Annotated in this window: 50 protein-coding genes and 6 tRNA genes; 18 read left to right on the plus strand and 38 right to left on the minus strand. The window is 73.3% G+C overall.

The annotated features are described in order from the left end of the window. Nucleotides 1-2,471 (plus strand): DEAD/DEAH box helicase (locus tag ETD85_RS22585; RefSeq protein WP_138691760.1); only part of this gene is annotated, 2,471 nt, incomplete at its 5' end. After that, complete coding sequence (locus ETD85_RS22590) at nucleotides 2,468-3,613, plus strand: SWIM zinc finger family protein (protein WP_138691761.1); 1,146 nt, start codon at nucleotides 2,468-2,470, stop codon at nucleotides 3,611-3,613. The genes ETD85_RS22585 and ETD85_RS22590, both read left to right, overlap by 4 nt. A gap of 21 nt (nucleotides 3,614-3,634) precedes the next feature. Here ETD85_RS22590 and ETD85_RS22595 read toward each other — a convergent pair whose 3' ends face one another. The 12 genes from ETD85_RS22595 to ETD85_RS22650 form a co-directional block, all read right to left on the minus strand. Further along, complete coding sequence (locus ETD85_RS22595; protein ID WP_138691762.1) at nucleotides 3,635-4,273, minus strand: NAD(P)-dependent oxidoreductase; 639 nt, start codon at nucleotides 4,271-4,273, stop codon at nucleotides 3,635-3,637. A gap of 82 nt (nucleotides 4,274-4,355) precedes the next feature. Then, the gene (locus ETD85_RS22600) at nucleotides 4,356-4,928 is read right to left on the minus strand and encodes a TetR/AcrR family transcriptional regulator (protein ID WP_138691763.1); all 573 of its coding nucleotides are present in this window, start codon (nucleotides 4,926-4,928) and stop codon (nucleotides 4,356-4,358) included. A 243-nt stretch (nucleotides 4,929-5,171) separates the two neighbouring features. Beyond that, entirely contained in the window at nucleotides 5,172-5,570 is a 399-nt protein-coding gene (locus tag ETD85_RS22605) for a VOC family protein (RefSeq protein WP_138691764.1), read from the minus strand. A gap of 7 nt (nucleotides 5,571-5,577) precedes the next feature. After that, on the minus strand, nucleotides 5,578-6,183 hold the full coding sequence (locus ETD85_RS22610; protein WP_138691765.1) for an SRPBCC family protein: 606 nt from the start codon (nucleotides 6,181-6,183) through the stop codon (nucleotides 5,578-5,580). Beyond that, entirely contained in the window at nucleotides 6,183-6,548 is a 366-nt protein-coding gene (locus ETD85_RS22615; RefSeq protein ID WP_138691766.1) for an ArsR/SmtB family transcription factor, read from the minus strand. The genes ETD85_RS22610 and ETD85_RS22615 overlap by 1 nt, the downstream gene beginning before the upstream one ends. A gap of 52 nt (nucleotides 6,549-6,600) precedes the next feature. Next, on the minus strand, nucleotides 6,601-7,206 hold the full coding sequence (locus ETD85_RS22620; RefSeq protein WP_138691767.1) for an energy-coupling factor transporter transmembrane component T family protein: 606 nt from the start codon (nucleotides 7,204-7,206) through the stop codon (nucleotides 6,601-6,603). Then, complete coding sequence (locus ETD85_RS22625) at nucleotides 7,203-7,877, minus strand: energy-coupling factor ABC transporter ATP-binding protein (protein ID WP_138691768.1); 675 nt, start codon at nucleotides 7,875-7,877, stop codon at nucleotides 7,203-7,205. Before ETD85_RS22625 ends, ETD85_RS22620 begins: the two co-directional genes overlap by 4 nt. 89 nt (nucleotides 7,878-7,966) lie before the next feature. Beyond that, entirely contained in the window at nucleotides 7,967-9,115 is a 1,149-nt protein-coding gene (locus ETD85_RS22630) for a thiolase family protein (protein WP_240779308.1), read from the minus strand. Between the two features lies 1 nt (nucleotide 9,116). Continuing rightward, a complete protein-coding gene (locus tag ETD85_RS22635) occupies nucleotides 9,117-10,478 on the minus strand; it encodes a class I adenylate-forming enzyme family protein (RefSeq protein WP_138691769.1) in 1,362 nt (453 codons plus the stop codon). A gap of 7 nt (nucleotides 10,479-10,485) precedes the next feature. Further along, a complete protein-coding gene (locus ETD85_RS22640; protein WP_138691770.1) occupies nucleotides 10,486-11,094 on the minus strand; it encodes a biotin transporter BioY in 609 nt (202 codons plus the stop codon). 90 nt (nucleotides 11,095-11,184) lie between these two features. Beyond that, on the minus strand, nucleotides 11,185-11,823 hold the full coding sequence (locus ETD85_RS22645) for a DNA/RNA non-specific endonuclease (RefSeq protein WP_170246796.1): 639 nt from the start codon (nucleotides 11,821-11,823) through the stop codon (nucleotides 11,185-11,187). A gap of 202 nt (nucleotides 11,824-12,025) precedes the next feature. Then, nucleotides 12,026-12,850, minus strand: coding sequence for an NAD(P)H-binding protein (locus ETD85_RS22650; protein ID WP_138691772.1), 825 nt, complete (start codon nucleotides 12,848-12,850; stop codon nucleotides 12,026-12,028). A 94-nt stretch (nucleotides 12,851-12,944) separates the two neighbouring features. On the opposite strand from ETD85_RS22650, the gene ETD85_RS22655 reads away from it, so the two are divergent. Then, on the plus strand, nucleotides 12,945-13,349 hold the full coding sequence (locus ETD85_RS22655; protein ID WP_240779309.1) for a winged helix-turn-helix transcriptional regulator: 405 nt from the start codon (nucleotides 12,945-12,947) through the stop codon (nucleotides 13,347-13,349). A gap of 87 nt (nucleotides 13,350-13,436) precedes the next feature. On the opposite strand, the gene ETD85_RS22660 is transcribed toward ETD85_RS22655, so the two are convergent. Continuing rightward, nucleotides 13,437-14,285 (minus strand): alpha/beta fold hydrolase, encoded by an 849-nt coding sequence (locus ETD85_RS22660; RefSeq protein ID WP_138691773.1) that lies wholly within the window; start codon nucleotides 14,283-14,285, stop codon nucleotides 13,437-13,439. Further along, complete coding sequence (locus ETD85_RS22665; protein ID WP_138691774.1) at nucleotides 14,282-14,719, minus strand: MarR family winged helix-turn-helix transcriptional regulator; 438 nt, start codon at nucleotides 14,717-14,719, stop codon at nucleotides 14,282-14,284. Before ETD85_RS22665 ends, ETD85_RS22660 begins: the two co-directional genes overlap by 4 nt. A gap of 80 nt (nucleotides 14,720-14,799) precedes the next feature. Here ETD85_RS22665 and ETD85_RS22670 point away from each other — a divergent pair, with 80 nt between their 5' ends. Then, nucleotides 14,800-15,165 (plus strand): ArsR/SmtB family transcription factor, encoded by a 366-nt coding sequence (locus ETD85_RS22670; RefSeq protein WP_138691775.1) that lies wholly within the window; start codon nucleotides 14,800-14,802, stop codon nucleotides 15,163-15,165. Nucleotides 15,166-15,186: 21 nt separating this feature from the next. Here ETD85_RS22670 and thrC read toward each other — a convergent pair whose 3' ends face one another. Beyond that, a complete protein-coding gene (thrC, locus tag ETD85_RS22675; protein ID WP_138691776.1) occupies nucleotides 15,187-16,266 on the minus strand; it encodes a threonine synthase in 1,080 nt (359 codons plus the stop codon). Between the two features lie 64 nt (nucleotides 16,267-16,330). On the opposite strand from thrC, the gene ETD85_RS22680 reads away from it, so the two are divergent. After that, a complete protein-coding gene (locus ETD85_RS22680) occupies nucleotides 16,331-17,272 on the plus strand; it encodes a MurR/RpiR family transcriptional regulator (protein ID WP_138691777.1) in 942 nt (313 codons plus the stop codon). Between the two features lie 30 nt (nucleotides 17,273-17,302). On the opposite strand, the gene ETD85_RS22685 is transcribed toward ETD85_RS22680, so the two are convergent. Next, nucleotides 17,303-17,596 carry a DUF6204 family protein gene (locus ETD85_RS22685; protein WP_138691778.1) on the minus strand — a complete coding sequence of 98 codons (294 nt, stop codon included), beginning with the start codon at nucleotides 17,594-17,596 and terminating at the stop codon, nucleotides 17,303-17,305. Nucleotides 17,597-17,598: 2 nt separating this feature from the next. Continuing rightward, nucleotides 17,599-18,237: a TetR/AcrR family transcriptional regulator gene (locus ETD85_RS22690; RefSeq protein ID WP_138691779.1), complete on the minus strand. Its 639-nt coding sequence runs from the start codon at nucleotides 18,235-18,237 to the stop codon at nucleotides 17,599-17,601. 117 nt (nucleotides 18,238-18,354) lie between these two features. Here ETD85_RS22690 and ETD85_RS22695 point away from each other — a divergent pair, with 117 nt between their 5' ends. Then, on the plus strand, nucleotides 18,355-19,059 hold the full coding sequence (locus ETD85_RS22695) for a type 1 glutamine amidotransferase domain-containing protein (protein WP_138691780.1): 705 nt from the start codon (nucleotides 18,355-18,357) through the stop codon (nucleotides 19,057-19,059). A gap of 6 nt (nucleotides 19,060-19,065) precedes the next feature. On the opposite strand, the gene ETD85_RS22700 is transcribed toward ETD85_RS22695, so the two are convergent. From ETD85_RS22700 to ETD85_RS22755, 13 genes are all read right to left on the minus strand, one after another. Continuing rightward, nucleotides 19,066-20,130, minus strand: coding sequence for a protein kinase family protein (locus ETD85_RS22700; protein WP_138691781.1), 1,065 nt, complete (start codon nucleotides 20,128-20,130; stop codon nucleotides 19,066-19,068). 192 nt (nucleotides 20,131-20,322) lie between these two features. Then, a tRNA-Tyr gene (locus ETD85_RS63250) sits at nucleotides 20,323-20,404 on the minus strand. 12 nt (nucleotides 20,405-20,416) lie between these two features. Further along, a tRNA-Arg gene (locus tag ETD85_RS22705) sits at nucleotides 20,417-20,492 on the minus strand. A 16-nt stretch (nucleotides 20,493-20,508) separates the two neighbouring features. After that, nucleotides 20,509-20,581, minus strand: a tRNA-Glu gene (locus ETD85_RS22710). Nucleotides 20,582-20,602: 21 nt separating this feature from the next. Further along, nucleotides 20,603-20,675, minus strand: a tRNA-Leu gene (locus tag ETD85_RS22715). Nucleotides 20,676-20,681: 6 nt separating this feature from the next. Continuing rightward, nucleotides 20,682-20,753 (minus strand) — tRNA-Gly (locus tag ETD85_RS22720). Nucleotides 20,754-20,773: 20 nt separating this feature from the next. Further along, nucleotides 20,774-20,847: transfer RNA gene (locus tag ETD85_RS22725), tRNA-Ala, on the minus strand. Between the two features lie 405 nt (nucleotides 20,848-21,252). Continuing rightward, nucleotides 21,253-22,140 (minus strand): RNA polymerase sigma factor SigJ, encoded by an 888-nt coding sequence (gene sigJ / locus ETD85_RS22730; RefSeq protein WP_138691782.1) that lies wholly within the window; start codon nucleotides 22,138-22,140, stop codon nucleotides 21,253-21,255. Nucleotides 22,141-22,237: 97 nt separating this feature from the next. After that, on the minus strand, nucleotides 22,238-23,122 hold the full coding sequence (locus ETD85_RS22735; protein ID WP_138691783.1) for an NmrA family NAD(P)-binding protein: 885 nt from the start codon (nucleotides 23,120-23,122) through the stop codon (nucleotides 22,238-22,240). Between the two features lie 160 nt (nucleotides 23,123-23,282). Next, nucleotides 23,283-25,430: an NACHT domain-containing protein gene (locus ETD85_RS22740; RefSeq protein ID WP_138691784.1), complete on the minus strand. Its 2,148-nt coding sequence runs from the start codon at nucleotides 25,428-25,430 to the stop codon at nucleotides 23,283-23,285. Nucleotides 25,431-25,434: 4 nt separating this feature from the next. After that, the gene (locus tag ETD85_RS22745) at nucleotides 25,435-26,595 is read right to left on the minus strand and encodes a DUF418 domain-containing protein (protein ID WP_138691785.1); all 1,161 of its coding nucleotides are present in this window, start codon (nucleotides 26,593-26,595) and stop codon (nucleotides 25,435-25,437) included. 117 nt (nucleotides 26,596-26,712) lie between these two features. Further along, nucleotides 26,713-27,342: an LUD domain-containing protein gene (locus ETD85_RS22750; RefSeq protein WP_138691786.1), complete on the minus strand. Its 630-nt coding sequence runs from the start codon at nucleotides 27,340-27,342 to the stop codon at nucleotides 26,713-26,715. A 98-nt stretch (nucleotides 27,343-27,440) separates the two neighbouring features. Further along, complete coding sequence (locus tag ETD85_RS22755) at nucleotides 27,441-27,914, minus strand: nuclear transport factor 2 family protein (RefSeq protein WP_138691787.1); 474 nt, start codon at nucleotides 27,912-27,914, stop codon at nucleotides 27,441-27,443. 112 nt (nucleotides 27,915-28,026) lie between these two features. Here ETD85_RS22755 and sigJ (ETD85_RS22760) point away from each other — a divergent pair, with 112 nt between their 5' ends. Further along, nucleotides 28,027-28,998, plus strand: coding sequence for an RNA polymerase sigma factor SigJ (gene sigJ / locus ETD85_RS22760; protein WP_240779310.1), 972 nt, complete (start codon nucleotides 28,027-28,029; stop codon nucleotides 28,996-28,998). A 9-nt stretch (nucleotides 28,999-29,007) separates the two neighbouring features. Here sigJ (ETD85_RS22760) and ETD85_RS22765 read toward each other — a convergent pair whose 3' ends face one another. Next, nucleotides 29,008-29,688, minus strand: a complete 681-nt coding sequence (locus ETD85_RS22765) for a TetR/AcrR family transcriptional regulator (RefSeq protein ID WP_138691788.1) — start codon at nucleotides 29,686-29,688, stop codon at nucleotides 29,008-29,010. Between the two features lie 75 nt (nucleotides 29,689-29,763). Here ETD85_RS22765 and ETD85_RS22770 point away from each other — a divergent pair, with 75 nt between their 5' ends. From ETD85_RS22770 to ETD85_RS22780, 3 genes are all read left to right on the plus strand, one after another. Next, the gene (locus ETD85_RS22770; protein ID WP_138691789.1) at nucleotides 29,764-30,210 is read left to right on the plus strand and encodes a VOC family protein; all 447 of its coding nucleotides are present in this window, start codon (nucleotides 29,764-29,766) and stop codon (nucleotides 30,208-30,210) included. Beyond that, nucleotides 30,207-31,217: an aldo/keto reductase gene (locus tag ETD85_RS22775; protein WP_138691790.1), complete on the plus strand. Its 1,011-nt coding sequence runs from the start codon at nucleotides 30,207-30,209 to the stop codon at nucleotides 31,215-31,217. The genes ETD85_RS22770 and ETD85_RS22775 overlap by 4 nt, the downstream gene beginning before the upstream one ends. A gap of 61 nt (nucleotides 31,218-31,278) precedes the next feature. Next, nucleotides 31,279-32,058 (plus strand): MerR family transcriptional regulator, encoded by a 780-nt coding sequence (locus tag ETD85_RS22780; protein ID WP_138691791.1) that lies wholly within the window; start codon nucleotides 31,279-31,281, stop codon nucleotides 32,056-32,058. 13 nt (nucleotides 32,059-32,071) lie between these two features. Here ETD85_RS22780 and ETD85_RS22785 read toward each other — a convergent pair whose 3' ends face one another. The 6 genes from ETD85_RS22785 to ETD85_RS22810 form a co-directional block, all read right to left on the minus strand. Next, the gene (locus ETD85_RS22785; RefSeq protein WP_138691792.1) at nucleotides 32,072-32,869 is read right to left on the minus strand and encodes an ABC transporter permease; all 798 of its coding nucleotides are present in this window, start codon (nucleotides 32,867-32,869) and stop codon (nucleotides 32,072-32,074) included. Further along, a complete protein-coding gene (locus ETD85_RS22790; protein WP_138691793.1) occupies nucleotides 32,866-33,759 on the minus strand; it encodes an ABC transporter ATP-binding protein in 894 nt (297 codons plus the stop codon). Before ETD85_RS22790 ends, ETD85_RS22785 begins: the two co-directional genes overlap by 4 nt. Further along, nucleotides 33,756-34,118 (minus strand): hypothetical protein, encoded by a 363-nt coding sequence (locus tag ETD85_RS22795; RefSeq protein WP_138691794.1) that lies wholly within the window; start codon nucleotides 34,116-34,118, stop codon nucleotides 33,756-33,758. The genes ETD85_RS22790 and ETD85_RS22795 overlap by 4 nt, the downstream gene beginning before the upstream one ends. Nucleotides 34,119-34,121: 3 nt before the next feature. After that, nucleotides 34,122-34,664, minus strand: coding sequence for a helix-turn-helix domain-containing protein (locus tag ETD85_RS22800; protein ID WP_138691795.1), 543 nt, complete (start codon nucleotides 34,662-34,664; stop codon nucleotides 34,122-34,124). Nucleotides 34,665-34,738: 74 nt separating this feature from the next. Further along, nucleotides 34,739-35,881, minus strand: coding sequence for an adenylyl-sulfate kinase (locus tag ETD85_RS22805; protein ID WP_138691796.1), 1,143 nt, complete (start codon nucleotides 35,879-35,881; stop codon nucleotides 34,739-34,741). A gap of 64 nt (nucleotides 35,882-35,945) precedes the next feature. Next, entirely contained in the window at nucleotides 35,946-36,311 is a 366-nt protein-coding gene (locus tag ETD85_RS22810) for a YybH family protein (RefSeq protein ID WP_138691797.1), read from the minus strand. Nucleotides 36,312-36,415: 104 nt separating this feature from the next. On the opposite strand from ETD85_RS22810, the gene ETD85_RS22815 reads away from it, so the two are divergent. Then, nucleotides 36,416-37,291, plus strand: coding sequence for a LysR family transcriptional regulator (locus tag ETD85_RS22815; protein ID WP_138691798.1), 876 nt, complete (start codon nucleotides 36,416-36,418; stop codon nucleotides 37,289-37,291). Between the two features lie 144 nt (nucleotides 37,292-37,435). Then, nucleotides 37,436-38,803, plus strand: coding sequence for a serine hydrolase domain-containing protein (locus tag ETD85_RS22820; RefSeq protein WP_138691799.1), 1,368 nt, complete (start codon nucleotides 37,436-37,438; stop codon nucleotides 38,801-38,803). A gap of 47 nt (nucleotides 38,804-38,850) precedes the next feature. Here ETD85_RS22820 and ETD85_RS22825 read toward each other — a convergent pair whose 3' ends face one another. Then, nucleotides 38,851-39,729, minus strand: a complete 879-nt coding sequence (locus ETD85_RS22825) for an alpha/beta fold hydrolase (RefSeq protein ID WP_138691800.1) — start codon at nucleotides 39,727-39,729, stop codon at nucleotides 38,851-38,853. 113 nt (nucleotides 39,730-39,842) lie between these two features. Between ETD85_RS22825 and ETD85_RS22830 the strand changes: the two genes are divergently transcribed. From ETD85_RS22830 to ETD85_RS22855, 6 genes are all read left to right on the plus strand, one after another. Further along, nucleotides 39,843-41,987, plus strand: coding sequence for an AfsR/SARP family transcriptional regulator (locus ETD85_RS22830; RefSeq protein WP_138691801.1), 2,145 nt, complete (start codon nucleotides 39,843-39,845; stop codon nucleotides 41,985-41,987). Nucleotides 41,988-42,004: 17 nt separating this feature from the next. Beyond that, complete coding sequence (locus ETD85_RS22835) at nucleotides 42,005-43,543, plus strand: MFS transporter (RefSeq protein WP_138691802.1); 1,539 nt, start codon at nucleotides 42,005-42,007, stop codon at nucleotides 43,541-43,543. A 106-nt stretch (nucleotides 43,544-43,649) separates the two neighbouring features. Then, the gene (locus tag ETD85_RS22840) at nucleotides 43,650-44,552 is read left to right on the plus strand and encodes an alpha/beta fold hydrolase (protein WP_138691803.1); all 903 of its coding nucleotides are present in this window, start codon (nucleotides 43,650-43,652) and stop codon (nucleotides 44,550-44,552) included. Nucleotides 44,553-44,713: 161 nt separating this feature from the next. Then, nucleotides 44,714-45,748: a hypothetical protein gene (locus ETD85_RS22845; protein ID WP_138691804.1), complete on the plus strand. Its 1,035-nt coding sequence runs from the start codon at nucleotides 44,714-44,716 to the stop codon at nucleotides 45,746-45,748. A gap of 104 nt (nucleotides 45,749-45,852) precedes the next feature. Continuing rightward, a complete protein-coding gene (locus ETD85_RS22850; protein WP_138691805.1) occupies nucleotides 45,853-46,272 on the plus strand; it encodes a hypothetical protein in 420 nt (139 codons plus the stop codon). A 134-nt stretch (nucleotides 46,273-46,406) separates the two neighbouring features. After that, nucleotides 46,407-46,867, plus strand: a 461-nt coding sequence (locus ETD85_RS22855; protein ID WP_206058462.1) for a hypothetical protein, incomplete at its 3' end; no start/stop codon positions are given.

Consider the following 46,867-nt stretch of genomic DNA (forward strand, 5'->3'; position numbering starts at 1 on the left):
CGCTGCAACTCCTGGCCCGCGGCCGCGTCCTGCCCGGCGTGACGGCCGGCGAGCACGACTCCTGGCGGGCCGGCCCCCTGGACGCCGCCGACGTCGAGCGCATCCGCGAGCTGGCCGACGCCATGCCCGCCACCGCGCGCGCCGTCCCCCTGCCCACCGGCGAGGGAGAGCCGCGGCTGCCCGACGCCGAGCCGCTCCTGCGTGCCTTCCTCGACGCGGTCGCCGACGCCATGCCGCGCTCGCCCGGCGCCGTCAAGGCCACCGGCACCACCGCCTATGCCGCCACGAAACCGGTCAAGGTCCCGCACCTGCGCCATTGGGCCGAGGAGGTGTCGGCGGGGCTCGACTCCGGCGTCCGCCTGTCGCTGCGGATGGAGGCCGACGACCTGGCCGCCGCCGAGTTCCGCGCCGTCGTCCAGATCCACAGCCTGGCCGACCCCTCGCTCGTCGTCGACGCCGCCGACCTGTGGCGCGGGCAGGAGACCGGCTTCAGCCCGCGCGCCAGGATCGAGACCACCCTGGCCGTCCGCCGCGCCGCCCGCGCCTGGCCCCGCCTGGACCGGCTGCTCGACAGCGCCGTGCCCGACGAGCTCACCCTCACCGACGGCGACGTGGAAGACCTCCTCGCCGGTGCCGCCGAACGCCTGGCCGCGGCCGGCGTCGAGGTCCACTGGCCCCGCGCGCTCGTCCGCGGGCTCAGCGCCCGCGCCGTCATCGGCGAACGCGACCAGGCGCCCTCCGACATGCCCTCCTTCCTCGGCGGCCACCACCTGACCAGCTTCGACTGGCAGCTCGCCCTCGGCGGCGAACGCCTGACCGCCACCGAGATGGACCAGCTCGCCGAGGCCCACCGCCCCGTCGTACGGCTGCGCGACCAGTGGGTCCTCATCGACCCCGACCTGGCCCGCAAGGCCCGCCAGCGCGACCTCAAGCCCCTGACCGGGATCGAGGCGCTCGGCGCCGCGCTGACCGGCACCGTCGAGGTCGACGGCGAGCAGATCCACGCCGAGCCCACCGACTGGCTCCGCGACCTGCGCGAGCGCCTGGGCGAGCCGGCCGACGCCGCCCCGCCGTCCGCGCTCGCCGCCACGCTGCGCGACTACCAGCTCGCCGGGCTGCGCTGGCTGGCCAGGATGACCTCGCTCGGGCTCGGCGGCTGCCTGGCCGACGACATGGGCCTCGGCAAGACGATCACGCTCATCGCCCTGCACCTGCATCGCGCCGAGCTCGCGGCCGGGCCCACCCTCGTGGTCTGCCCGGCCTCCCTGCTGGGCAACTGGGAACGCGAGATCACCAAGTTCGCGCCCGGCGTGCCCGTCCACCGCTACCACGGCGCGAACCGGACCCTGCCGGCCGGCGACGCCGGATTCGTGCTGACCACGTACGCCACCATGCGGCTCGACGCCGCCCGCCTGGCCGCCTGCCCGTGGGGGCTGCTGGTCGCCGACGAGGCCCAGCACGTCAAGAACCCCACCTCCGGCACCGCCAAGGCGCTGCGCGAGATCCCCGCGGCCGCCCGCGTCGCCCTGACCGGCACCCCCGTCGAGAACAACCTGTCGGACCTGTGGGCCATCCTCGACTGGACCACGCCGGGGCTGCTCGGCCCGCTGAGCAGGTTCAGGGCCCGGTGGGCCAAACCCGTCGAATCCGGAGACAGCGCGACGGCCGACCGGCTGGCCCGGCTGGTGGGGCCGTTCCTGCTGCGCCGCCGCAAGAGCGACCCCGGCATCGCGCCCGAGCTGCCGCCCAAGACCGAGACCGACCGGCCCGTCGCGCTCACCACCGAGCAGGCCGGCCTGTACGAGGCCGTCGTCCGCGAGATCATGACCCAGATCGCGGACGCCCAGGGCATGGCCAGGCGCGGCCTGATCGTCAAGCTCCTCACCGGGCTCAAGCAGATCTGCAACCACCCCGCCCAGTACCTGCACGAGAGCGCCCCACGCCTGCCCGGCCGCTCGGGCAAGCTGGAGCTGCTCGACGAGCTCGTCGACACCATCGTGGCCGAGGACGGCGCGGTGCTGGTCTTCACCCAGTACGTCGCCATGGCCCGCCTGCTGGACCGGCACCTGACCGCCCGGGGCGTGAGCACCCAGTTCCTGCACGGCGGCACGCCCGTCGCCCGCCGCGAGGAGATGGTGCGGCGCTTCCAGGACGGCCAGGCCCCGGTGTTCCTGCTCTCGCTCAAGGCCGCCGGCACCGGCCTGAACCTCACCCGCGCCGACCACGTCATCCACTACGACCGCTGGTGGAACCCCGCCGTCGAGGACCAGGCCACCGACCGCGCCTACCGCATCGGCCAGACCAGGCCGGTCCAGGTGCACCGCCTGATCGCCGAAGGCACGATCGAGGACCGCATCGCCGAGATGCTCAACGCCAAGCGCTCGCTCGCCGACGCCGTGCTCGCCTCCGGCGAGGCCGCGCTCACCGAGCTGACCGACGCCGAACTCGCCGCCCTCGTGGAGCTGAGATGAACGCCGCCCGCGGATTCCCCGCCTTCCCCCCGCAACGCGCCGGTGCCCGCTTCGCCACCTCCTGGTGGGGACGCGCCTGGATCCAGGCCATGGAGGACACCTCCCTGGACCACGTCCTGCTCCGCAAGGGCCGCGCCTACGCCAAGACCGGACAGGTCGGCCCCATCACCGTCAGCCCGGGCCGCATCGCCGCCGTCACCGAGAGCGAGTACGACACCGTCGTGCGGGTCGAGCAGCTCACCGACGCCGCCTGGGAACGCTTCCTCGACCAGGTCGCCGCCAAGGCCGGCCACATCGCCGCGCTCCTCGACGGCGACATGCCGCACGACCTGGTCGAGGCAGCCGAGGGCGCCTCGGTGCCGCTGCTGCCCGCCGTCGGCGACCTGGAGCCCGAATGCTCCTGCCCCGACTGGGGACACCCGTGCAAGCACGCCGCCGCCCTGTGCTACCAGGTCTCCTGGCTGCTGGACGCGGACCCGTTCGTGCTGCTGCTGATGCGCGGACGCGGCGAGCGCGAGCTGGTCGAGGCCCTTCAGCGGCGCGACGCCCCGGCTCCCGCCCCCGACGTGGCGGGGCCGGTCGGGGTGCGGGCCGCGGAGGCGTTCGCGATGGGCGTGCCACCGCTGCCGGAGCCGCCGCCGTACGACGTCGTCTTCACCCCGCCCGCCTTGGAGCCGGCCCCCGAGGTGGACGTGGCCGCGCTCGGGATCCTCGCCGCCTCGGCCGCCGACCGGGCGCGGGAGCTGCTGCTGCGCGGCCGGCTGCCGGAGCTGACCGAGCACCAGGACCACGTACGCCTGGCCGCCGGCCACGACCTGCCCGGCGAGCGTGCCCGCGGGCTCGACGCCGCCGTGCGGGCCTGGCGCTTCGGCGGCGCCGACGGGCTGGAGGCGCTCGAGACCCCGTGGACGCCGCCCCGGCAGGACCTGGCCAGAGCGCAGTCGCTGCTGGCGGCCGGATGGGAGGGCGAGCACCCGCCGGCACCCGAGACCTGGCGCAACCGGTGGACGTTCGGCTCCCTGCAGTTGCGCTACGGGCGCGACGGCCGCTGGTACCCCTTCACCGAACGCGACGGCCAGTGGTGGCCGGCCGGCCCGCCGGAACGCGACCCGGCCACGCTGACCGGCCAGGCGGCTCTCTAGCCCGCACGTCGATTCACCCCGTCAGCTCGCGACCGAGATGACGTGGTGGATCGAGGTCCGGTCGCCGATCAGCTCCAGCATGCAGTCGGCCAGGTCGGCCCGCGTGGTGCTGTGGCCGCCCCGCACGGCCAGGTCCCTGGCCGTGCGGTACCGGTTCGTGCGGCCCGAGTCGGTCAGCCGCGCGGGCCGCACGATCGTCCAGTCCAGGTCGCCGGCCCTGATCAGCCGCTCGGCCTCGGCCAGGTCGGTGTAGTTGTTGCGGAACAGCCGCTGCACGATCAGGGGCTTGAGCACGTAGCGGGTGAACGGGCCGTCGCCCGCGTCGGCCTCCAGGCCGCCGGCGCTGACCATCAGCAGGCGGCGGGCGCCCACCCGGCCCATGGCCGCCATGATGGAGGCGATGCCGGCCGACTGGACGGTGGTCGGGCCGCGCTCGCGTGAGCCGAGCGCGCTCAGCACGGCGTCACGATCCTTGACCGCGGGCGCGATCGCGGCGGGATCCATGATGTCGGTCTCGACGACGTCGAGCCGCGCACGCAGCTCGGTGGGCAGCCTGGCCGCGTCGCGCACCACGGCGGTGACCTCGTGGGCCAGGTCGAGCCCCTGGCGCAGGAGCTGGAGACCGGTGCCACCGGTCGCTCCGAAGACGGCGATCCTCATCGGTCCCGCTCCTTCCCTGAAGGATGAGTGAACACTTACTCACCCTACCTCGCCCGCCCGCCGCCCGGCGGAGCGGGACGGGTCAGCCGGAGAAGCGGCTGACCAGGAGCGCCAGCCGCCGCTCGTGCTGCTCGGGGCGGAGCCGGCCGCTGCGCATGAGCGCGAGCAGGCCGTACAGCCCGCTCCAGAACGTCTCGGTCAGCGCCTCCAGCTCATCGTCACCGGCGAAGGGACGCACGCTCTCGCGCAGCTCGGCGAACGCCTCGTGTAGCGCCGCCGGCGCCTCCGGGCTGGCGAACGGCAGGTCGACGGCCTGGGTGAACATCACGTCGTGCAGCGCGGGCAGCCGCTCGGCGAACGCGGCGTAGGCCGCGGCGACGTCCGCGACGGCCTCCCTGGGCCCGGCCGCCGACGTGCGGGCCTCGCGCAACTCGACGGCGAGCTCGGCGCAACCCTCGACGGCGGCCGCCGCCATGATGGCGCCCTTGCCCGAGAAGTGGCTGTAGAGCACGGGCTGGCTGTACTCGATCTCCGCGGCGAGCCGCCGGGTGGTCACCGCGTCCCACCCCTCGCTCTCCGCCAGCTCCCGGGCGGCCTTGATGATCAACCGCTCTCGCTCCGCCCGCTCGCGCTCCCGGCGCGCCTGAATCGACATGACTCGGATCCTAGCATCGCTAGAAGTCCTGTCGAAGCTATGCCGCGGTCGATCGCATTCCCGGCACTGCCAGATCAAGGATGTGCCCCCGCTCGGCGACACCCGCATCGTCCTGCGCGACGGCGACACCAAGGCGGTCGGCTTCGGGCATCCGAGCGCGCGTCGGCGGCACGCGCGTCACCGCCCGTGCCGCCCGCCACGAACAACCGTCCGCGCCCCGACGGAGGCGGGGACGGCCCTGGGTCACGGCAGGTTGAGCTGCCAGGACACCCCGAACCGGTCGTTGACCCAGCCGAACTTGGTGCTGAAACCGTAGGAGTCGAGCGGCATCAGCGGCTGCCCGCCGTCCAGCAGGGCCGTGTAGAGGCGCTCCAGCTCCTCCTCGGAGTCGCACCCGACCCACAGCGACATCGACGGCGTGAAGGTGAACCCGTGCTGGACGGAGCTGTCCGAGCACATGTACTCCTGGCCCGCCAGCGCGAACGTCGCGTGCTTGAGCGTGCCCTCCTTGCCGGGCTCCCCGGGACCGTACCGGTTGACGTCGATGACCTTGGCGTCGTCGAACAGCGAGAGGTAGAACGTCATCGCCTCCTCCGCGTCGCCCTTCTGGAACATCAGGAACGTGGTGATCTTCTGGGTCATGGGGGTCCTATTCGGGAGCGTAGAAAGCGGTGGTGGCGGCCACGGCGGCGGAGACCTCGTCGGGCGCGGCGCCCGCCGTCCGGTGCGCCTCACCCCATGCCCGGCTGCTGGCCGTGATGTAGCGCCGGCCCTCGTCGGTCTGGTGGAAGGTGCTCTCTTCGACCCGCTCGCCGCCCGACAGATGCAGGCTCAGGCCCAGCAGCGCGAGGTCCCAGCCCACGCCGACCGCGCCCGGACCGAACTGCGACCACATCTCCTCCGGCACCTCGGCGGTGTGGCGCAGCTCGAACAGGGTGCCGCCGTCCTCGGCGGAGAGGGTGACCTCGACCTCGGAGAAGCCGGGGTCGGGGCCGAACAGCCAGGTGACCTTGAGCAGGCTCGGCGGCTCGCACCGCAGGATCTCGCCGCCGGCGTTGCCTTCGAGCTGGTATGTGCCGCCCACCCGGAGATCCCCGGTGACCGGCAGGAACCAGCGGCCGAGGCGCTCGGCGCTCGTGCAGGCGTCCCACACGTCCGCGACCTCGGCGTCATAGTGGCGCCGTAGCACCAGGACCTTTCGCTTGCCGTCGAGCAGCTCGCGGTGCGCCCGCGTGAGCTCATTGACGATGTCCATCAGTTGTCCTTAGCCTCGTCTGCCGTTGCCTCGTCTGCTATGCGGCGTTCGCGCTTGCCGCGGGCCAGCTCCGTCGCCAGCGCGTCCAGGCGCTGGCCCCAGAAGCCGCGAAAGCGCTCCAGCCAGAGATCGACCTCCTGCAGCGGAGCGGGATCGACGGCGTACAGCCGCCGGGTGCCCTGGGCCCGCACACTGGCGAACCCGCTGTCCCGCAGAACCCGCAAATGCTGCGAAACGGCCGGCTGGGAGATCCCGAACTCGCGCTGGATGACGGCCGTGAGCTCGCCCGAGCTCTGCTCCCCGCCGGCCAGCAGCTCCAGGATCCGGCGCCGGACCGGGTCACCGAGGACGTCGAATGCGTGCACGGCCCGAGTATTTCAGGCAGTGCTTATATAAGTCAAACCCGGTATTGGTGGGTCAGTCGTCCAGGCCGCGGGCGCTCAGCGCCTCGCCCAGGGCGTCGGCGTGCCGCAGCGAGCTCACCACCAGCGGCACGGCGAAGGCCCGCAGGCTGCGTTCGACGCCCCTGGCCCGCTGCGCCTCCCTGACCCGGGTGGCCAGCCCGGCCACGACCGGCACGCTGCGGATCGTCAGCGACAGCAGCAACGACAGCCGGAACGGGTCCAGGCCCGCGAACCTGGCCGGCGCCAGGCACCGCTCCAGCGCCGACATCATCGCCGACGTCCGCGTGGTCAGCGTGACCAGCCCGGCCAGCGCCACCGCCAGCACTATGCGCAGCACCGTGGTCGCCGCACTCTCCAGGTCGGCGAACACCCACTGCATCCCGAACAGCGCCACCGCGAACCAGCGCACCGGCCTGACCTGCGCCCAGGCCGCCGCCGCGCCCACCCGGGCCAGCGCGTACAGGGCCGCCACGACGACGCCCGCCCCGGCCAGCGGCAGCGGCGAGCGCAGCAGCACCAGCCCCGTGCACGCCACCGCCAGCCCGGCCAGCTTGGCCCCGGCCGGCAGCCGGTGCAGCGGCGAGGCGCCGGGGACGTAGGAGCCGGTGAGGTCGTTCACGACATGAGCTTCCGGTAGTGGCCGATGGCCTCGCCAGGGGGGCCGTCGGCGACGACCCGGCCCTCGTCGAGCACCAGCACCCGGTCGAAGTCCGCCAGCAGCGGCAGGTCGTGCGTGACCACCAGCACCTGCTGCGGCATGTCGCGCAGCAGGCCGGCGACCTGGCGGGAGTGACGCAGGTCCAGCAGCGTGGTCGGCTCGTCCATCACCAGGATGTCCGGCTCCAGCACCATCACCGAGCACAGGGCCAGCAGCTGCTTCTGGCCTCCCGACAGGTGGTGGGCGGGGTGGTCGGCGTGCCCGTCCAGGCCGTACCTGGCCAGGACGTCACCGACGCGGCGGGCCACCTCCTCGCGGGGCAGGCCCTTGCGGCGCAGCGAGAACGCGACGTCCTCGGCCACCGTCGGCATCACGATCTGCGCGTCCGGGTCGGTGAACAGGAACCCGACACCGCGCCTGATCTTCGCCGCGTTGCGGCGGGTGTCCAGGCCCAGCACCGTCACGGTGCCCGCCGTCGGCAGCGCCAGGCCGTTGATCAGGCGGGCCAGCGTGCTCTTGCCCGACCCGTTCGCGCCGACCACGCCGACGCGCCGCTCGGGCAGGCGGGCGCTGACACCGCGCAGCACGTCACGCGAGCCGAGGCGTACGTGCACGTCGGCGAACTCGATCAACTCAGACCACCATCTCTTCCGGAAATTCCACCCGCACCGGAATCCCCGGCCACGTCAGCGAGCCTGCCCGCACCGCGGGGCCCGCCCACTCACACCACCTCGAACAGGGCCGCGACGCCCAGCCCGCCGCCGACCGCGGCCGCCGCCAGGCCCATCGTCCCCGGCGGCGCGCCCGCCCGGACGAGCCGGCTGAACAGCCGGGTCACCACCACCGCGCCGGTCGCCCCCCAGGGATGGCCCAGCGCCAGCGCGCCGCCGCCTGAGCACACCCGCTCCCCGTCGGCGCCCAGCGGATCCAGCCCCAGCGCGTCGGTGACGGCCAGCACCTGGGCCGCGAACGCCTCCACGATCTCCACCGCCGCGATCCGATCCATGTCCGTCCCCGCACGCGCCAGCACCCGCCGCACGGCAGGCACCGGCCCCCACCCGGGCAGCGCCGGATCGCATCCCGTCACCGCCCCGGCCACCAGCCGCATCCCCGGCAGGCCCGCGCGCAGCCGCTCGGGCACCAGGGCCACCGCCGCCGCGCCGTCGCTGATCGGGGAGGAGTTACCGGCCGTCACTGTACCTCCCGCCACGAACGCCGCAGGCAGCCGGGCCAGCGACGCCGCCCGCAGCGGGCGCGGGCGCTGGTCGCGCGCCCGCTCGCCGATCGCGACGATCTCCTCATCGAAGCAGGCGGCCAGCGCCCTGGCATGGCTGCGGCGGGCGTAGGCGTCCTGGCGCTCCCTGCTGATGCCGCACGCCGCCGCCAGCGCCTCGGCGGCCGGGCCCATGTCGGGGTCGGGGTGGCCGTCCGGCGCGAAAGCCGCCCTCGCGTACGGCCGCGCCGCTCCCCGGTGCGTACGCGACGGCGCGGTGGACGCGCTCTCCACGCCCCCGGCGATGACGAGATCCATCTCCCCGGCGCGGACCGCCTGCCCGGCCACCAGGATCGCGGCCAGCCCGCTGCCGCACTGCCGGTCCACGGTCAGCCCGGGCACCTCGTCGCCCAGGCCGGCGGCCAGCGCCGACACCCTGGCCACGTTGCCGCCCGGGCCCATGCAGTTGCCCAGCACCACGTCGTCGACCTGCCGCCCGGCGACGTCGCGCGCCACGGCCGCGAGCACGGGGGCGGCCAGCCGCTCGACGAGCAGCTCCTTGAACGCGTGCCCGGCCGTCCCGATCGGCGTCCTGCGCGCCGCCACGACCACCGGCGTGCCGTCGTCGCCCGGCTCGCTCATCCGAGGCTCGCGCATGTCAGGACAGCCGCCGGATGTCGGGGTCGCCGCCGGCCAGCCGTTCGGCGACCAGGGCGCGGGCGGGCTTGCCCGTCTGGGTGCGCGGCAGGCTCGGCACGGCGTACCAGCGTCTGGGCCGCTGGGCCGCGTCCAGCCCGCCCCTGGCCGTCGCCTCCAGCAGCGCCCGCGACGGCGGCGACACCCCCTCGGTCTCCAGGACCGCGGTGACCACCGCTCCCAGATCCGGGTGCGGCGAGCCGATCACCACGATGTCCCCCACGCCGGGCACCCTCCTGAGCACCTCCTCGACGTCCTCGGGCACGACGGTGGCCCCGCCGGTCTGGATCGCGCCGTCGCCACGGCCGCGCACCCGCAGCACCTCACCGCTGCGGTACGGCTCGGCCACGTCCCCCACGCTCACCCATCCGTCGGGGTCCCGCCGGAAAGGCCCGGCCGCGTCGCCGAGATAGCCGTCGGCCAGCCACGGCGAACGCGCCCACACCGCGCCCAGCGGTTCCCCGGCCTCGGCCCTGACCTCGATCTCGACCTCGGGGAACGGCCGCAGCCCGCCGCCGTCGGCGTCCACGGCCACGAACGACAGCTCGGTGGCCCCGTAGTACGACACCACGCCCACCCCCGCGCACGCCGCCGCGGCCCGCGCCCCGGGGTCCAGCGCCGCGCCGCCGACGACGGCCGTGCGCAGCGCGCCCGGCTGTTTCAGCACGTCCGGCAGCCGGTGCGGCACCAGGTGCACGACGGTGGCCCTGGACAGGTGGGCGGCCAGCGACCCGCCGGGCCAGCGGCCGGGCAGCACCGCGGTCGCGCCGGTGGCGAGCGTGTGCACGGCGGCGAAGGCGTACAGGGAAGAGGACAGCGGGCCCGGGATCAGCACGACGTCGTCGGGCCCGATCCCGGCCAGGCCGCACAGATGCGGGAAGGAGCCCGTCCACGACGCGCGGGTGCGCACCACGGCGCGGGGCCGCCCCGTGCTGCCCGAGCTGAAGCAGGCCCACGCCCGATCGCCGGGCGCCGCCCGCGGCCGGACCGGCGGACCGCCGGCGTGCGGCACCGGCGCGCCGACGTGGGCGTCCACGGCGCCGGCGACCTGGGCCCACCGCCCGCGATCCCAGGCGGGATCGCCGACCAGCGGCGTGGCACCGGCCAGGTCGGCCGCCAGCACGGCCGTCAGCAGTTCGACCGGGTCGCCCAGGCCGACGGAGACCAGCGCGCCCCGGCCGGCACCCCGCCCGAGCAGGTGCCGTGCGGCACCGTGGATCTTCTCGGCGAACTCGGCGTAGGTGAGCTCCCCCTGAGGGCCGCGGACCGCCGGGCGCGCGGGGCGCTCGGCGGCGTGCCGCAGCACGTGTTCGGCGACGGGCATCGAGGGGTCAACGCCCCCCGCCGGTACGCAGCCGCTCGCGGTGCACGGCGGGCACCGCGTCCGGGTAGGCCCGCTGCGTGCCCCTGGCCACCCCGGACGCCACCACGGCCTTGACCAGGTCGAGGGGCAGGAACTGGGCGGAGGCCAGCAGCGTCGGCCACAGGGCCGCGCCGGTGATCGCCGCCTGCACGGGGATGCCGATCAGGTAGATCACCCCCACGCCGCCCACCAGGCACGCCACCACCAGGCTGACGATCCCCGGGTTGCGGCCCGCCCGCTCGACCAGCCAGCCGGTCACCGCCGCGCCCGGGATCCAGCCGATCAGGAATCCCGCCGACGGCCCGGCGAACACGCCAAGCCCGCCCCTGCCGCCCGACAGCAGCGGCAGCCCCGCGGCGACCAGCACGAGCAGCACCGTGACGGCCAGCGCGGCCCGCCACGTGCCGAGGATCGCGCCCGCCAGCATCACACCCAGCGTCTGCAGCGTGATGGGGACCACGTTGCCGAAGACGTTCAGCGACCCGGGCAGGCCGAGCACCGCGATCAGCGCGGCGAACACGGCCACCCTCGCCAGGTCTCCCGTGGGGAACCTGCGCTGTCTCCCTGCATCCTTCATGGGGTCGATCCCACACCACAACGGTGGTTCCAGTCATGGGGGGATCCCACAACGTTCCGCACGATCATCTGCGAATGACCGATACCTCTCCTACAACCCGTCGCTACCGCAGCGGGCCGCCTGGAAGGCTTTCGTGATCTTCGTTTCCCAGGATTCGAGCTGCTCGGCGGGCAGATTCTCGTTGGGCAGGGTGAGGGTGACCTGCCGGGAGACGTTCGAGATCCGCGGTGACATGGTGACCTGGATGCGGTCGGGCGAGATCGCGTTCTCGTCGGGATAGTGCAGGCGGACCCGGTAGTCGGCCACGGTTCCCGCGCCTTCGAGGCAGGCTCGGGCGCCGTTCTCGACGCGTTTCATCAGGCCCTGGTTGATCTGCCTGCCGCGCATCGGGACCAGGTTGTAGCGCCTGCTGACGCCGTTGAAGGAGGCGGCGATCAGATGGCCGCCCTGCCAGTCGCCCCGGCCACCCCAGTTCCCGACGGTGCTCTCGCACTCGCCGCGCTCCGCGTCCTTCGCGGTCAGGGTCTTGGCCAGGGCGTCGATCGGGCGTCCCCGCCGGTCGGTGGTGAAGGTGTGCTGGTTGGCCCGGTAGGTGTGATCCGGCTGGAGGTGCCGCTCGCAGGCGGCGGCTTCGGGTGCGTACGCGGGGGCGGCCGTCGTGGACGTCGCGACGAGCACGAGCGCGGCGGCCGCCCCTCGCAGGGCAGTGGGCAATCGGGTAGCGGGCACGGAGGTCGTTCCTCTCGTGAAAAAAGGGGATTCGCCGGTCAGGCGTGGCCACAGGACAGGGCGAATCGCCCTATCGGCCGCCTCGTCGGCTTTGTAACGACATTCGTGCCCGAGGGGTAAATTACATAACGTTGCTATTTGGTTACTTTTAGTAGTTGTCGCAGGTAGGTCTGACTGTGAGCCCCTTGGGATGCCTGGACGCCTACCTGAAGGCCGCGACGTTGCGTGCGGCCCACTCGGCGAAGGTGCGAGGCGGGCGGCCGAGGAGCCGCTCGGCGTCCGGATCGACCTGCTGCTCGCCGGCGGACGGTGCGCCGAGGGCGCCGAGGGTGGCCTCCACGACCGGCTCCGGCATGTAGCCCAGCATCTGATCCCGCGCCTCCGCGCGGCTCAGCTCGACGAACCGCACCGGCTCGCCCAGGGCGTCCCCGATCGCCGCGGCCTGCTGCCGGGGCGAGATCGCCGCCGGTCCGGTCAGCGTGTAGACGCCGCCCCCGTGGCCCGGCTCGCGCAGGACGACGGCGGCGGCCGCGGCGATGTCGGCCGGGTCGACGGCCGGCAGCGCGACGTCGCCGAAGGGCGCCTCGACCACCCGCCGCGCACGGACCGACTCGGCCCACTGGAACGCGTTGGAGGCGAAGTTGCCCGGCCGCAGCATCGTCCATTCCACGCCTGACCGCTTGACGGCGTCCTCCAGGCCCGAAGGGTGGCGCCGGGTGCCGACGCCCTGGGAGGACAGCAGCACGACCCGCCGGACATCGGATTTCCGCACGACGTCCATGACGTCGCCGAGATCGCCGTTGGCCATGAAGTCGGCCGAGGTCAGCAGGAACAGCGCTTCGGCCCCGTGGAGGGCGGGCTCGATGCTCGCGGGGTCCGCCAGGTCGGCCTGGCGGTGCCGCACCCCTGGCGGCACGTCCGGCTCCGAGATCTTTCGTGCCACCGCCGTCACCTGCTCGCCCGCCGCCACGAGGGTCTGCACGAGCGGCCGCCCGACGTTTCCGGTGGCCCCGGTTACCACGATCATGTTCGCTCCCGACTGTCGTTCTTGGACACGTCGGAAGCTAGCAACTCTGGGATAGTAGGTACCTATAGGAAAGTAATGGGAAGAGGGGGTCATTGTGACCAACGACACAATTGACGCGGCTCGCGTCGAGGTCGCCCCGGAGCAGGCGTGCCCGATCGCCCCGGTGGTCGACATCGTCTTCAGCCGCTGGACCACCCCGATCCTGTGGGTGCTCAACGAATACGGTCGGCATCGGTTCGTGGAGCTGCAGCGCCGGATCGTCACCATCACACCCAAGGTGCTGACCGAGCGGCTGCGGCAGCTGGAACGGGACGGGCTCGTCGTGCGCACCTACCACCCCGAGGTCCCGCCGCGGGTGGAGTACGAGATCAGCGCCTTGGGGCGGAGCCTCGCGCCGCTGTTCGCGGCGCTCTCCGAGTGGTCGGTCAACCTGGGCGAGGTGGAGCGGGCCCGGCTGGAGTACGACGCCAGGGAGCCGGGCCGCGGCCGCCGAACCTGATCCGCGGTCGCCGAGCCGGATCCGCGGATTCCGAGCCCGATCTGCGGACACCGGGCTTGATCCGCAACCCGGGCCCGGCTGCGGTTGTCAGGGCAGCAGGAACTCCCGGGCCCGCGCGCCCACCGCCGGGGCCGTCTTCGGCTCCGACGGCCCGAAATGATTGAGGCCGTCCAGGGTCGCGAGCCTGGCGTCCGCGAGCGTGTCGCCGAGCATCGCGTACTCCGCCAGATGGGCGCGCGCGGACCGCCCCCCGCACAGGATCAGCACCGGGGCCGCCACGGCCGCGAACTCCGCGAGCCGCCCCTGCTGGGCCGCGAGCTGCTCGTGCTCGGCCAGATTCGACTCCAGGAGAGGGCGCATCCGCTGCCAGGTGGGCCCGCGGAAAACGACCCGCAGGACCGCCCGCAGGTACCAGTGCGGCAGCTTGGCCAGGAACGCCGGCGCGCCGCCCGAGCCCCGGATGAAGTGGACGAACGCGCCATAGGGATCGCCTGCGGCCAGCCGCTCCCGGTACGGTCTCATCCAGCCGGTCGGCACGGGCCCGCAGGGCACCCCGGGCTCGTAGACCGCGATGCGGTCGAACAGCGGGAACGAGCGCGCGGTCTCCAGGACGACGAGCCCGCCGTAGCTGTGCCCGAACGCCAGCCGTGCCCCGGTCTCCGCCTGGACCGCCCGGAGATCCGCCACCTCCTTGCCCAGCGTGTAGTCGGGCCCTTGCGGGCCGCTGTCGCCGCGCCCCCGCCGGTCGACGACGTGCACCGTGAAGGAGCCGGCCAGCGCGGCGGCCAGCGGCAGGTAGCTCTCCGACGTGCTCAGGGCGCCACCGAGCACGATGAGGCCGGGGCCCTCGCCCGTCGTCCGGTAGCCGATCGTCGTGCCGTCGGCCGAGGACACCGTGTGCCGGTGTAACCCTGGTGTCCGCACGTTCCCGCTCATCTGCCTGCCTCCTGCTCCACCTGGTTGAACGCGGCCAGCAACTGCGCGGTGTGCCGGGTGTACTCGGCGTACGGCACGCCGCTCTGCTCGACGAGCACGGCCAGCCGGCCTTCGAGATCCTGCCGGATCGAGCCGACCAGCCGCTTGCCCTCGTCGGTGAGGCTCAGCCGCCGCCGATTGCCCCCTGCGGGGTCGGCCTGGACGTCGAGCAGCCCGTCGGCGGCGAGGACGGCGGTCATGCGGCTCACCGACGGCTCGGTCACCCCGAGGTATTCGGCGAGCGTGCGTTGCGTCGAGGCCCCCAGCTCTCCCACCAGGGTCAGCGCCACGAAGCGGCTGTAGGACACGTTGTGCTCAGCCCGCAGGATCCGGTCGGCCGCCCGGTCCAGCCGGGCGGTGAGCACGTGCAGGTTGAGGCTGAGGCTTCGCTCCATACGAGATACTTAACATGCTAACTTAGCCAAGGCAAGTTACTTCGGCGACGAGTGTCCAGAAGGCGGGCTATCATCGCCATATGGCGATTGATCCAGATGGCGGCCGGTGTGTCAGCGCGGACATCGCCGCCGGCGTCTCGCCGGCGGCGGCGCTGTTCCGCTCGCTGGCCGACGAGACCCGGCTGCGCATCGTGCAGCGCCTGGCCCGCGGCGAGGCCCGCGTGGTCGACCTGACCACGCAGCTCGGCCTGGCCCAGTCCACGGTCTCCAAGCATCTGGCCTGCCTGCGCGACTGCGGCCTGGTCGGCTACCGCGCCGAAGGCCGCCAGTCGTTCTACTCCCTGACCCGCCCCGAGCTGATGGATCTGCTCGCCTCCGCCGAGCAGGTGCTGGCGGCCACCGGGCACGCGGTCGCGCTCTGCCCGGCGTACGGCGACACCGCCTGACCGGTCTCGGCGGGTCGGGCGCTATGCCAGGTTCAGCGCTGCGGGCAGCCCCAGGGCGCGGGCCACGTCGGCGGTGTCCGCGGACGCCTCCGTGGCGGTGTAGCCGTCGCGCATGGAGGCGTCCAGGTCCTTCAGCCCGTTGCCGCTGAGCGTGATCACGATCCGCAGGCCCGGCTCCAGCGCGCCGCGGGCATGCCGGTCGAGCAGCCCGGCCACCCCGGCCGCCGACGCGGGCTCGGCGAACACGCCGTCGCGCCCGGCCAGCATCCGGTACGCCGCGAAGATCTGCTCGTCGCTCACCGCGTCGATCAGCCCGCCGGACTCGTCACGGGCGCCGATCGCCCCGTCCCAGGTGGCCGGGTTGCCGATGTTGATCGCGGTGGCCGCCGTGCGCGGAACCGCCACGGGCGCGCCGTGCACCAGCGGGGCCGCGCCGGCCGCCTGGAAGCCCCACATCCGCGGCAGCCGCGTGGACCGGCCCGCCGACCGGTAGGCGCGGTAGCCGCCCCAGGTCGCGGTGATGTTCCCGCCGTTGCCGACCGGCATGCAGTGCACGTCGGGCGCGTCGCCGAGCGCGTCCACGATCTCGTAGGCGACAGTGCGCTGGCCGGACAGGCGCAGCTCGTTGCCGACGGAGTTGACCAGCGCGATCGGGTGGTGCCCGGCCAGCTCGCGGGCGGCGCGCAGGCAGTCGTCGAAGGTGCCGCCGATCTCCACGATCCGGGCGCCGTAGCGTACGGCCTGGCTGAGCTTGCCGAGCGCGACCTGCCCCTTGGGGACGAGGACGGCGGCCGTGAGCCCGGCGCGGGCGGCGTAGGCGGCGGCCGAGGCGCTGGTGTTGCCGGTGGAGGCGCAAAGGACGGTCTCGGCGCCGGCCTCGGCCGCCCTGCTGATCGCCACCGTCATCCCGCGGTCCTTGAACGAGCCCGTCGGGTTCGCGCCCTCGACCTTCAGCCAGACCTCGCAGCCGGTGAGCGCCGACAGGTGGGCCGAGCGCAGCAGCGGGGTGTTGCCCTCGCCCAGGGAGATGGCGGGTGTGTCGTCCGTGACCGGCAGCCAGCGCCGGTAGCCGCTGTCGATCAGGCCATGCCAGGTAGTCATGTCCTGCACCGTAACATCCGTTTCGTCTATGTTGTAGCGCGGAACATGATGTAACATTTGTCAGGTGGACAATGATCCGGTGGCCGCCCGGCTCGGCGCGGTCTATCCCGAGCTGCCGCCCGGCGAGCGGGCGATCGTGCGGGTGCTGCTCGACGACTATCCGTTCGCCGCGCTGGGCTCGCTGCGGGCGCTGGCCGAGCGGGCGGGGGTCAGCCCGCCGACGGCGTCGCGGCTGTTCGACCGGCTGGGGTATGGCGGGTTCGCCGACTTCCAGGCGGCGGTCAGGGACGGGGCGCGGGATCGGTCGCGACTGCACGAGTTCGTCGCCCACGTCCCCGGCGCACGCGCACTCGGCGCGCCCGGCGACGCGCCCGGGACCCGCGTGCTCGCCGGATCGGACCCGGTGACAGCAGCGGGAACGTCCGGCGCCCGATCGGGCGCGGAGGCCGGCGACGGTGTGATCTCCGCGCTGGCGCGGGCGGCCGAGGACCTGCGCACAGGGCTGGAGGGGACGCTGGCGTCCCTGTCCGAGCCGCTGCTCGACGCCGCGTCGGCGGTGCTGGCCGAGGCGCGGTCGGTGTGGGCGCTGGGCGGGCCGCTGAGCGAGCTGGCCGCCGAATACCTCATCCGCCAGCTGGCCAGCCTGCGCCCGGGCGCGCACCGCGTGCCGGACTCCGCGCAGGCCCGTGCCAGAGTCGTGCTGGAGCTGGGCGGATCCGACGTGGTGGTGGCCTACGACTTCCGCCGCTACTCCCCTGCCGCCGCCCGGTTCGTCGCCGCCGCCCGTGCCCGCGGCGCGCGGCTGGTGCTGGTCACCGACGCCTGGGAGTCGCCGCTGGCCGCCCAGGCCGAGGTGCTGATCAGGCTGCCGCGCGAGGCGGCCGGGCCGATCGCGCCGCTTGCGCACGAGATCGCCGTCACCGAACTGCTGCTGGTCGCCACCGCCGCGCGCCTGGCTCCGGCGCGGCGGCTGGCCGACCTCGACGCGCTCACGCAGACCCTCTGACGCGCTCGCCGCACTCGCGACGCCGGCTGGCTAGCCGCGGCTCTTTCGCCGGATCTTGATGTGCCGCATGTCCGTGACGCCGATCTGCAGGATCTCGTACGGATGCCCGTGCGCCTCCAGCGCGGCCATCGCCCCGAGAGCACCCTCGTCCTCGCCGTCGCCCGGCTCGGCGGGCACCTGGCAGCGGAACGTGAACGCCGACACGCTCCCGTCATGGGTGAACGTCCCGGCCTCGGTGTAGGCCGCGCCCTCCTTGGCCCGCACCGCCTCGCGCCCGGCCTCGTCGAGCCCCTTGAACTTGCCCCTGATCGTCACCCTGAACACGATCACTCCTCTCGTACGGCATAGGCCAGGACGCGGTCGCCCAGCAGGCTCTCGGCCACGTCCAGCAACTCCAGCACCTGCTCGGCGATCGCGTCGGGCTGCTCGCCCGCCGCGGCGCGCCGGCCGATCTCCGACAGCACCAGCGCGTGCAGGGCCCCGACATGCCAGGCCACCACCCGCGGCAGCGGGTCACCCGGGGCCGCGCCGGTCTCCTCGGCCAGCACCTCCGCGAGCGCCTCGGTCATCTGGTGGCCGAGGTTCTCCAGCCGGGCGGTCAGCGTCGGCGCACCCCGCACCATCTCCAGGAACCGCCCGAACCCGGCGGTCAGCCCCACCCGGCGCTCGCGCCCGCGTACCTCCTCGCGCAGCCGTGCCAGGACCGCGCCCGCAGCCGACTCGCCCGGGGCCCGCTGCCGCACGATGTCGGCCAGCCGCTGCGGCGAGGCCTCCTCGGGCGGCAGGACGAGGTCCTCCTTGGCCTGGAAATAGTTGTAGACGGTGTTCACCGACACCTCGGCGGCGGCCGCGACCTCGGCGATCGTGACGTGCTCGAACCCGCGCGCCACGAATAGCCCGATGGCCACGTCGGAGACGCGCTGCCGGGTCTGGCGCTTCTTGCGCTCCCGAAGTCCTTCGGTCATACGCTGGAGTCTAGCCCAAACTTGGAGTTCACTGCATTTTTACAATGGACTACGGCTTCGCGCACGGCGATAGTCTGAAAGGGCGAACGCAGGACGCCGTTGCATCGGGGGCGGACAATGGCCGCGACGAACAAAATTCTGATCATCGTCACCAACGTCGGCGAGTACGAGAAGGTCGGCCTGCGGACCGGCCTGTGGCTCGGTGAGCTGACGCATTTCTGGGACGTCGCCGAGCAGGCGGGGCTGTCCATGGACATCGCGAGCCCGCTCGGCGGGAAGATCCCGCTGGACCCGGAGAGCCTGTCCCACGAGGTCCTGGCCGAGCTGGGCACCGAACAGCGCTACCGGGACCGGAGATTCATGGACCTGCTCGAGGACACCAAGAAGATCGCAGAGGTGACCCTCGACGACTACGACGCCATCTACCTCACCGGGGGCCACGGGGTCATGTTCGACTTCCCGCAGAGCCAGGACCTGGAAGAGCTGATGGCCCGCTTCTACGAGAGCGACAAGATCGTCTCCACCGTCTGCCACGGCGGCACCGGCCTGCTCCAGGTGCGACTCAGCAACGGTGAGCCGCTGGTCAGAGGGAAGCGGGTCACCGGATTCTCCTGGCCGGAAGAAGAGCTGGCCGACCGGGCGGATGCCGTCCCCTACAACCTGCAGGAGGAGCTGGAGAAGCTCGGCGCCGACTACAGCACGACCGGCAAGCCGTTCGAGCCGTACGTGGTCGAGGACGGACGCCTGATCACCGGACAGAATCCGGGAAGCGCCAGGGGCGTGGCCCAGGCGGTGGTCAAGCAGCTGACCGCCGTGGGTTAGCCCGGGTCAGGCACGGGAGGCGATGGCGCGCTCGGCCGCCTCGGCCGGGTAGGGAGTGGCCCGGCTCTCGCCGAACAGCTCCCAGTAGAAGTCGTTCAGCACCGCCGCGAGCGGCGCGTGCCGGTCGAGTACCGCCGCGAGCGGGCCGGGCAGGCCCGCCGGCCGCTCCCCCGCGGCCCATCGCCTGACATAGTCGTTACGCGCGACCGGCAGGCCGCCAGGCGGGGTCGTCACCCCGGCCACGTTGGTGACCAGCCAGTTGACCAGGCACATCATCGCGTAGCCCCGGTCGTGGGTACGGTTGCGGGCGATGAATGCCGACTCCTGCGCCGACAGCTCGAACCGCGGGGAGGTCACCAGGCCGAAATCGGTGAAGTAGAGGCGGCGGCCGTCGGTGAGAATGTTGCGGAAGTGGGCGTCGAAGTGCAGCAGGCCGCCCGCGTTCAGGACGTCGAGGCCGGCGAGCAGGCGCTGCTCCAGCAGCACGCCCGCCGAGGTGACCGCCTCGACCCCCGTCTCCAGCCGGCTGGCCAGCCAGCCGGGCAGGCCGAGCGGGATGTGCTCCATGAACAGCACGAGGCTCGCCGAGGCCGACGCGACCGCTTCGAGCCGCCGCCCCACCGACGGCGAGCCGCCCCAGAAGGCGACGGCCGCCTCGACGTCGGCGTGCCCGTCGTGCACGGGCGGCGCTCCCGGCAGCACCCGCCAGTGGTACATCAGCGGGAAGGCCGCACTCCGCCCGGCGAGCACCCAGTTCGTCGTCATGGTGCAGGCCGCCAGCTCGCGCCACGCGCCGAACCCGGGCGAGCCAACGCCGTACTGGCAGAACGCGGGCAGATCGAACAGGTTCGCCGTGGACATGACGTGCTCGGGGCGGCGTTCGAGGTCGGTCAGCGGGATCCGCTTGGCGAACACGGGCACGCCGCCGGCCTCCAGCAGCACCGAGACGCCGCCGATGCCGGAGCCGAGCACCTTCGCCCGGCCCACGAGGTCGCCGAGCCGCGTGTCGCTGAGCAGGGCCAGCTCGTTCGACGCGGTGGCGTACCTGCTCAGGCGCGCCTGGTGCGACATGTCTGATCCGTCGTACGAAAGCCCCACGCCCACGCTCCCCGATGACCTCGCCTGACACTAGCGGCTGCCGCCGCAGGCGCGACCACGGGCTCAGGGCATGGGAAACCCGCACGGGCATGCCGACCCGTTCGCGGGCTCCACAGCGGAAGAGCACCGGGCCGCCTCGGCCCCCGGTGGTGTCGAGGCGGATCGTGCGCGAGGACGGAGTCGAACCGCCACAGCCGAAGCGTCCGGTTTACCGCCGGGTGGGCTCCCCCACGTGCCCAGCTCGCGCCAGAAAATCGAGTGGCCCCAGCAGGATTCGAACCTGCAACTGACCCGGCTTCGTAGGCCGGCGCTCTCATCCATTGAGCTATGAGGCCGAGAAAAATGGTGCCGTACCCCGTACCGGACTCGAACCGGCGATTTCCCGGGTGAAAGCCGGGCGTCCTGACCGCTAGACCAACGGGGCGCGCCTCGAAAGAGGCGTTCGTACGTCCGGCGGGATTCGAACCCGCACCGTCCGGTTCCTTAAACCGGTGCCTCTGCCATTGGGCCACGGACGCTTTGTGAGCCGCAGCGGGGACTCGAACCCCGTCCTGCTGGGTGGAAGCCAGCTGCCTTACCAGTTCGGCCTCTGCGGCGAAGTGGCGGCCTGCGCCACTGGTGGACCGACAGGATCTCGAAACCTGAACTCCTGCTTGCAAGGCAGGTGTGATGCCTTTTCACCATCAGCCCTTGGTGTCTTCCGCTGTGGAGTTGTCAATTTCCGGCAGAGCAAAGAGAAAGGCCGCCCGGTGTGCACCCGGCGGCCCCTGGACGATCCTTCGCGAGGTTATCCAGAAGCCTGTCCGAGATACGCGCCGCCGAGCACCGCAGGCCCGCGCGACAGGCGCGCTTCCTGCTCTGGCGTGGCGGCTGCGAATCGCATGACTGGCCTTTCCGTGACGTGCTCTGGCGGCGGCTCTTGGCCGCCTTTTCCGGTCGATGTGGTCAACGGTAATGGGCAGCGTCCGATCACTGCCACTCATTTAATTCCCGCTTTGCGGGTGCCGGTCCGATCATTCCTGTAGGCCCGATCAGGGTGCGGCGAGGTCCTGGGTGGGGCGCGCGCCGCGCGAGGTCAGGGGCGGCGTGGGCCTCTCACTGAGCCTCCTGGCCGGAGATGCCGGCGAGCTTGTCGGGGTTGCTGACCACGTAGATGTCGCGCACCTGCCCGGCGTCGAGGTCGAGCACCATCACCGCGAAGGGCGCGTCCTGGGCGAAGATCACCACCGAGGGGTCGCCGTTGACCTGGCGGTACCGGACGTCCACGCCGCCGTTGACGCGGGCGGTGGACACGAGCGTCCTGGCGACCCTGTCGCGGCCGTGGATCGGGCGGGGCCCGCCCGCGGCCGACTTGCCGCCGCCGTCGGACCACAGGGTGACATCGGGCGCGAGCATCTCCATCAGCGCGGCCAGGTCCCCGCCGAACGCGGCCGCGACGAAGCGCTCGGTCACCTCCCGATGCGTACGGCGATCGACCCGGGCGTGCGGGCGCCGCGCCCGTACGTGCTCGCGCGCCCGGTGGGCGAGCTGCCGGACCGCGGCGGGAGTGCGGTCCAGCATGGCGGCGATCTCGGTGTGCTGGTAGGCGAACACCTCGTGCAGCACGAACACCGCCCGCTCCAGCGGCGTGAGCGTCTCCAGCACGACCAGCAGCGCGATCGACACCGACTCCGCGCGGACGGCGGGCTCGGCCGCGTCCGGTCCGGTGATCAGCGGCTCCGGCAGCCAGGGGCCGAGGTAGGTCTCCTTGCGCCGGCGCAACGCGCCCTGGTGGGCGAGGGCCTGGTTGACCGCGATCCGCACCAGGTAGGCGCGCCGGTTGCCGATCGTGCTCAGATCCCGCCCCGACCAGGCCAGCCACGTCTCCTGCAGCGCGTCCTCGGTGTCGCCGACGGTGCCGAGCATGTTGTAGACGATCGAGAACAACAACTCGCGATGATCGGCGAACACCTCGGCGGCATCGACCGCGGGGCTGTCACTCACGATGAGACTCCTTCTCCGTGCAGGTACTCTCCCTGGAGCCCGCAGGGTCGGACAAATGTGACTCCGGTCATCGGACGGCGTGGCCGCCGGTACGACGTCAGGCGGGTGTCGCGGCGCGGAAATGGCCGGCGTGCTCGGCCGCCCACTGGGCGAAGGTGCGCGGCGGGCGGCCGGTGACGCGTTCCACCTGGTCGGTCAGGGTGGTGCCGTACTCGTTCGGCGTGCCGTACGTCTCCAGCAGGCGCTCCACCAGGTCCGACTCCGCCACCCCGGCCTCCTGGGTGAACGCGCGGAACAGCGACAGCGGCGGCCTGCGCTCCGGCGCGCTCCACTCCTCGCGTACCTGGTCGGGGGTGAGCTCTTCGAAGCGCAGGTCGCGGCCGGTCGCCTCGCCGATGATGGCGACCATCCGGCGTGCGGTGAGCACCTCGGGGCCGGTGAGGAGGTAGGACCGGCCGCCGTGACCGTCCTGCGTGAGCACCGTGGCGGCGACCGCGCCGATGTCGGACTCGTCGATCGGCGGGCTCTTGCGGTCACCGTACGGCTCCCGCACCCGGCCGCTGGTTCGCAGCGCCTCGCCCCAGTCGGTGAGGGAATTGGCCATGAACTGCAGGGGCTGCAGGAAGGTCCATTCCAGGCCGCCGGCTCTGATGGCCTGCTCCAGCGTGCCCTCCTGCCAGCCGACCAGGACGGTGACCTTGCCGACCCCGGCCCGTTCGGCCAGGTCGACGATTTGACGGCCGTTGGTCAGCCGCCGGTAGTCGCCGCCGAAATTGATCAGGTGGGCGGCGGTGACACCGTCGAAGGCCTCCTCCAGGCCCACGGCGGCGGCGAGGTCGCCCGCCACCACCTCGACGCCGTCCGGCAGGACGGCCCGGCCGGGGTCGCGGGTCAGCGCGCGCACCTTCTGCCCACGGCCGAGCAGGTGCCGGACGACCTGCCGCCCGACGGTGCCGGTCGCTCCTGTGACGAGAACGGTCATGGCGAGTGCTCCTTGACGGTGGTACGCGGACGGCCGGGCAGGCCGGCGAAGCGCGACTCGCGCGTGCGCGGCGCCCGCCCGCCCTCTGTGGTCGTGGTCATGCATCCTGAGAGGGCAGGCGGGAGCGAAGTGTGACGTTCGGCCGGGAATGTGGCCTAAGTCATCCCGGCCGCTCCTGGCTGCCGTCCGCAGCGGCGAGATGGTCGTGCAGCGCTGCGTGGCGGAACTGGTAGACCGGTCCGACGGTGCGGAGCAGGCCCACCCGGTGAGCATCGTCGAGAAAGTCCATGATCCGTCTGGGCAGCTGCTTGGCCAGGGCTTGCCGCATGCCCGCGACCTTGCACAGCAGCGACGCATGATGGTTCCCGAACGTCAGCACACCCGCCAGCGTGCCGGCCAGCACCGCCGTGAACAAGCCCGCGAACTCGGAGCTGAACCCCTCGGCGAGCACGCCGGCCAGGATGCCCGAGAGAAGCCCCGCGAGCACGCCGGCGAACACGCCGACCCACGACTGCAGCCGGCAGAGGGCATCGTCGGCCTGCCAGCTGGAACGAGGCGTGCTGACCGCGGTGAGGCTGGGCTGCGCCGCCCACTCGATCACCGCCGACGCCAATGTCACCAGCGACCCCGTCACCAGGCCGAAGATGATCCCGAACGGGGCGCCGAACACGAGCCCGACCACCACCCCGCCCGCGACCCCGACGGCGAGCCCGTACGCGAGGTTGCCCAGGACCGCGCGCACGAGGACGGGAACACGCCCGCGTAGGCGCAGGTCGGCGTAACCCGGCGTGTCGTTGATCCAGTCTCGCGCGAGGCCGCCGCGGAGCAGGCCCACGAGGGCGAACACGAGCCCGTACCCGAGCCCCTGCCCGGGACCCACCGTGAAAGCGATCATCAGCCCGCCGGCGAGCGCGCCCGCCTGCGCGGCCGTGAACCTGGTGATCAGCCCGGTCAGCAGGCGGATGTGCGGCGTGGTCCGGGCGATGTGCCACCAGACGATGTCCCTCGTGACGCTGGGCGGGAAGGCCCGGGCCAGGTAGGCCAGGTAGCGGTGGGTGGCTTCGGGGTCGAGCCGGTGCCGGGGCCGGAAGTGGTCGGCGGGATCGGTGCTCGGCGGCCGGGCGTGGATGAGCGCCGGGATGAGCTGGTCGAGCAGATGGGCCCGCAACCTGACGGCGTCGTCGCCCAGCCGGCCGGTCAGCGCGGAGGGGTCGGCGCCCGGGGCGAGGTAGACGGTGCGGATCAGCCAGAGCCCCAGCGGGGTGGCGGCGAGCCGGGTGAGACCGGGCGCGCTACCGGAGCGCAGCGCGGTCAGGACCTGCTGCCAGGCCGGCGGCGGGGAGGCGGCCAGGCAGGCGGTCAGGTAGTCGGCGGCGGCCTGCGGGAGCAGCGCCTTGGGGGCGATCACCGCGGCGCTGGTCAACGGCCGCCCGGCCTCGGCGACCGCGGTGGCGAACTCGGCGCTGCGGCTGGTGAGGATGAGCTGGTCACGGTCGGTCAGCGAGGCGTTGAGCGCCTGGATGAGGCGGGCACGGGCAGGGGCCGGGATCTCGTCGAGGCCGTCCAGGACGGGCAGGATGTGGCCGCCGTGGGCGAGCGCGGCCGCGGCGCCGGGGCCGAGCTCGCGGGCGCTCAGCGCGGGGTAGTCCTGCGCCAGGCGCTCCGCTAGCCAGTCCTGCAGCCGCGGGCAGGACTCGACGTCCCACACGGAGACCGGGAACAGCACCGGCACCGGCACCACCTCCTTCTCGCGACCGGCGGTGCGGATCGCGAGCAGGTGGAGCAGGAGTTGCACCGCCAGGGTGGTCTTGCCCATGCCCGGGCCGCCGGTGATGACCAGGCGGCGCCGGGTCAGGGCGCGGAAGCTCTCGGCCAGGGCGGCGATGTCGTCGCTGCGGCAGGTGAAGGCCCGCTCCCCGCCGGCGCTGATGAGCCTGGGATCGTTCAGGACGCTCCTGTTGGCGGTGAGCTGCCATTGCACCGGGATCGGTGCCGGGTCGTCCAGCGACCGGGTACGCGCCTCGGCCCGCCACTGCCGCTCCACCAGCTCGGCCAGCACCCGGGCGGCGGCCTCGGCACTGCCCCCGGCTGCCGTGGCCGTCCCGGCCGCCGGAGCGGTGGAGCGCCACGCCCAGATCAGCACCCCGCCGATCGCCGTCGCCCCGGCCAGCGCCACCGCGGCGGCATCGCCGAGGTTGACGTCCGCGGACGGCGTCCAAGACCGCCAGACCGCGACCGCCAGCGCGCCCACGACCGCCACCGCGAGCGCGGCGACGGAGAGCTGCCAGCCGAACCTGCGCCTGCGCATGCCTCTATCGTCGCGAGAAAGGCCAGGGGTTGGCCAGGCGGCGGAGCAGGATCTCGGCCGGGCCGCGGTGCGCGGCGCGCCGCATGAGCTCGGCGATGCCGAGCGAGGCCAGCCAGGTGGCGGTGGCGACGCCCATGGCGCCGGCCAGGCCGAGATCGTCTTGGAGTCCCAGTCCGTAGGAGGGGAAGACGGCGAGGAAGGCGACGGACTGGAAGAGGTAGAGGCTCATCGAGCGCTGGCCGAGTGCTTCGACGGCGGTGGTGAGGCGGTTGCGCCGGCGGCCGGCCGCGATGGCGACCAGCCCGACGATCGCGGCCAGGCCGATTCCGCCCAGGTAGCCGGTGAACGGCTGCGCGAGCGCGGCGAGCCACAGGGCCGCGCCTGGCGGCCGGGCCCACGCGCCGGCCTGGATGAGGGCGGCGGGCAGGGCGCCCGCGACGGACAGGGCCGTGGTGATCGTCGCGGTGCGGGTCAGGAAGGAGCGGTGGTGGAGGGGGTCGTCCAGGATGCGCCGCCGGGCCGCCCACATGCCGAGGAGCACGCCGGGGACGACCGAGATGACGCCTGCCGCCAGGACGTAGGGCCAGCCCTGGAGCCGGGTGGCGAGCAGGTCCAGGAAGCCGGCTCCATCTGCGGCGATGCTGCCTTGGGAGTAGGTGGACACGCCTTGTGACATGGCGAGCCACAGGCCGGACCCGGCGGTGAGGGTCGCGGCCGGCAGGGTGATGGCCGCCGTCCACAGCAGGGCCGAGTCCTTGGCCCGCAGCAGGCCGGCGAGCAGGACGGCGGCCAGGCCGTAGACCGCGAGGATGTCGATCGGGACCAGCACCGCCACGTGCGCGAAGCCGATCGCGACCAGCCACCACCCCCTGCGCCGTTGCAGCTTGCGGATCGCGGCCCAGTCCTGGCCGCGCCGCTGCTGCGCGGCCAGGAGCTGCACCATCGCGTAGCCGAACAGGAAGGCGAACATCGGCCGTGCGTGGTTGTGCACTACTAGCAGGTGGAAGAAGCCGGCGATCTCGTTGGCCAGGGCCGAGCCGCGGCCGACGGTCTCCACGAACAACGGCGCGTGCGCCATCGCGATCGCCAGGAGCATGACGCCCCGGGCGAGGTCGGGGGCCAGCGCCCGCGTGGTGACGTGGCCCGCTGATTGCTTGACCGGCATGAGTGTGAGCCCCCTGCCCTGGGATGCCGAGCACGAGGGATCTTGCCGCTCGGCGCTACCTCCGCGAGGCTACACAAATCATCAGCAATACACAATTTGACATGTATTTCATACCTATCAGAAGCCGATGGCCTCGCGGAGCAACAGGACGGTGGCGCGCCCGGGGTGGGGTTCGGCGTTGAGGATGAGCAGGCGGTTGATGGCGCTGGGCACCCCGTAGACCCCAAGGGATCGGACGTTCTCCAAGGGAAGGGCGTGGTCCTCGACGCGGCGCAGCGCGGCGCTCAGGTCGGGGACCACCTTCTGCGCTCCGACGATCCAGATCGCGTGGGCGGCGCCGCCGGCGTAACCGGGTAGCTGGCTCCCGCTGCCCGAGGCGATCACCAGGGAGCCGGTCTCGGTGACCGCGGCGACGCTGCCCACTTCCACGTCGGGGCTGGCGAGCAGCCGCCGCCTCTCGTCGGCCTGGGCGGTCCGGTCCATGGCCAGCAGGCGCGGCTTGATGGCGTCATAGTCGCCGCCGGCGTTGATGTCGTCGTCGATGCCGGACAGCCGCAGGGTCTCGCTGGCCGCCGTCAGCACGCCGGCGCCCGCGGGGATCAGGTCCTTGACGCGGGTACGCGCGGCGGCGACGTCGTCGAGGATCTCGACGGCGAAATTGTGCGCCTTCAGCGCGGCGGCGGCCCGCTCCAGGCGCTCCGCGGGCGCCGGTTCGGTGAATCGTGGGGCCGTGATCTGGGTGGTCATGGGTGCTCCTGGATCGGTGGTGGTGGAGGGTGTCCGCGTGGAGGGTGTCCGCGTGGAGGGTGTCCGCGTGGAGGGTGTCCGCACGGGTGCCGCGGTGCTCACGCCGCAGGCTCGTTCCCGGTCCCGGCCGCCCAGGTCACCTGGGCTGAGCCCGGCAGCGGCGTGGTGTCGAAATACCTGACCTCGAAGACGCGCTCGGTGAACTTCCAGCCCTCCGGGGTGCGCCGGTAGCGGTCGTGGAACAAGCCGTAGTTGAAGATCGATGTGCCGTCGCGCAGGCGTCCGAGCTCGCAGACGTAGGCGCGGCCGGACGCCGCGTCGCCGTCGAGCCGGATCACGCCCGGGTGCGCGGTCTGCACGAAGTACTCCCACGCATCGCCCAGCTGCTCGGTCCCGGCGCGGATCGCCTCCCGGCCGGCTTGCTCGATGCCGGCGTCGGGGATCCGGTACACGCCGTCGTGGGTGAACAGTGCCGCGAAGCGGTCGAGGTCGCGCATCATCGCCGCGTCGCTGAACTCGCCGCGCAGCGCCTCGATCTCGCTGCGGTCGGCGATCGCCTGAAAGTCGCTCATCGTCTGCCTTTCCGGATGGCGGGTTCTTCTTCACCGGTAATGACGACGCGGTCCCCCGGAATGTGAAGCGGCGCGCCCGCTTCACATTCCAGGGCGCTGCATCGTCTGACAGATGAGCGCAGACGCCACCGAGGGAGCCAGCCACACCATGACCACCCCATGCGAGCCGGGAGCCGGCAGGCCCGATCCCGGCCTCAGCACGATCACGAGCGAACGGCGGCGGCTGATCAATGTCGCCTACCGCCTCCTCGGCTCCCTGGCCGACGCCGAGGACGTCGTGCAGGAGGCCTACGCTCGCTGGTACGCCCTGTCCCAGCGGCAGAAGGAGGAGATCGAATACCCTGCCGCCTGGCTGACCAGGGTCACCGGCCGGATCTGCCTGGACCTGCTCGGCTCGGCACGGGCACGGCGCGAACGATACGTGGGCTCATGGATCCCCGAGCCACTGCCCGAGCCCGCGGAGTGGGTCAACGGGCGGACGGACGACGCCAGCGCCGACCCGGCCGATCGGATCACCCTCGACGAGTCGGTCAGCATGGCCTTCCTGGTCGTGCTCGAGTCGATGACCCCGGCCGAGCGCGTCGCGTTCGTGCTGCACGACGTCTTCCGCTATCCCTTCGCCGAGGTGGCCGAGATCGTCGGCCGCAGCCCGGAGTCGTGCCGCAAGCTGGCCTCCTCCGCCCGCCGCCGCATCCACGCCGCCCGGACCCCCGCGACCTCGAACGCCCGCAAGGCCGGCATCGTCAGGGAGTTCAAGCGGGCATGGGAGGCCAGGGACATCGGCGCCCTCATCGCCCTCCTCGACCCCGACGCCACGTCGATCGCCGACGGCGGCGGCGTGGTCAGCGCCCTGCTCCACCCCATCGAAGGCAGCGAGCAGATCGCGCGTGCCTGGGTCGGCATCCTCGGCCAGGCGCCCGGTCTGACGTTCCTGGAGCACACGGTCAACGGTCAGCCCGGCCTGGTGGTCCAGCAGGACGGCGTCACCGTCACGGTGTACGCCTTCGACATCGCCGGTGACCGGATCAAGCACATCTGGGCTGTGCGCAATCCCGACAAACTCCGGGCCTGGCTCGCAGGCTGACCGGCGCCGTCACAGGGGCCGGGCGCTCACCGCCCCCGGAGGCGGCTGGTGGCCGGTGGGAGCGTGGCCGTACAGGATCGAGGTCCAGGCATTGGTGAGGACGTCGATGAGGACCTTCTCGTCGTCGAAGGGCGGCACCCCGGCCGCGGCGAGATAGTAGAGCCGCTCCCCCAGCCAGGTCAGCGAGGCGGCTGCGGCGCGCACGTCCGCGTCGCCGAGCCCCCGCAGCGCGTCCGGGTCGGATCGGATCCGGGCCGCGGCGGCCTCGGTGAACAGGTCCATCTGTTCGAGCCACAGCGCCCGCAGGTCCTCGTCGGAGCCCCAGCTCTCCACGATCGCCATCAGCACGCCCGCGTTGGCCCGCCACAGCCGGGCGCCGTCGCTCACGCCGGACCGGAGCGCGGCGGCCGGGTCCTGCCGCCCGTCGATCCAGGGCTCCGCCGCCTGCTGCCCCTGCGCCACGGCTTCGCGCACCAGCTCGCCGAGCACGGCCTGCTTGCTGGGGAAATAGAAGTAGAAGCTGGCCCGGGAGATCTGGGCGGCGGTCAGGATGTCGGCCACGCTCAGGGCGTCGAAGCGGCGCTCGCGCAGCAGCTCGCGCGTCGCCGACAGGATGCGCTCCCGCAGCTCCGCGGAGGCCGGCGCCGCGCCGGACCGGCGGGCGGATTGAGCGGTGCGCTTGGCAGTCATGCGCCCCAGCATATGACGGACTGTCCGGCCACCGTGTCTAGACGACATGTCCATACAGTATGTATGGTCGGCGTCATGACGCAGATAGCGATCCACCTGGTCGTCACCGACCCGGACCAGGCCGTCACCTGGTACGCCGAGGCCCTGGGCGCACGCGAGACCAGCCGCATCACCCTGCCCGACGGCCGCACCCTGACCGTGGACCTCCTGCTCGGCGACACCCCCCTGGCCGTGGCCGGGGAGCTGCCCGGGATGGGCATGCGCGCACCGGGCGCGCTCGGCGCCACCTCCGCCGCCTTTCACCTGACCGTCCCGGACGTTGACGCCGCCTGGGCGCGAGCGCTGGAGGCGGGGGCCACGGTCTTCGAGCCGGTGCACGACGCCTTCTGGGGCGAGCGCACCGGCCAGCTGCTCGACCCGTTCGGGCATCGCTGGGCGCTGGACCAGCACATCAGGGACGTGCCGCACGACGAGATCGTCTCGCGGGCCGCGGCGCTGTTCGGTGGATCGGCGACGGCATGAGGTACCGCACGCTGGGCGCGAGCGGCCTGCGGGTCTCCGAGCTGATCCTGGGCGCCATGACCTTCGGCGAACAGGGTGGCGTCGGCGCGCCGCTGCCGGAGTGCCGCCGGATGCTCGACCTGTACGCCGAGGCCGGCGGCAACATGATCGACACCGCGATCAACTACCGCGACGGGGCCAGCGAGCAGATACTCGGCGAGCTGCTGGAGGGGCGGCGCGAGTCATTCGTGCTCGGCACGAAGTACACCGTCTCGCGCGACCGCGCCGACCCCAACGCGGCCGGGAACCACCGCAAGAACCTGCGGGCGTCGCTGGAGACGAGCCTGCGCCGGCTGCGCACCGACTACGTGGACGTCTACTGGGTGCACATGTGGGATCGCGACACGCCGATCGAGGAGACGATGCGGGCGCTGGACGACGCGGTCCGGGCCGGCAAGGTGCTGTACGTGGGGATCTCCGACGCCCCCGCCTGGGTCGTGTCCCGCGCCAACGCCCTGGCGCAGTGGCACGGCTGGAGCCCGTTCATCGGCCTCCAGGTGCCCTACAGCCTCCTCCAGCGCGACATCGAACGCGAGCTGCTGCCGATGGCCGAGTCGCTCGGGCTGGGGGTCACCGCGTGGAGCCCGCTGGCCGGAGGGGCGCTGTCCGGCAAGTACACCCGCCCTGGTGGCCCCGCGACCGGCGGCCGGCTGACCGCCGAGTCACTCTCGGCACGTGACCACGCCGTCGCCCGGGTGGTGCAGGACGTCGCCGACGACCTCGGCGCCACGCCCGCGCAGGTGGCCATCGCCTGGACGGCAGGCCGTTCCCGCGCGGTCCACCCCATACTCGGGGCGCGCCGCGTCGAGCAGCTCCAGGACAACCTCGCCGCCGCCGACCTCACCCTGCCGCCCGAAAGCCGCGCCCGCCTGGAACAGGCCACCGGCTTCGCGCTCGAATTCCCGCACGACTTCATCGCCCAGACGTCCCCGTGGGTCTTCGGCGCGGCGCGCGTCGGCCCGAACTGAAAGTCCGGCAGGCGGTTCCCGGCTTCACCTTGACGTGGCGTCAAGGTCTTTACTGGGGGGCATGCGCATCGGAGAGCTCGCCGCGCTGATCGGGGTGTCCACCCGGACAGTGCGCTACTACCACCACCAGGGCGTCCTGCCGGAGCCGCCCAGGCTGGCCAACGGCTACCGCGAGTACGGCATGCGCGACGCCATCGCCCTGGCCAGGGTCCGCCGCCTCGTCGAGCTCGGGCTGAGCCTGGACGAGGCGCGTGACGTCATCGCCGACGACCGCTCAAGGGAGCTGCCGGAGATCCTCGCGGAGATCGACGCCGACCTGGCCAGGCAGGAACGGGAGATCCAGGTCAGGCGGGCCAGGCTGGCCGCGGTGCTGGCGCGGGCCGAGGCCGGCGCGCTCGGCCCCGAGGACACCGCCTCGCCCGACCTCGTGGCCTTCCTGCGGGTGGTGGAGATGCCGTCGTCGAAGGTGGCGGCCTGGGACCGCGAGCTGCTCGTGCTGATGGACACCGCGGCCGCCGCCCCCGACCGGCAGCGCGCGTTCGCCCTGATGGAGTCGCTGGCCGCGGACCCCGAGGTGGCGGCCCGCGGCCACGACTTCTACCGCAGGCTCGACGAGCTGGCCGATGCCGGGCCGGGCGACCCCAGGATCGCGCCGCTGGCGGCGATGCTGGCCGAGTTCAGCGTCGAGCACCTGCTGGCCGAGCCGGAAGGGGGTGGCTGGGACGCGGCCGCGCTCGAGCCGTTCCTCGACGAGCTGGCCCCGGCCCAGGCCGAGGTCATCCGGCAGGCCACCCGGATCATCGCGGCCCGCTACGCCGCCTCCGGGGACCGGGGGCGGTAGCGGGGACGCCGGGTCAGGCGACGTCGCGGCGCAGGGGCTTCAGCAGTGCCGCCGCGCTCGCCAGTGCGGTGTATCCGAGCAGGATCAGCGCACCGGCAAGCGGGGACAGCAGCTGGACCGGTTCGCCGGCCAGCTGCTGGGCCAGGGCGTCGGCCACGGCGGTGAAGTCGGTCAGCGCCGCGGTCGCGCCGCCGGGCAGCCACGGATAGAGCTCCCGGACGCCCGGGATCATGACGAGCAGCAGCTCCCCGCCGTACAGGTAGCCGATCACCACGCACAACGCCGCGACCTGGTTGCGGATCAGCGCGCCCAGGCCCACGCCGAGCACCGTGTAGGCGGCCATCGCGACACCCAGGCGGGCCAGCAGCTCGACGACGGCCGCGGCAGGCAGGCCCAGGGTGACGCCACGGGCCGCGGCGGCGCCGAACAGCGCCACGGCGGCGGTGCCCGACAGGACGAGCCCGTAGACCACGCCGGCCACGCCATAGGTGATGAGCTTGGCGGCCAGCACCCGCCAGCGGTCCGGCGCGAACAGGAACGTGAAATTGACGGTCCGGTGCCGGTATTCCGACGTCACGGCCAGGGTGCCGATCGCGGCCGGGACGAAGGCGGTGAAGCCGAGAAAGCCGATGACCGCCCGCACTCCGGCCTCGGTGTGCAGCCCCGGCATCGAAGGCTGGAAGTTCTCCGGCCCGGCGATGCCCAGCACGCCGATCAGGCCGCCGCCCAGGAGCGCGGCCACGAGCAGGGTGCCGAGCCACATCCGGGTCGCGAGCAGCCGGCGGAACTCCGCGTGGATGAAGGGCTTCACGTGTGCGTCCGTTCGCCGGTCAGGTCGAGGAAGAGCTCTTCCAGGCTGCGGTCCTCGGTGGTCAGGCCGTGGACGCGCAGCCCGTGCGCGGCGGCCAGGCCGGCGACCCTGGCCGGGTCGAGACCGCGGACGCGCAGGTCCTCGGGGCCGGTCGCGTCCACCCGGTGGGCCTCGCGCGCCAGGATCGGGCACAGCTCGGTGGCGTCGGGAGTGCGTACCAGGACGTCCTGCGCCGTGCCGGGCAGGTCGCGCAGGGAGCCGGCGGCCAGCAGCCGCCCCCGGCCGATGACCACCACGTCATCGGCGGCCTGCTGCACCTCGCTGAGCACGTGGCTGGAGACCAGGATCGTGCGGCCCTCGCCGGCCAGCTCGCGCAGGAACGAGCGCAGCCAGGCCAGGCCCTCGGGATCCAGGCCGTTGCCCGGCTCGTCCAGCAGCAGGACGCGGGGATCGCCCAGCAGGGCGGTGGCCAGGTTGAGCCGCTGCCGCATGCCGGTGGAGTAGCCGCCCGTCCTGCGCCCCGCGGCCCCGGCCAGGCCCAGCAGGCTGAGCAGGTGGTCGACCCGGCCATCGGGATGCCCGCCCATCGCGGCGTAGATCCTCAGGTGATCCCTGGCCGAGTGCTGCGGGTGGAAGGACGCGGTGTCGAAGACCGCGCCCACCACGGTGGTCGGGCGCGGGAGGTCGCGGTAGCGGCGTCCGCCGATCGTCGCGCTGCCCGAGGTGGGGGCGACGTGGTCGATCATCATGCGCATGGTCGTGGTCTTGCCGGCCCCGTTGGGGCCGAGGAAGGCGGTGACCGCGCCCGGTCTGACGGTGAAGCTGAGGTCGTCGACGGCGGTGAGCGAGCCGTACCTCTTGCTCAGGTTGCGCACCTCGATGCCGCTCACACGGCCACAGCCTGGATGGCCGCGGCGACCCGGGCGGCGTCGGGGAGCGAGATGACCACCTCGTCGAACTCGCCGCCGGAGCTCGTACGGTCCAGCAGCAGGTGCACCGCGGGCAGGTGGCGGCTGACCGACACGAGCTGCCGCGGACCTCCGTAGATGCCCCACACCCCGATCTTGGTGTGGCCCGACACGGTCAGACCCTTTCTCGCGCCGCGCGGGATGCGCAGCGGCTCATCCGTGGCGCTCGCCCGCCGGACCGCCGCCAGGGGGATCGCGTGCCGGGCGCGGCCGGCGAAGAGCCGCTCCCACGGGCCGAACTCGATGGTGACGGAAGCGCCGGTGATCGTTACGGTTGCCATGGATCAGCCTTTCATCAGGGGGAGCAGGATCGTCGCCAGCAAGCGGGGCGTCCGGTCCGCTCCCGGGTCGTTCGCGAGAAGGGGCTGGACCAGCTCGGCGAACCCCTGTGCGAAGCGGACGAACTCCTCGTCGGTCAGGTGCAGCACCAGTTGCTGGTAGCCGGCGCCGTCGGCCGCCAGGTCGATGTGCTCCCGGTCGAGGTAGCGCGAGAACTCCGACAGCAGGCTGCTGACGAACGCGGTGAAATACCGCGCGTGCTCTTCCCTGGAGGTCGAGGCCAGCGCTTCGGCGGTAGGCGTCACCCCGCCTTCCGGCACGGCGTACACCCGCTCCGTCGCCCCGCCGACCTTGCGCTCCTCCACCACCTCCAGCAGGCCGGCCTTGGCCAGCGTGGCGATCTGCCGGTACAGCGTGGCCTGCGGCACGTCGGGCAGCAGGCCCGACAGGTCGGAGGCCGTGCGACGGCCGCCGGCCACGGCGCCCAGGATGCGGATGCGCACGGGATGCAGCGCCAGTTCGGCCCAGCGCTCGGTCGAAGCTCTCACGTCGACTACGTTATCACTATCGATAATGAGAATGCCCCAGCAGGCTTCTCCCGGGTGCCAAGGGGACGGGGCGGTCAGGCTCGCTCGGGGTGGTCGGGCCAAGTGGTGAGGATGTGCTCAGCCACTTCCTCGGCCGATCTGCCGTCGGTGTCCACGCGCATGTCGCCCGCGCCCTCCCGGTCGAGCGCCGCGGCGTCGGCCGCCGCGCGTTCCGCGACCTGGCGCAGCGCGGCGGGGCCGAGCCCCTTCAGCTCGTCGCCCGGCAGCGCGGGCCCGCCTCCCCCGCCGCGCCGCGCGACGCGTTCGGCCAGCGTGGCGGGGCTCGCGTGCAGGCGCGCCACCGTCAGCGCCGCCGCGGGCAGCAGCTCGGCGTAGCGGCGTACGGTCTCGTCCCGGTCGGCGTCGCCGGAGACGACCAGGCAGCGGGCGCCGGCGGCGAGGTGGCCGGACCAGACGGCGGCGAGGTTGCGGGCCTTGAGCAGGTGGCCGGCGGGATCGTCGCCGGTGCCCGGCCGCAGCGCGCCGATCTGCTTCAGATCGGCATACGCCGCCGGTACGCCGGAGCGTACGAGCCGGGAGAAGACCTCATATCCGGCCGTGGACTTGCCGGTCGCGGTGGCTCCGGAGACCCACAGCACGGGAGCCGGGTCGAGGACCGGGCCGCTGGGCACGAGGGCGCCGGATCCGTCCGGAGGGCAGGCCGGCTCGGTGAGGCCGGTCCGGGCGCGGACCAGCGTGGCGGCCTCCGCGACGGTGAGCCCGCCGGTGTCCACGCAGACGTCGGCGAAGTCCGTACGCTCCAGCGCCTCGGCGTCCGCGACGGCCTCTGCCAGCAGGTCGGGGCGCCAGCCCCTGCCGAGGAAGCGGTCCTTGAGCTCGCCCGGGTCCACGCGCAACCGGCACACCGTCAGGGCCGCGTCCGGGAGCAGCCTCGTGTATTCGCCGACCTCCTCGGACGCGTGGACGAACCCCGACAGCACCACGCACCGCGCACCCGCCAGGCGGAGGTTGGGCCACATCGCCGCGAGGTTCCGTGCCCTGAGGCGATGCGCGCGGTCCTCGGGCAGCGGCATGCAGAGGCCGATCTGGTCGCCGTCCACGAACGCCGTCCTGACCCCGGACCGGCTGAGCTGGGCGAAAATCTCCCAGCCGGCGGACGACTTACCGGCCCCCGACGGCCCGCACAGCCACAGCAGAGGCAGCCGATGGTCGCTCATCCGCCGCACGCTAACGGCTCGCGACCGCGCTCCGCGACCGGATTTTCCGGCCGCCCGCGGCGTGTCAGCCGGTGGGCGAGGCGAACTCGGGCTGGTCGAGCACCCGCAGCCAGCTTCCGTCCGGCTGCTGCCTGACGACCTGCGCGCGGGCGCCGGTCCCGTCCTTGGGCGGGGTCGAGGTGAGCGCGAGGTCGCCGCTGATCAGGGTCGGCAGCGGCGCTTCCGGTTCGAAGTGCGGACGCCCGGCCAGCACCTTCGCCCACAGGGCGCGGATCGCCTCCCGCCCCACGGTCTGGCTGCCGGGGGGGTAGGCCAGCACCGCGTCCTCCTCGTACAGCGCGGCCACACCGTCGGCGTCGCCGGCGTTGGACCGCTCGACGAACAACCGGGTGATGTCCTCAGGGCGCAGGGCCTTCTCATATTCCGGCATGGCTGCCTCCAAGCTGATCGTTCGGGCTTCAACGCCTCCCACCCTGCCGGATGCGCTACCAGAAGTCCAACAGATGGTTTCGATAGGAGCTAGAATTTCCAGTCATGGAACTGAGGCAGCTCGAATACTTCGTCGCGGTGGCCGAGGAGCAGAATTTCACCCGCGCGGCCGAGCGGGTGCACATCAGCCAGTCCGGCGTCAGCGCCCAGATCCGCCAGCTCGAACGCGAGCTCGGCGCCGACCTGTTCGACAGGTCGGGACGTGCCGCCACCCTCACCGTCGCGGGCCTGGCCGCGCTGGAGCACGCCCGCGCCGCGCTCGCCGCCGCGGCGGCCGTCGGCCAGGCGGTGGGCGAGGTGACCGAGCTGATCCGCGGCCGGCTGGCGGTCGGGATGGTGACCGGCTGCACGATCACGCCGCTGTTCGACGCCCTGGCCGCCTTCCACCGGGCGCATCCCGGCGTGGAGATCTCCCTGCTGGAGGACGGCTCCGACCGGCTGATCGAGTCCGTCCGCGCGGGCAGCCTCGACCTGGCGCTCGTCGGCACCGCGACCGCCCCCGACGGGCTCGAGGCCCACACGATCATCAGCGAACGGCTGGTCGCCGCCGTCCCCGCCGGGCATCCGCTGGCCGGGCGCGACCGGGTCACGCTGGCGGAGCTGAGCGCGTACCCGATCGTGTGCATGCCGGCGGGCACCGGCCTGCGCACGGTGTTCGACCAGGCCTGCGCGGCCCAGGACGTGCGGCCCGTCATCGCGCTGCAGGCCAGCGCCGCCGACGCCATCGCCGACCTGGCCGCCCGCGGCATCGCCGTCGCCGTCCTCAGCGACTCGATGGCCGCCCAGCACGGCGACCGGCTCACCGCCCTGACCATCGACGACGCCACGACCCCCGCCCTGCTCGCGCTGGTCTGGCGCGGCACGCACGGCCCCGCCGTGCGCGAGCTGCTCGCCTACGCCCGCCGCGCCTTCCCCGGCTGACTCTCGCTGAGAGCCGAAATCTGTCCGCCATCAGCCCGCTGTCAGCGGCCACGGCCATCGTCGGATGTGCACGCAAGACGTGCGAAACATTCAGGACGGGCTTCCCCGGCGCGCGACGCAGGGGAGCGGTGAGAGGCGAACCACATGCAGGACAATCTTTCCGACTTCGTCAAGGCGGCGGCCGAGGAGTTCGGCATCCCCGGCGCGGCGGCCGGGGTGCTGGCCGGCGGCAGGGAGATCCACGCCTCCCACGGCGTGACGAACGTCGACCACCCGCTGCCGGTCGACGAGAAGACGCTGTTCCACCTGGCCTCGGTGACCAAGACGTTCACGGCGACCGCGCTCATGCGGCTGGTCGCGGAGGGCAAGGTGGACCTGGCCGCGCCGGTGCGCCGCTACGTTCCCGAGCTGAGGCTCGCCGACGAGGAGGCCGCGGCCCGCATCACCGTGCTGAACCTGCTCAACCACACCGCCGGCCTGGACTGGAACCTGATCAGCACCGATGAGGAAGACGGCTCGCTGGCCGCGTTCGTGGCGAAGATGGCCGAGCTGCCGCAGATCGCCCCGCCCGGCGCCCGCGCCTCCTACAGCCAGGCCGGCTACAACCTGGCCGGCCGGATCATCGAGAAGGTCACCGGCCTGCCCTACGAGAGGGCCGTGGCCGCGCTGGTCCTGCAGCCGGCCGGGCTGTCGAACACCTTCTTCGAGCTGGACGACGTCATGGTCCGGCGGTTCGCCGTGGGGCACAACCGCGACGAGGACGGCGAGCTGCGTCCCGCGCAGCCGTGGAAGGCGAACCCGGGAGGCGCGCACGGCAACAACCCCGGCGGGGGCATCGCGTCCTCCGTCAGCGACCTGCTGCGCTGGGCCCGGTTCCAGCTCGGCGACGGCGGCGGCGTGCTCCCGGCCGGGACGCTGCGCCAGATGCGTGAGGAGACGGTCGAGCTGCGGGCCAGCACGCTCGGCGACGCCTTCGGGATCTGCTGGTTCCTGCGGGAGGTGGACGGGGTCCGCACGATCGGGCACGGCGGGTCGGGCAACGGCCAGTTCGCCGAGCTGCTCATCGTGCCGGAACGCGACTTCGCCGTCGTCTCCCTGGCCAACGCCGGCCCGGACGGCTACCTCTTCAACCAGGCAGTCGTCCGCTGGGCGCTCGAACACCACCTCGGCGTCGTCGATCGCGACCCCGAGCCGGTCCCGTACGACGACACGCGGGCGCGGGAGGTCGCCGGCCGCTACGAGATCGACGCCATGAACATCGACGTCGCCGCCGACGGGCACCGGCTCACGCTCGCGGCCGAGATCAAGCCGGAGATCCGCCAGGCGTCGGAGGCCGACATGCCCCCGGACTACCCGCCGGCCGCCATCGGCTTCCTGCCCGGCGACGGCGACGAGTACATCGTCACCGAGGGCGGGCTGAAGGGTCAGCGCGGCTACTTCACCCGCGACGACGGCGGCGCGATCGTGGGCATCGACCTCGCCGGCCGGCTGTTCGGCCGGGCCGCGTCCTGACCTGCTCCCGGCGAGCCTGCTTCCGGCGAGCCTGCTTCCGGCGAGGCTCAGCGGGCGAGCAGCTCGCGCAGGGCCCGGGCGATGTCGGCGGGCGCCTCTTCCGCCATGAAGTGTCCGCAGGTGACCGTCATGTGCCGGAGGTCCCGCGCCCAGGCGCCCCACAGCCCGGCGGCGTCGTAGCCGAGGGCCGCGCCCCAGTCCTGCTGGATCACGGTGACCGGCATCTCCAGCCGGCGGCCGGCGTCCCGGTCGGCCTGGTCGTGCTCGACGTCGATGCCGGCGGATGCGCGATAGTCGGCGACGATCGAGGGCACGGCGGCCCGGCAGGCGTCCAGGTAGGCGGCCCGGACGCCGGCCGGCACGGCCTGCGGATCGTTGGCCCAGAGGTCGAGGAAGTGGCCGAAGAAGCCGTCCGGGTCGGCGGCGATCATCCGCTCGGGCAGGCCGGGCGGCTGGGCCATCAGGTAGAGGTGGAAGCCGACGGCGGCGCTGGTCCCGCGCATCACGTCCCACATGTCCAGGGTCGGCAGCACGTCGAGCACGCCCAGATGGGTGATCGTGCCGGGATGGTCGAGCCCGGCGCGGAAGGCGACCAGCGCGCCGCGGTCGTGCCCGGCGAGCGCGAACCGCTCGTGGCCCAGCGCCCTGGCCAGGGCGACGATGTCGGCGGCCATGGTGCGCTTGGCGTAGGTGGCGGCGCCGGTCTCCGCGGGCTTGTCGCTGGCGCCGTACCCGCGCAGGTCGGGGCAGATCACGGTGTGGCCGGCCGCGAGGTCGGCCGCCACGTGCCGCCACATCAGATGCGTCTGCGGGAAGCCGTGCAGCAGGACGATCGGGCTGCCCGAGCCGGCGACGGCCGCGTTCAGCGACACGCCGTCGGCGACCGGGACGCGGTGGTAGGTGAAGCCGTCGATGGCAGGCGTCATGGGTGGAGTCCTCTCCGGTGGATGACCTGGCGTTTCCTCAGCCTGCCGGGCGTGGATGAGCATCCGATGAGCAGCGCGCGGGCGGGCTATATCGTGGCTTGGGGGGTGACGGGGTGCGGGTCTTGTTCGGGGTGCTGGGGACGGTGACGGCCTGGGACGAGCGCGGGGACGCCATCGCGTTGAAGGGGCCGCGGCACCGCGCCGTGCTGGCCCGCCTGATCGTCGCCCGCCGCCGCGTCGTCCCCGTGGGCGTCCTCGTCGATGACCTGTGGGCGGATCCGCCGCCGGACGCCGTGGGCGCGGTGCGTACGTTCGTGGCGGCGTTGCGCCGCGCGCTCGAACCCGATCGCCCGCCGCGCGCGGCGGCCCGGCTGCTGGTCACCGAAGGACCGGGGTACGCCCTGCGCGCCGAGCCCGGCGCGGTGGACGCCTGGCGCTTCGAACAGGCCGCGACCGCTCCCCTGCCTGCCGAAGAGGCACCGGCCCGGCTGGAGGGGGTGCCGGCCCGGTTGGAGGAGGTGCTGGGCCGGCTGGAGGAGGCGCTGGGCTGGTGGCGCGGGCCCGCCTACGCCGAGTTCGCCGACGAGGACTGGGCGCGGGCCGAGCGGGCCCGGCTGGCGGAGCTGCGGCTGCAGGCGGTGGAGCGGCGGGCCGAGGCGCTCCTGGCGCTGGGGCGGCCCGCGCAGGCGGTGCCCGACCTGGACGCGCATCTGGCCGGGCATCCGTGGCGCGAGGACGCCTGGCGGCTGCTGGCCCTCGCCCTCTACCGCAGCGGGCGCCAGGGAGACGCGCTGGCGGTGCTGCGCCGGGCGCGAACGCTGCTGGTGGAACAGCTCGGCGTGGACCCGGGGCCGGGGCTGCGCCGGCTGCAGGCCGACATCCTCTCCCAGGCGGCCCACCTCGACCCGAGGCTCGGTGCTTCCCCACCTGGGGCGGCACATCTCGACCCGACGGCCGGTGCTTCCCCGTCCGGGCCGGCGCGCCTCGACCCGGCGGCCGGTGCTTCCCCGTCCGGGCCGGCGCGTCTCGACCCGAAAGCTCTTGCGGCACCGTCGGAGGCGGCGGATCGGGTGTGGGCGCAGGCGGCCGCCGCCTACGACCGGACCGTGGCCTCCGGGGCCAGGGCCCGGCTGGAGTCGACCGTGGTCCTGCTGCGCAGCCTGGCGGTGACCGGTGGCGGCGGTCTTGAGGCGGCCCGCCGCCAGCGCCTGGCGGCCATCGCGGCGGCCGAGGAGCTGGGCGACACGGAGCTGACCGCCCGCGTGATCGGCACGTACGACGTGCCGGCGATCTGGACCCGTTCCGACGATCCCGGGCAGGCGGCGCAGATCGTGGCGGCGGCCGAACGCACCCTGGCCGCGCTCCCGCCCGGCACGCACGAGGCGGCCCGAGCCCGGCTGCTGGCCACGATCGCCCTGGAGTCGCGCGGCACCCGGGCCGAACGCGGCCCGCAGGCCGCCCGGCAGGCCGAAGAGATCGCCCGGCGCCTGGACGATCCGGCGCTGCTGGCGTTCGCGCTCAACGGCGTGTTCATGCAGACCTTCCAGCGCGCGGGGCTGGCGCCGCGCAGGGACGAGATCGGCGCCGAGCTGATCGCCCTGTCGGCGCGGCACGGCCTGGTCACCTCCGAGGTGCTCGGACACCTCATCCGCGTCCAGGCCCGCAGCGCCCTGGCGGACTTCCCCACCGCCGACCGGCATGCGCTCGCGGCGGAACGGCTCGCCGAGCGGCACGAGCTCCCGTTGGTGCCGGTGTTCGCGCAGTGGTACCGAGCGCTCCGGCTGTCGGCGCAGGGCCGCGAGCCGGAGGAGGCGGAGGCCGCCTACCGGGCCGCGGCCGCGCGGCTCGACGGCGCCGGGATGCCCGGCCTCCAGCGCGGCCTGCTGCCGCTCGCCCTCCTGTCCGTACGCCGGCCTCCGGACGCGCGCATCCTGACCGACGACGACGCCGACTGGGGGCCGTACGAGCCGTGGGTCCGCCCCCTGGCGCTGCTGGCCCGGGGCCGGTCCGGCGCGGCCGCCTCCGCGCTCCGCCAGGTCCCGGACCCGCCGCGCGACCTGCTGTTCGAGGCCATGTGGTGCCTCACGGGGCAGGCCGCCATCGCCGTCGGCGACCGGGCGGCCATGGCCCGCGCCCGCGAGGAGCTGCTGCCCGCGGCGGGAGAGCTGGCCGGCGCGGGCAGCGGCCTGCTGACCCTGGGCCCTGTCGCCGGGCACCTCGACGCCCTCACCACCGGCTTGACTTCGAGCACGCTCTAACTCCTAGCGTCCGAGTCATGAGCGGTTCACCCATCAGGAAACCCACCAGGAAACTCTCCAGGAAGCCCGGCAGGAAGCCCGCGACCGGCGAGCTCGGCAGGCGCCGCCGCTACCTGGTCCTCGCGACCTGCTGCGCCAGCGTGATCGTCGTGGTCATGGACATCTCCATCGTCAACGTCGCGCTCCCGGCCATTCGCCGCGACCTGGACGCCTCGGTGTCCGGCCTGCAGTGGACGGTCGACGCGTACACCCTGGTGCTGGCCGGCTTCCTGGTGCTGGCCGGCTCCACCGCCGACCGGATCGGCCGCCGGCGCGTCTTCCAGGCCGGCTTGGCCGTCTTCGGGCTGGGCTCCCTGCTGTGCGGCCTGGCGCCGAGCACCGGCTGGCTGATCGCGGCGCGAGCGCTGCAGGCGGTCGGCGGCACGATGCTCAACCCGGTCGCCATGGCGATCGTCGTCACCGCGTTCCCCGACCAGGCCGAGCGGGCCAGGGCCATCGGCGTCTTCGGCTCGATGACCGGCTTGTCGCTGGCACTGGGCCCGATACTCGGCGGCGCGCTGGTCGACGGTCTCGGCTGGCACTCCATCTTCTTGATCAACGTGCCGATCGTGGCCGTCGCGCTCGTGTGCACCGCGCTGTTCGTGCCCGAGTCCCGTGCCGAGCGGGCGCGCCGCTTCGACCCGGTGGGCCAGCTCCTGGTGATCGTGATGCTGAGCGGCGTCGTCTACGCGATCATCGAGTCCGGCGGCTCGGGCTGGACCTCGCCGGTCGTCCTCGGCCTGCTCGCCGTCGCCGCGCTCTGCGCGCTGGGCATCCTCGCCTACGAGCCACGCCGGGCCGACCCGCTGCTGGAGCTGCGCCTGTTTCGCAGCGTGCCGTTCAGCTCGGCGATCCTGATGGCGCTCTGGGGGCTGTGCGGGTTCGGCGCGTTCCTGTTCGTGACCACCCAGTACCTGCAGGACGTGCGCGGCCTGCAGGCGCTCGCGGCCGGGCTGTGCCTGCTCCCGGTCGGTGCGCTGGTGGTGGTGCTCTCCCCCGTCACCGGCCGGCTGGTCGGCGCGGGCGGTCCCAGGCTGCCGCTCGTGGTCGCCGGGACCGCGCTGGCCCTGGGCGGCGGTACGTCGCTCTGGCTCGGACCGGACACCCCGCTGCCCGCCGTACTCGCGATCTACGTGCTGTTCGGGGTCTTCCTGGGCACCGTCAACCCGCCGATCACGAACACGGCGGTGTCCGGGATGCCGCGTTCGATGGCCGGGATGGCCTCCGCGCTGGCCTCGGCCGGCCGGCAGACCGGCACCACCCTGGGCGTCGCGATCGCCGGCACGATCGTGGCCTCGGCCCACGGGGGGACGGCGTTCACCGTCGCCGAGCGCGGCGTGTGGTGGCTGGTGCTCGGGCTCGGCGCCGGCATCCTGCTCCTGGGACTGCTCAGCACCGGGCGCTGGGCCCTGGGCACCGCCGAGCGCGCGGCGGCGCTGTTCGCGGTGGTGAGCGCGGCACCGTCGCCGGCGAGCACGACGCCGGACCCGCGCGGCACGAGGCCGTCTCCGAGGTGAAGTGCGGGGCGACTCCCATGGGCCGGCCCTGATCCGCCGGATATAATGATCAACACGTACGAACCCGGCGCGAGCTCCTTTCCCCCGCAGAGACGAGAGAGCCGACTTGCAGACACAGGAAGTCGAGATCGACGGACCGGCCGGGCGGATCGCCGTGGCCGACCATGGCGGCGACGGACCCGACGTGCTGCTGGTGCACGGCGCAAACCGCACGTTGCTGGACTGGGAGCCGCTGCGCCGGCACCTCCCCGAGGCCCGGCTGGTCGCCTACGACCTGCGCGGCCACGGCCGGTCCGACGCCCCGTCCGACGGCGACTACGGCTGGGACGCCCACCTCGCCGACCTCGACGCGGTCGCCGAGACGCTCAAGCTGCCCGACCCGTACGTGGTGGGGCACTCCCTGGGCGGGATGATCGCCGTCAGTCACGGCCACCGGCGGCCCGGGTGCCCCGGCGTGGTGGATCTCGACGGGTTCGGCGGGGGCGACCCCGGCCTCTACCCGGGAGTGACGCCGCAGGAGGTCGTGCGGCGCAGGGCGGCCCAGCTCGCCGGCCTGGCGGCGGCCCCCGCCGTGCTGAGCGAGGAGCAGGTGGCGGCGCTGACCGCCCAGGTACGGCAGCGCGCCCAGGCGATGGGCGTGGACGCCGCCCTGGAGGAGGCCGCCACCCGCCGCGCACTGGCCCTCGACGGGCCGTCGTCCTGGCGGCGCAAGCCGGGCCCCGGCGACCTCGCCGCGCTGCTCACGCCGCTCGACGGGTGGAACGTCTTCTCGGTGTTGCGGCAGGTCCGCTGCCCGGTGCTGCTCGTCCAGGCGGGACAGCTGCCGCCCTTGGCGCAGCTCCCCGACGAGTTCCGCGAGCTGAGCGAGGCCCTCGTCGCCGGAATCGAACGGGAGCTCGCCGCCCTGAGCGGACCCGCGCTGGTGCGCCTGCCGGACGCGGGCCACCTCCTGCACCTGCAGGCCCCCGCTGACGTGGCCGGCCTCATCCGGACGTTCCTGAAGAGCTAGGCAGGAGGAGTTCGGGCGGCGCTTCGTGAGATGATCGCGATCATGAACGGTATCCCAGGCCCCGGCCGGCTCGGTTCCCGCACGACGGCCATCCCCGCCCCTGCCCCCGCCGGTGTCCCTGTGGTGCCTGGCCACGTCGCCGCCCCGATCGAGTGCTGAGCATGCGCGGCTCCCACAACGTCCCGGCCCTGGAGCCCGGCTCCCTGCTCGCCGGCATCGGTCCCACCATGGACCAGACCAAGGACGCCACCGGGCGGCCGCCGGCCCCGAGCGTGCGCAGCATCGGGGAGATCGCCGGGCTGCGACCGCACCGCCGGCCCCGCGACGGGGGCGAGGTGCCCGGCGCCGACGTGGATCTGGTCGACGCCCTGGACCCGCTGACCTGGCGCACGGTCGCCGCCTGGCTCCAGGAACGGCCCGCCGCGGGCACGCGGCAGACCCGCCTGCAGATCATGTCCGCGTTCCTGCGCTGGCTGCACCTCGTGGAGCCGGCGCTCGACCCGCTCGCGGTGACCGGCGCCCACCTCGACGCCTACTGCGACGCCGCACTCACCGGCGCACTCAACACCGGCGTCCGCTCCCCCGGCAAACCCCTGTCGAAGGGGACCGTGGCCAGGAAGCGCAACGCGCTGTCCGCCTTCTACGCCTTCGCCTGGCGAAGCGGCACCGTACGGGACACCCGCCGCCCGGACTCCCCGGCGGCGCACGACGCCGCCGGCCTGCGCACGCTCACCCGCGAGGAACGGCGGCTGCTGCGCAGGGGCATCGCCCGCCTGGCCTCCGACGGCCGCTCGGCCGAAGCCGCCGCCGTGGCGTTGCTCGACGGGACCGGCGCCGCGCCCGGCGCGCTCGCCCGGCTCACCTTGCAGGACACCCGCACCCTGCCGTTCGGCCGGGACGCCGAGCCCGTGATCGTCACCCTGCCCGACCGGCGGGGCGATCTCGTCGCGTTCCCGATCCCCGCACCGGCCCGCCCGCTGCTGCGGATGCTGAGCGCCGGCCGGTCGGCCTCGGACCCGCTGCTCAGGCAGGACGACGGCCAGCCGGCCGACCCCGAGTGGATCACGGTCGCGCTCACCCACGCCGCGCTCGCCGGCGGCATCCCCGAGGGCCGGGCCCGGCTGCTGCGCCCGCACATGATGCGCGCCACCACGATCACCGAGCTCCTCCATGACGCGGGGGCGCACGGGCGGTGAAATCGGGCGGACGGCGCGCACCCGGCACTTGATCGTTTCGGTGCGGCTCGCTAGGGTTGGGCGCCTTTGCTGGAATCCTGTCCGCTTCCGCCCGAGGGTGTTCCGTGCGCCGCTACCGATTCGGCAGAATCGCCGCGCTCCTCGCCGCCGTCTATGTGGCCGCGGTCGTCGGGTCCGGCGTCCTCGCGCTGGCCACCGGCGACCCCGAACTGCTGCGCGAGATCGTCACCGGGGGGTGGGATCCCGAGTTCGTCCCCTACACGTGGTGGGTGGAGCTCCTCGTGGTGGCGGGCGGAGTCCTGCAGGGCTGGGCGTACTGGCAGGTGCTGCGCGGGCGGCGGGCCGGTGCGGCGGCGGTCAACGCGCGGCCGGTCCGGCTGTTACGGGCGGCGCTGTACCTCAGCGTCGCCTGCACGCTCGGATGGGCGGGGCGTCGGCGGCGCTGTCGCTGCTGTCGTCGGGAGGCCACTCGATCGTCTCGTTCGGCGGTTGGGGCGTTGACTACGACCTGGTCCTGCTCCTGATTCTGGGCGTCTTGGGGGTCTTCGGGACGGTGTGGGCGGCGCGCTCCGCCCACGACCTGGGCGGTCCGCCGCTCGTGCTGTCTCCGGCGCCTCCCATCCGGATCGCACCTGCGCGGGCATGGCCTCTCGCCGCCGTGGCCGTGCTGCTTCCGCTCCTCCCCGCGGCCGTCAACCTCGCGGACGGCATGCCCGCGTGGATCGGCCCCAGAGGCGCGGTCGACGACCTCTTCCACGGGTACGTCGGCTACCCGGCGACGGTGCTCTGGGTCGCCATGGACATGCTCGTCGGAGTGGGCGCCCCTGCCGTGCTGGTCCTGGTCACGGTCGTACGCAGGACCCGGCGGCTGCTGCGGGTCACGATGCTGACCCTGACCCTGGCCGCGGTGGCAGGAGCCGTCACCGCGCTCACCACGAAGTCCGAGGCGGACTGGCAGCTCATCCCCGAGATGGCCGAGCAACGGCTGGCCCTGTACCCGGACGGGCTGTTCGGCCGGACCGAGCGGGGCGAGATCCTCTTCGGCATCTCCCCGCTGTGGTACAGCGCCGCGCTCGCCGCCTCCGCCGTGGTCCTGCTCCTCCTGTACGCCGCCCCGCC

It is taken from the genome of Nonomuraea zeae, assembly GCF_005889725.1.
GTDB lineage: Bacteria > Actinomycetota > Actinomycetes > Streptosporangiales > Streptosporangiaceae > Nonomuraea > Nonomuraea zeae.

Excerpts from the sequence above, each read along its gene's own strand:
- ETD85_RS22665 (WP_138691774.1), bottom strand. The coding sequence starts at position 14,719 with ATGGAGCGAAGCCTCAGCCTCAACCTGCACGTGCTCACCGCCCGGCTG.
- ETD85_RS22635 (WP_138691769.1), bottom strand. The coding sequence starts at position 10,478 with ATGCCCGTCGCCGAACACGTGCTGCGGCACGCCGCCGAGCGCCCCGCG.
- ETD85_RS22825 (WP_138691800.1), bottom strand. The coding sequence starts at position 39,729 with ATGACGCCTGCCATCGACGGCTTCACCTACCACCGCGTCCCGGTCGCC.
- ETD85_RS22660 (WP_138691773.1), bottom strand. The coding sequence starts at position 14,285 with ATGAGCGGGAACGTGCGGACACCAGGGTTACACCGGCACACGGTGTCC.
- ETD85_RS22750 (WP_138691786.1), bottom strand. The coding sequence starts at position 27,342 with ATGACCACCCAGATCACGGCCCCACGATTCACCGAACCGGCGCCCGCG.
- thrC (WP_138691776.1), bottom strand. The coding sequence starts at position 16,266 with ATGACTACCTGGCATGGCCTGATCGACAGCGGCTACCGGCGCTGGCTG.
- ETD85_RS22670 (WP_138691775.1), top strand. The coding sequence starts at position 14,800 with ATGGCGATTGATCCAGATGGCGGCCGGTGTGTCAGCGCGGACATCGCC.
- ETD85_RS22605 (WP_138691764.1), bottom strand. The coding sequence starts at position 5,570 with ATGACCCAGAAGATCACCACGTTCCTGATGTTCCAGAAGGGCGACGCG.
- ETD85_RS22695 (WP_138691780.1), top strand. The coding sequence starts at position 18,355 with ATGGCCGCGACGAACAAAATTCTGATCATCGTCACCAACGTCGGCGAG.
- ETD85_RS22640 (WP_138691770.1), bottom strand. The coding sequence starts at position 11,094 with ATGAAGGATGCAGGGAGACAGCGCAGGTTCCCCACGGGAGACCTGGCG.
- ETD85_RS22835 (WP_138691802.1), top strand. The coding sequence starts at position 42,005 with ATGAGCGGTTCACCCATCAGGAAACCCACCAGGAAACTCTCCAGGAAG.
- ETD85_RS22795 (WP_138691794.1), bottom strand. The coding sequence starts at position 34,118 with ATGGCAACCGTAACGATCACCGGCGCTTCCGTCACCATCGAGTTCGGC.
- ETD85_RS22815 (WP_138691798.1), top strand. The coding sequence starts at position 36,416 with ATGGAACTGAGGCAGCTCGAATACTTCGTCGCGGTGGCCGAGGAGCAG.
- ETD85_RS22780 (WP_138691791.1), top strand. The coding sequence starts at position 31,279 with ATGCGCATCGGAGAGCTCGCCGCGCTGATCGGGGTGTCCACCCGGACA.
- ETD85_RS22810 (WP_138691797.1), bottom strand. The coding sequence starts at position 36,311 with ATGCCGGAATATGAGAAGGCCCTGCGCCCTGAGGACATCACCCGGTTG.
- ETD85_RS22630 (WP_240779308.1), bottom strand. The coding sequence starts at position 9,115 with ATGCGCGAGCCTCGGATGAGCGAGCCGGGCGACGACGGCACGCCGGTG.
- ETD85_RS22610 (WP_138691765.1), bottom strand. The coding sequence starts at position 6,183 with ATGGACATCGTCAATGAGCTCACGCGGGCGCACCGCGAGCTGCTCGAC.
- ETD85_RS22735 (WP_138691783.1), bottom strand. The coding sequence starts at position 23,122 with ATGACCGTTCTCGTCACAGGAGCGACCGGCACCGTCGGGCGGCAGGTC.
- ETD85_RS22650 (WP_138691772.1), bottom strand. The coding sequence starts at position 12,850 with ATGATCGTGGTAACCGGGGCCACCGGAAACGTCGGGCGGCCGCTCGTG.
- ETD85_RS22765 (WP_138691788.1), bottom strand. The coding sequence starts at position 29,688 with ATGACTGCCAAGCGCACCGCTCAATCCGCCCGCCGGTCCGGCGCGGCG.
- ETD85_RS22820 (WP_138691799.1), top strand. The coding sequence starts at position 37,436 with ATGCAGGACAATCTTTCCGACTTCGTCAAGGCGGCGGCCGAGGAGTTC.
- ETD85_RS22770 (WP_138691789.1), top strand. The coding sequence starts at position 29,764 with ATGACGCAGATAGCGATCCACCTGGTCGTCACCGACCCGGACCAGGCC.
- ETD85_RS22740 (WP_138691784.1), bottom strand. The coding sequence starts at position 25,430 with ATGCGCAGGCGCAGGTTCGGCTGGCAGCTCTCCGTCGCCGCGCTCGCG.
- ETD85_RS22805 (WP_138691796.1), bottom strand. The coding sequence starts at position 35,881 with ATGAGCGACCATCGGCTGCCTCTGCTGTGGCTGTGCGGGCCGTCGGGG.
- ETD85_RS22845 (WP_138691804.1), top strand. The coding sequence starts at position 44,714 with ATGCGCGGCTCCCACAACGTCCCGGCCCTGGAGCCCGGCTCCCTGCTC.
- ETD85_RS22775 (WP_138691790.1), top strand. The coding sequence starts at position 30,207 with ATGAGGTACCGCACGCTGGGCGCGAGCGGCCTGCGGGTCTCCGAGCTG.
- ETD85_RS22590 (WP_138691761.1), top strand. The coding sequence starts at position 2,468 with ATGAACGCCGCCCGCGGATTCCCCGCCTTCCCCCCGCAACGCGCCGGT.
- sigJ (WP_240779310.1), top strand. The coding sequence starts at position 28,027 with ATGAGCGCAGACGCCACCGAGGGAGCCAGCCACACCATGACCACCCCA.
- ETD85_RS22755 (WP_138691787.1), bottom strand. The coding sequence starts at position 27,914 with ATGAGCGACTTTCAGGCGATCGCCGACCGCAGCGAGATCGAGGCGCTG.
- ETD85_RS22745 (WP_138691785.1), bottom strand. The coding sequence starts at position 26,595 with ATGCCGGTCAAGCAATCAGCGGGCCACGTCACCACGCGGGCGCTGGCC.
- ETD85_RS22600 (WP_138691763.1), bottom strand. The coding sequence starts at position 4,928 with ATGTCGATTCAGGCGCGCCGGGAGCGCGAGCGGGCGGAGCGAGAGCGG.
- ETD85_RS22690 (WP_138691779.1), bottom strand. The coding sequence starts at position 18,237 with ATGACCGAAGGACTTCGGGAGCGCAAGAAGCGCCAGACCCGGCAGCGC.
- ETD85_RS22700 (WP_138691781.1), bottom strand. The coding sequence starts at position 20,130 with ATGTCGCACCAGGCGCGCCTGAGCAGGTACGCCACCGCGTCGAACGAG.
- ETD85_RS22595 (WP_138691762.1), bottom strand. The coding sequence starts at position 4,273 with ATGAGGATCGCCGTCTTCGGAGCGACCGGTGGCACCGGTCTCCAGCTC.